Genomic DNA, 55,005 nt, shown 5'->3' on the forward strand with positions numbered 1-55,005 from the left:
AGGGTGTGCGTTATCCTGAGATGTACCTGTCACAGGTAAATCCCTTCATGTGAGTGAAGAAGTAGTGCAGTACAGAAGGCGGAGCGGTTACTTCGGCTTCCTCAGTGACAGCGAGCCGGGCATGGCTTGCTGTTGATTTGGCTCAGTGTGTGGCGAACCCCCGTAAGGGGGTTTCGTCGTTTCTGGACTGCGTCTATGGAGTTGTGTGTCAAGGTCTTTCGGATGTCACGCTGGGTGGTGGCGGTCTCCCTTTTCATCGGTGTTCGGGTCAGGCCGGGTGTTTATCGAGGTCAGTTGCCGCTGGCGGTCTGTGACGGACGCCGGCCCCCGATGTGCGGATCTGTCGCGTGTCGAATGTCAGGAACGTGTGGGGCGAAGCGAAAACACCGCTCCCACAACACCTGCACACCCCAACGCGACAGCGAGAACGAGCGCAATCACGAATGATTCGCTCGAACGGGGATGTGCAGATCCAGAAGCCCGCGCAGTGCAACCGCGACTTCGTGAATCTGATCGACCGACGCAGTTTCCGGATCGGAGGCAACGAGATCTGCCACGTCGATGAGGTTGTCGCGTAACCCGACGGACAAATCGCGCGGGCCGGCGAGTGCGTCGACGGTGTCCCGGACGATCGTTTCGGCGAGTTGGCGTACTTCGGCCATCTCGGCGTCGGTGGGGAAGGTGATGCCGACTTCTTTCAGGAGCGCTGTGGAGGCGGTGCTGATCATGGATTCGATCAGCGGCGATCGATGCGGTGTTGTTGTCATGATGCTGCCCCCAACTGCATGGAAATAGATGATGCGGTGGTGCACGTGGGATGAATCCAGTGTTCGACGGCCGCAGTGATAGTCGTGCGGGCGGTGGCGGCGTCCTGGGCGGTGATGACGGCGGTGAATGCTGAGGTGACTGCTTCGATCCCGGAGGTCTCGAGTCCGTTGCAGTGGTCGAGTCCGTCGGTGATCAGCTCCAGTGCAGTGTTGAGGACTTCCCAGTGACCGTCCTCGTGCGGGGAATGCGCTGCGATGAGTTCGGTGGTGGGGAGTTGTTCTGCGGCCCACAGTTCTCGCACGTTGAGGGGGTGGATGGGGTGGGCGGTGAGTTGGCACAGTCGGGCGGCGGGGGCGCAGACGTGGTCGAGTCCGTCGACGATCGCGGTCATTCCCCAGAGCGGGTGGGCGAGGAGGTCCGCGAGCCATTGCCAGCGTTCGGCGGGAAGGCCGGTCGAGGCAGGGGAGGGGAGGGCCCCGGTACTGATCCCGTAGATGATGTCGGGGAGGGGGCGGTGGGGGTTGTTCAGTTCGTCGAGTAAGCGGTGTGTTGTCATGTGGGGCAGTCCAATCGGGTGACGTCGAACGAGACTGATGTGCAGGTGGGAAGGTTCGCGGCATCTGTCGCACCGGTACGGAGAGGTGCGAGGACCGCGGCATGGGAGGGGTCGACCCTCAACGGGCCGTGGGCGTCGATCAGATCGTGGGCATGAAGAACTGCGCGGGAGTCCACGTCGATCAACCCGTACACATCCGGTGAGTCACCGATGTCCGGGTGATCGTGAATGAAGGTGCGGCGACTACGCAGGCGGCCGGCGACTTCGACGAGAATCCACAACCGGTCGTAGCGGTCCCGGACAGGGACATGGCCGTGCGTGTCGGCGAGGATTCCGTACACAGACCACGCTGATTCGAACGACGTCAAGATCAGCGCCGCAGACTCATCTGATGCCACTGTGTCGAGTGGCCGTGTGAAGACCGGATCGAACGACCCCACTATCGGGGTCACGCAGCGCTCCCACGAGAAGTACCGCGATGCCCGTCGACCCGCCGATAGTACGAACGCAACACCGCATCCGAGGTAATCGGCCGGCCACGATGACTGAACGGCACACCCGCCCAAATCATCGACCGAGGCGGAGTACCCGCCGCCACCATCGACGACAACTCCTTCCGGCAATCCGCCAAACGAGGGCACCGGAAACACTCAGCCTGCGCATCCACACCCGCGCGATACGAGCCCTCATCCAGATCCCACGATTGAGGATCGACCGCGCACGCCAACACCGTCGGCGGCGGCACCGCGGCCCTCACGCGGCCACCTCCGAATCCCGGCGACGGCGCGTTGCTGTCGTCAACGACTCGTACAGGCCCAAACGTTCAACGTCGACGATATTGCCGTGACTGTCATACGCATTGCCCGCCATGATCATTCGCTGCGGACCATCCCCACGTTTCACCGACGCGGCCGCATCAATACGGCACTGCGCCAACAACGGGCACACCTCACACGAGGAGATCGCGCGGCGCCACTCCACCACCGTGCGTCCATCCATCTCCCACGAACGTGACTTCCCCGCGCACAAACCCTTACCCGGCTCGGCACCAACAATCGGCACCACGCCCCGAACCTCCAACTCCACACGAACAGCTCGCACAGTCGGGCACACATCGCACTCCGACGAGAAAACGAACCCGCACCGCGCGCACCGACCAACCCGATCAGGATGATGCGAAGCAGCAACCCGAAGAAGATCGTCAGTACTGAACTGTGGCAATACGACCACCGATGTTCCCCGGCCCTCACGGTGCGTCAACTCACGCAGCGCGGCCGCAGCCTCCGGGCACAACGGAACAAGCTCCGAAACACTGAAACCGCAACCATCGCAACGCCCGCCGATCGACGAATGCCGCGCAACAAGCCGACGAAGCGTCAACGTCGACAGCGCCACATACCGGTTGCGGAACACGTCATCCGGACCTGATGGGTCCATTAAGATAGACATCGCAGAATCCTTTCTGCATCTGAAGAAAATGCTGGACGGGTTGCATCCCGTTTGGTCTGGTCCCTCGGTCGTTGGCGCGACTGGGGGACTCTTTCGTTTTTGCTCTAGTTGTCTCCCTTGAGTTCGTTGACTACGACCTGACCGCCATCTAAAACCGGTCATCTAAAAATAGCCGCGTGTGCGAATGGTATCGAGGAGGCGGCACAGTGTCTACTAATGACAACGAGATGCGAAGGGTGCTGGCTGTGAGTCGGCGAGTGATGCGGGGGTTTTCCCCGTCACGTCTTGTGGCTGCGCGCCGCACTGCAGGGCTGTCACGTGCGGAATTGGCGCGGCGGGCAGGAGTGGGTGAAACAACGATTCGGCGCTGGGAGCAGTCGAATTCCTCTCCGCAGGTTGATCTTTTGGCGACTGTGGTGGCGGAGTTGGGTGTAGAGATCGCCGATATCGTACGAGTGCCTGAGGCTGACAGGTATCCGGGTGATTGGCGCGTCTTGAAGGGTTTGACCCAACCGCAACTTGGGATGCAGGCTGGCTTGCGGACACCGATCGTCGGAGGCATCGAACGGGGCGAAATTCCCTTGTCAGACGTCGTGGCGGAGAAGCTTGCCCCGGTTCTAGGTGTCTCGGTTGACGAGTTGCTCGCTGCGCATATGCGGGTTCGTCATCGGGGGCCTGAGGCGCCCGCCTAGGTCCAGGCTTCTCTTTGGTCGCCTTCGCTGTTGTGCTGACTGATGAAGATAGGTCGTTTCGGCTGCGGTGGGTCACCGCCTGTCAGTCCTGACTCTGTAAATCATTGCTGCCCCTCACGGTCGAGGTCAGCCTAAAACTGAAAACTTACTATTGCAAGTTGCATTGGATAGCGAGACTTGCCAGTATTGGAAATTGAACATTGGACCAGTGCGCCCATCCAGCACGGCGGTTGAGGACGGAGGGACGAACGATGAGCACATTCGCAGAACGGCTCCGACATCTCTTCGACACGGTGCACCCCCGAGGTCGTGGTCCGTACACGCAAACCGAGGTTGTGGACATGATCCGCTTCGGCGGCGGCAAGATGACTACCGGTTACATGTCTCAACTGCTGAGTGGTAAGCGCCAGTCACCGGGCGTAGAAACGGTTCGCGATATCTGCAACGTCTTTCATGTTCCGATGGACTACTTCAGTGACGAAGAAACGTATGAGTTGGTCAAGCACACCATTGCCTGGATCCAGGATGTTCGCGACAGTGACCGTGAGCAGGTTGCAGCGCGTGCGTACGACCCGTTTCGGAAGATGATGCAGTCCGACGATGACTAGTTTCTAAGCGATCAACGCATAGGTAATCCCGGTTGTGACTGCTCCGGCGATAGCTCCGACGATGACCTGCCCCTTGGTGTGATCACCCAAATGAACCCGCGACCATCCGATCAACGGGGTCAAGGCGAGAGCAAGCAGCCACCAAGGCGACAGCGCAAGCGCCAAAACTATGGTGACCCCCGCTGAAACTCCAGTGTGCACGCTGACTTTCCAGTGAAGAACACTAGTGATCAATGCAGCCACTACCAGCGCCGCCAAACCGGCAGTCATGAACGCGATCATCTGAATGGCTGCGCTCGCGACAATCTGAATGATCAACCCAACCAAGGCAACTGCGAGCAATACAACAATGAGCAGGTGTCGTTCGCTAATGCTGGTGACATGGTGGTCGCCGATTTTCGACTTCCGCATCCCGTAGAGGATGACGCACATAGGGACCACACCTGAGCAGATCGCGACGAAGATTCCCCACCCTGGCGCCCCGATGGAGCACCCGAGGATCAATGAGGTCACGATGTTGATGACCCAGGGCGCGCCGACCTCGGTAAGTAACCGTGCGATCCGGTCCTGTCCCGAGGTATCCCCCTGTACTCGTGTTTCTGTCATTGCTCGCGGACCAACTTTCGTTCGATTTCACGGGCGTACGCCTCACCCAGTTCTCGCGCCCAGCGGACATCTGAAGTGGCTGCCCGTGCTCGGAGGTTGTCCGATCCCAGTCCCTCCGGAATCCGATCAGTAATAATCCATTCCACAACAGCATGTGCTACCTCTGTCCGGCTCAAGGCTGCACCTTGGTTCGGTAGAGCCTGTCGCTTGGCTTCCAAGCTCAGCGCGTCCAACAGTTCCGCTGCGCGATCGGCGGTCCGATCTGCGGCGCCGCTTCCGGGCTCGGATGGCCGTAGGGCACCAGGCCAACGGGCAAGTAGCTCGGAGTGAAGGTCGTCAAAGGCCCGAAGTTGCGCTCGTGAGATAAGCGCGGTTCCAATCGCTGTAACCAAGACTCCCGCTGCGACAAAGAGAACGCCGACAACGGCCAGTAAGCGCGAGATAGCAAAGGGTGTCGGGGTCGGATCGATCAGTCCCCACCGTACCGACCCCAGGTAACCAATTCGGAGTGCGGCGTATGCGCTGAGTGCTGCGGCTCCGGGGGAAATGATGATGAGCCCCCAGCCGGTTGCCGTCCGCCGGTCTGCCTGCCGAATAGCGATGATCGTCACCATCAAGCACAACAGAAACGGATAGGCCATGCCCAACATCAGGCCCTCTGCGTAACCCGGAAGAAATGCGTATTGGTTGTCGAAAGTCCGGTTGTCGGGGTTCGATGCCGGCCACGGAGTCTTGAAGAAGAAGTAGAACGAGAGCGCTGCGGTGACAACTGACAGTGAAATATGTAGCCAAAGTAGCTTTTTGAGATGCTGGAAGCTGGTAACGGTTGTGAACACAATGGCCGTGCCGACGCAGATACCGCAGACGAGCAGCATTTTGGTTGTTCCGGGTATGCCAGCCCCGAGTGTGACTCTGACAGCGCTCTCGACCGTTTTCACGTTGAGCGCCATATGAATCGACATACACAGTAGAACGATGATTGCACCCGCCAGAGTCCATGACCTGGAAAACCACCAACGCTGGATCCGGGTGGCCGCTGCAATGGCGAGTACTGCCGCCGCGAGAGCAGTGATCAACCGAGTGCCTCATCCAGTTGTGAACGAACCGACGGATTCTGCGCGCGCCGTGTGACGTGAAGCCGGCGCAGAAGCAGACTCCCGAATGCTTCAGCCTTGGCTTCTTCCGTCGAGACGGTGTCCACACAATCGCGTCGAAGCATCAGAATTCCAAGATCACGCAATGCGGGTGGGAGGAAGTCGGTGGCCAAATCGATGGCTGGCCTACCGGAGTGGTTCAACGCGATATGTCCCAACTCATGAGCAATCGTTCGGTCGCGCGCATGAACCCACCCTGCACAGGACACTTCATCGCGGTCGTGGTGCCGGACCCATTGACCAAATACACCTGGCGGGAGGACCGCGTCGTCCAGCACGGTGAGTGGGCGTCCACGGTCGCGCGACAATGCTTCGGCCATACCTTCAAGGGTTCGCGCTTCGTCGCCTACGGCAATGCGGAACAGGCGCTCGACTGCTCGAGCGACGGTTTTGTCTGCCACTTCGGGGCACCTCCTTACCGAGTATCCCCTACGGCCCCAACCGAACACCGTAGTCGTTGTAGTTGGTATCGCTCAACTGAGCGCTCAAGACTAGCGCAGTCACGGGCTCGCGCAGTCGCGCACGAGACACGCTAGGGTCGTCCGAATGTCGCCTAACTTGCGCCCCTCACGTCGACGCGCTGCCTGCGTGGCTATTGCGGCAGCAGGTTTTCTGCTGACAATGAGTGCGTTGGCGCCAACCTATGCCAAGGGCCAGCTGGTGAAGATTCCGTTGAGCATCGATGCGGCAACAGTGTCGACGGGTACTGCAGTATTGCTGGATGCTGCGGCGTTAGCCAAGGGCAAATTGGTTGTGGACAGCAATGTTCCGATCACGGTCCAGCAGCGCGTCACTGCCGAAGATCCGTCGGGATCCGACGTGGTGACCCTGCAGTCGGCGGTTCAGATGGTGCGGGATGATCGGGTCGGTTCGGCAGCAATTGTGAATGCAAGCATCGATCGTTCCACCGTCGACAGGATCTCGGCGATGCCGGTCGAGGAGCCGATCGGCTCGATCCAGACCGTGATGGACAAACCGGCGGAAGTCGTTGCCCATGAGGGACTTCAATTCAAATTTCCGTTCGACACACAGAAACGAACGTATCCGTATTTCGACTCGACACTGCGGGACAGCTATGACGCGAACTTCATCGCGGAGGGTGAAGTTGAAGGCGTTGACGTCTACAACTTCCGTCAGGAAATCGCACCTGTGGCGATTGGTACGGAGATCACATTGCCCGCCTCGAACTGGGGGAAACCAGGAACGATCCCAGTCACCATGAAACGTTTCTACGGCATCACGCGCGAACTGTCCGTCGAGCCCATTTCCGGCGCCATAATTCAAGTGCAGCAACACTATAGGCAATATTTTGCGACATCCGCTTCAGCCCCTGAAACCATCACGATCATCGATGTAGCCCCCAAGCTCGATTCCCAGACGCAGCACGAACAGATCGAACGAGCAGTCATGTACAGAGACCAAATCCGGTGGGGTACGGACTACGGACCGGCAATCGGGGGCCTGGTCGGACTACTGCTTCTTCTTGGTGGGATATATCTCGGATGGATATCGACGAGACCCGGACCACAATCTCTGATAGTCCAAAATGGGAAGTCCGGCGATCTTGTGGCTCTATAGGTGCCGGAACTGATCGCGCCGGACCGCACTTTCGCTGTTATTGAGAGCTGCAATCGACATGCATGGCGAGGTTGACCTTTTCGGCTGATTTGATCACCCAGTGTGGGGGTGTTCGCTCGTTGAGTTGGATTTCTACGTCACCTGTTTGGGGGACGTCCCAGGTCACGCCCGATAGATACTGTTTGTTGCTGCCGAACTTGTTGTTCCATTCGATGTCGTAGTCGAGTGAGCTTTGTGGGGTGGTGAATTCTTGCCCGGCGTAGTTCAGTTGGGGGTTTTCGATGGTGACGGTTTGGGATCCGTGGGTGAGGACTGCATGCCAGCCGTTGGGTGCGGTGATGTCGACGGTGAGGTTGTTGCCTTCGCCTATGCACTGTGCTTGGACCTGGTTGGCGGCTGGGAGTGTGATTTTGTCGTTGGCTTGCTGGTCGCCGACTCCGATTACCAGGTTTCCTCGCCAGGAGGAGGTTTCAGCTGGTGTGACGGTGCCGGCGCGGCCGTTGCTTGCGCTGGTGGTGGAGTTTCCGCCGTTGTCGTCGGTGGGTGTCGAGTCCGAGCATGCGGTCAGGATCAGTGGTGCGGCAAGGATCCCGGTGACTGCTATGGCGGTGGTGGTGCGCTTCATGTGTGTTCCCCTCCAATGTGGGTTCGCGGGCCTCTTCGGGTCAGTTGTCCCTGAAACCGTGTGTGCCTGTGTCTCGTTCGGCGCCCTGTTGGTTGTTACGAACCTAGTCGATCGGTGCGAATCCTCTGTCGTGCAGTCACGGTGGGGAGTGGTGGTCAGTAGTGGATGGTGTCGAGGAGCCACTGCTCACCACCTTTGGTGAGGGTCACCCAGACCGTGGTATCGGGTGTGACAGTGCTGGTTTCGTTTTCGGTGATGGCGGTTTGGTGGATGCTGGCGACTCGGTGGATGAGGGTGTCGGTGTCGGGTGGGCAGCCGGAGCATCCCAGGGTGACGTCGGCGACCACTTTGGCGTTGTCGGAGGCCCATTGGCTCCATTGCGCTCCTGGTCCTCGTTCGGTGTGCGTGTCGACGAGCAGGGTCTGTGCCAGGGTGTCGGTGAACCATTCCCGGGCGCGCATGTATCCGTCGGTGGGGCTGCGGTCCGTTGCCGGGTACCAGGTGGACGCCACTGATAGTGCCTGGCGAGCAGTGTTTTCGGCTCTCTCCGTATCCGGATCTTCGGTGATGTCGATTGTGGTCGGAGCCGGCGAAGTCGAGATAGTCGGCGGCGCCGGTGTTGGGGCGGTGTGTTCGGCTGTCGCGGTTTCCGTCTCGTTGCCCCGGCCGGAGGTGAAGTACACCAGTCCCCCGACGAGGACGACAGCGACGGCGAGCAGAACCAGCTTGCGTGCGTTGCTCACAGAACCCTCCTGGCTTTCATGTCGCTCTGCAGTGGAGCTTGTTTGACGACGTCCCCCGTGGTGGGGGCGTGAATCATCTGGCCTCCGCCGGTCGCGATGCCGACGTGCCCGGGACCTGTTCCGGCCCACGAACCGAACACCAGATCCCCTGCTTGTGCTTGGTCGATCGGGATCTCGACTCCGACCTTCCACTGCTGTTCGGATGTCCGGGGCAGGGTGATCTTGTTTCCAGTTCCCGTGTAGATGGCGTAACTGGTCAGTCCGGAGCAGTCGAATCCACCGCCGGTGGTGCCGTTGATGTTGCCGCCGCCCCACACGTACGGGGTGCCGAGGAATTGGCGGGCAGCTTCGACGACCTGCGATCCGGATGCCGACCCGGGCGAGACCACGAGTTCGCCGCTACCGCCGGGGGACGCGAACTCTGCTTCGTATGCAAGGACTTTCGCGACGTAGGGCTGTGTCTGGGTGGTGTAGTCGCCGCCGCTGGGCATTCCTCCGGCATTCTTCACCGCGCCTTCGCCCGCGTTGTAGGAAGCGATGTAGAGCGATTTGGGATCGCCTTTGACTGATCCGTCGGTGATCCATCCGTCGATCTGGGCCGCGATGGCGCAGAAGTATCGGCCTTGAGCCATGATCGCATCCCCGTCGTCCCAGATCGAGATCTTGCCGTTGCCGTCGTCGTCCTGGCCGTAAGAAGCAAATGTTCCCGGCATGAACTGCGTGATACCTTGCGCTCCGCTGCCGGAGGTCAGGCCACGGACCAGGCCGGATTCTGCTTTCGCATCTGCCGCCAGCAGCGAGGGCTTGATCTGGGGGCAGATCGATCCGGCTTTGCGGAACCACGGTTCCATTTCCGGAGGAACGGAACCGGCTTTGAGATCGCCGCCACCTGCCACGCCGAAGCCGCCGCAGTCGATCGACGATGACGAGGCGGCCAGCTCGATGGCAGGAGAATCACTGCCCGCTTCGCCGGCGGGGGAGGGCACTCCGCCGAGCTTGGTCATCGGATCGACGGCGGTTCCGCCCTGCAGTCGTCCCCCGTCCCAGTATTCGAAATGCAAGTGTGCGCCGGTGGATTGGCCGTTGTTTCCGATGTTCGCGATGTGGTCACCGGCCTTGACCTGTTGGCCTTCTTTGACGAGGACACCGTCGTCGAACATGTGGCCGTAGACGGTGCTCACGGGTTTGCCGTCGACGAGCGAGTCGAGCACGATCCAGTTGCCGAACCCGGATGCAGGCCCGGCCTTGACCGCAACACCGTCGAGCGCCGCGTAGATCGGTGTCCCGACGGGGCCGGCGAAGTCGACGCCTTTGTGTTCGGTTCCCCAGCGAGGCCCGAACGGGGACGTGAACGTCGTCGTTCCGTTCTTGGTTGGCTGGGTGATCGGCCCCGATGCTTTCAGTTCGGTGTTGCCGGTCGCCGAGGTGGCTTTGTCGTCTCCCTCACTCGACGAGTCTCCGCCGCAACGGTTGTGGGGGATCACCGGCTGCTGCGTGCATCCGGACAGCCCCAGGATCGCAGCGGTGGCAGCGGTGACGATCAGGGCGGCCACCGCTCCACGGCGGCGACTCACAGCGTTCCCGGGAGCGGTGTGTCGAGGTCGGGGATCGGGATGGGCCCAGGGACAGGAACAGGGGCCGGCTCGAGGTCCGCCGAGGGAACAGCGGCCGAGCTGGTCGATGTCGGAGTCGTGGTCGAGGTAGTGCTCGGCGAGGTCGTCGATGTCGGAGCTGTGGTGGTTGTGGGAGCTTCCGAGGTCGGTGGGCTCGCGAGGGAAGGTGCGCCGAGTTTGTCGATCTCGCTGCGGTCCAGGGTGGGCAGCGGCGTCTGGACCTGCCATGTCGAACCCTTGTCGGTGCCCGATACTTTGAGCGTGATCCGCAGATGTCCGGCCTGCGTCGGGACGATGACCTGCACGGCGCTCTCGCCGCCGGTGCCGGCCACGATCTCACTGCGCGTCGGGCCGGTGATCGCGACCGGTACGAGCGGGCGGGCATTGACCACAGTCACTCCGGGCGCTTCTGCGGTGTGCACGCCCAGCTTGGTCTTCCATTCGCTGTTCGAGAGTGACTGATCGACGTAGACGTGCGCGTAGGCCATCGCTGTCGCCGGTGCGCTCTCGGCAACCGAAGCGATCGACTTGCCTGCAATGGAGGATTCGGTCACTTCGATCAACTCGTAGCTCAGATCACCCGGCGTCGCGGACGCTGCTCCTGTCGTTGATGCGGTGGAGGCTGGGGTCTTCGAGGCAGTGTTCGACGGGGTCGGGGACTGGCCGAACACTGCTCCCGCCACGAACAGCACACCGAACGCAGAGACGATCGTGATCGTCAGGTTGGTGCGCGAGTACAGCACCCACCGTCGGATCGGTGCGAGTACGGGATTGGCTGCGCTGGAAGACATCAGCTGAACCTGTCGGTCGAATCGGGCGAAGTACCTGCTGAGGTCAACGACGGTGTCCACAGTCGGGCGGTGGACCGCGGAGGCGTCGACGCGTTCGAGCGCGTCGCACCCGAACGGGGTGTCGTAGACCCGGTGGAGTCATCCCGCGAGGGCGGGGTGAACACTTTCATCGGCGCGATACTCGACCGCGGGCCTCCGTCCCATGTCTCACTCACCGACGAAGAGCGGCGCGGTGAACCGGCTTCGGTTCCGACCAACTGGCGAGCGAGTGCCTGGCCTCGATTGGCGGCGGTACCTGCGGTTTGCGGCCGATCGGCGACGGGACGTTTGAGGCCCGTAGAACTCTTCGCGTTAGCGGCGAGGCTTTGGCGGCGCACGTCGTTCTTGCGTGAATCCGTCAGACGCTGTTGACGATCCATCGTCTTACGCGCGTCGACGCGCGATTTGTCGACCTCGTGGCGACGTCGCTGATTCAACTCGCGTCCTTCCGGACGCACTGGTGTCACTGAATCCTTGTCGAGGTCACCACCGCGTTTGGTCGCCTTCCGAAGCGCGCCGACACCTTCCTCGACCATCGACGCCGCGGGACCGCCCACGACGGCGCTGCCTGCCTTGAAGAACTTTTGCTTCATCGACGTCTGCGCGTGACGAGCCTTGCGATTGAGTGCGCCCGCCTGGTTCTGGGTGAAGGTCTGAGTCATGCGCTTGAACGGACGCATAATGAACCAGCACACCGCAGTCAAGATGACCATGAACCACAGCCGCCACGTGCCGTCGACGAGACCGTTGTCGGTGTCGTACAGCTTGACCAGCGCCATCAGATACAGCGCAATGATAACTGCTCCGGCCACGCCCCACATGTAGGCGGTGGCGATCATGCGGCACACGCGAGAGAGGGTGCCGCCGTGTGCGGCGGCGATCGGAACCCAGATCGGTGCGAAGAGAATTGCGAGTCGAATGGCCAGTAGCGCAGTGAGTTTGAGGATGGATGCGCCGATCCAGAGGATGGAGGGCATGGCGAGTTTGATCATCGCCATGAACCCTGTGCCGGTGCGTCCGGAGTCCTTGCCCTGGAATTGGCCGTACGAGAGGTTCAATCCGTCGAGTTTGTCGATGATCTCGTCGTTGAACTTGGCTGCTTTGTCTTCGGCGAGCTTGCTCGCGGCTTCGTTGTCGCCGGCCACTTCTCGCTGCTCCGCGTACGAAAATGCGAGGGTGTCGCGGAGCTTCGGTCCGAGTTGCAGGTCCTTGTCGTTGAAATTCGTGCCGAACCATCCCTTGCGCCAGTCGTCGAGGAAGACCTTGTCGATCAGCACATTGCGGGGGTCTCCGGTGTTTCCGGACACGGACAGCATCTGGCCTTGTGTGTCGGTGATGACCGATCCGAAGGTGTCGTCGGCGACCTGGATGGCTTTTTGCGGTGCGCCGACGAACAGTGCTCCGATGGCCATTGCAGCGCCGGCGATCGCGACGGTGCGGGTCACGGCCGCGGCGTTTGATTTGAGGGCGTTCCAGATGATGATCGTGGCGACCACCATCAATGCCACGCCCAGCCACGTTCCGTAGACGCCGAGCATTCCGTTGGAGATCGAGGCGACGATCTGGTCGAACTGCACCATGGCCGGGGCGATCCCGGCCTCTTCGGCAGCTGCTCCGGTCTTCGTCTGGTCGTCGAGCCAGAACGCGGCAGCTGCGAATCCCTTGCCGATTGCGAGGAATGTGTTGCCCAGGGTGGTGTCCGCGACAGCGTCGGGTGCGCGGACCAGGTCGTTGCCGCAGCCGAGGTCGTAGGTGTACCAGCGTAATCCGGCCCACCCGTAGGTTTCGTAGCCGGTGCCGCTCGGTTTCGGTTCGCGGTCTTTGCTTGAGGAATCGAACTCGGCTGCCATGACCGAGTTCGGGAACTCGGGGGAGGGGACGTCTTTGCAGTCGAATCCGCCGGCAGATGCGATTGGCCCACCTGGGGCGACGAGGGGCACCAGCACCAGCGCTAGAACGGCGAGAACCCGCGCCAGATTGACGGTCAGCGCCCGAACGCGCGATCGATGGGGGATTGCGCCATTCAGCTCTGCCGAGGGCGCTCTGAGCCCTCCGCGGGTATTCATGCGGCGCCGCCGAGCGCGTTCTTCGCCGACGAAGAATTCAGCGCCGCGAACACATGCGCGAGATGCACATAGTGAATCCAGCTCGAACGCACCAGCTCCACGTCGTCAGCCATCCGGATCATCCAGCGCCGCGCTTCGTCCTGATACGAGGTGTCGGTGTCCTCGTCGAGAGTGTCCTCGCCGCCGCTGCCCAGTTCAGCGAGGAACTGCTCGAACCCTTGCCCGGCGGGAAGTTTGAGCAATTTCAGGGCACCTTCGATTGCATGCGGATCACCGCCGACGTCGCCGACGAACACCTCGTAGGTCAGGGCGGTCTTGTCGTCGCTGCCGTCCAATCCGAGGAAATCATCCGGAAGCTGCGAGCAGACCAGGGCACGGACCTTGAATTTGCGTGAGTCGCGCGCGATTCGGAGGTTGAGGGTGCGGCCTGCGCCAGTGGATTCGAGGTATTTGTTTTCGTCGAGAAAGAGCACCTTGCGCACGTGGCGAGGCTTTTCGTAGACGAGCCTGTTCGCCAGCCACGCGGCCATGTGCATCAACGGCGCCGTCATCCGTTGCTGCGGTGTCCACTGCGAGGACGGCGTGCCTTCGGGCGGTAGCTGCAGGCCCGGCATCGTCAAGATCGTCAGACGGATGTCGGCATCGAACGCATCCGCTCCACTGCCGATCGTGCCCTCCTCCGGGAACAGCACACGCGCCTCGGTCAGTTCCGACATCAAACTGAGCTGCTGGTACAACCCGTTCGCGCACGTTTTGACGGCCTGGTCCGGATCGCTCACTCCGATCGATTGGATCGCGGCCAACACTTCTCGGAGGTTGTGGTTGCTGTCGCCGCCGACCAGGTTCGCGGCCATGTGCAGCACGGGTTCGGTGTGTTCGAGATGCAGATGCCGTTCGGTGAGCATCATTTTGAGCACCGAGACGGCGACCTCGACACGCTCGGCGGCAGCTGCACGCATATCCGCATCGAACTTCGACTGCGCCGCCGCGAACGGATCTGCATCCCGGGCGAACTCGACGTTGCGGGCGTCGTACTCGGGATCGTCACGACGTGGATCGGTGATCACGCGGTACGGGTTCAAGGCGCCAGCGCGTGAATCGCGACCGGTGAGGGCGTAGACGCGGGCGATGTCGCGAAACTCCGGTAGTCCGGCCAACGCTGCGAGTGGACCGGAGGGGTCGAGGACGACGCCGTACGCGCCGGCTCTCACGGCTTGGTAGACGATCATGCCTGCCAGGAACGTCTTACCCGAACCGGGTACGGCGACGATCGGTGTCAGCCCGGACTTGTGCTTGATCTCGTGCGCGGCGAACAGGTCCCAGATCACCGGGCGCGGCGAGATGGATCCGGTCTCGCCCAGGACGACACCCCGGCGGTCACCGATCCGGTCACTGACGGTCGCCATCCCGGCGGCGACTGCTTCGACATCCATGTGCCGTTTGTTGGCGATGTTGGCTTGCGGCTCACCGGGTATGAACTCGCGCAGCAACTGGTATTGGCCGTGCTCTTGTTCGAGCGAGATGTGCGGGGAGTACATCTCCTGCAGATCGGAGACTTTCTGCCGCGCATCGTCGGGGTCGGTGCCGACCACCGCAAGGCGGTACCACCCGGTGGTTCGAGTAGAGAGTCCGGAATGGTCTTCCTCGACGTCGGAGATCACGTCCTGTGCGCGGGCGTGCTGCTCCGCCAACTCTTTCGGCGGGACCTGATCGTGTTCGACGGTGTAGTGGTCGAACTGCGATTCGATCTTGCCGGTCAGCGAGCGCATGGTGCGGATCGTTTTCGCTTTGTCGTGCAGCTCGATGCGATCGGACCATTCGAGAGGTTCACCGGACGGATCGCCGATGATCTGCCACGGCAACATCCGTTCCGGAATCGGTAGGGGAGCCATGCGGCCGATCGTCAGCACGATCACCACGCCGGTGTACTTGCGGCCGTCGACGACGCCGGACACGGTGGTGTACCCGTCGCCTGGGGTGAGGGAGAGGTCGGTGAGATCTTCCAGGGCAGCGACGTCGGTTTCTTCCCAATCTCCGGCGCCGGCGATCGCACCGCCAGCTTCCAGCGGTAGACCGATGGTCGCTGATCGGCGCAGCAAGTAGTCGATCGCGGCCGGGGTGGCCGGGGTTGCTTTCACGCCGCGGCCGGACATGATTCGTTCGAGTGTGGCGAGGTGATCGGCAAGGGCCTTCTGCTCCCGGTCGAAGGCGTCGTCGGCCCAGCTGTTCACCCAGGTGCACACTCTGCCCAGCAGTGGCCAGTGAGCGAGGTGGCGCAGCATCCGGGCGGTCCAGTCCAACCCCTGGCCGAGTGAGGAGCGTTGCGGCAGTTCGATACCCCAGTAGCGGCCTTTGATCGTCGCGTTGGACCACAACATCGCATGCTGCTGCCCGCGCAGGTAGTCCGCCCATGACAGTGCGCCGGGAACATCGGGAATAGGGGTGGCCCACGTGTCGTGATCGACCGCCCACTGCGCGACGGGGAACGGGGTGCGCACCAGGCGGCGATGCACCTTGCTGACGCCGGCCTTCTGCAGATTGGTCAGGATGATCGCTTCGTCCTGGATGAAGCGGCGCTGCTTTCCGGTGGTGCGGAAATTCCACGGCCCCTGGCGTTGGACGAACCATGCGGTGGACGTGGTCGCGGTGCGGGTGATGTTCGCTGATGTGCCGGTCAGTTTCAGCCGTACCGCTTTTCGTTCGCGGTCGGCACGTTTCTTCGCTGCGGCCTTGTCCCGATCTGTCGCCGACTTCGCACGCTTCTTGCCTGTGCGGCGACGCTGACGACCGAGCACTTTGTCTGCGACGTGGTCCGGATCGGTTGCAGGGGAGGTGTGGCCGTCGGGGTCGTCCTCGCCGTGGTCGTAGTCAGAACCATCCGGAGCGTGTGCGGGTTCGGCTTCCGACCACGCACGCGCCGGTTGCGGAGCATGCGACTGCACTGCTGCCCACGACGGAGGGAGGGCACCGGGAGGAATGACCGGAACCGGGTCGTCGAGCTTCGGATCGAACAGAGCCGCAATGTCGTTCTCGGGAACGGTCATCGGTGATCCTCACCGTCGAGGCGAACAGGTACGACGGCACGTTCTCCTGTAGTCAACCGCTCGGGTAGCGAGATGAACACGGGTGTACCGCGCTTCGGTGGGCGCGGCGCAACGAGGTCGTTGAGGGCGGCCTTGAGAACCGACCGCAGTGGGCGGTCCGGGGTGACGAACTTCGCGATCCGGGTCGTAAGCCACACCGTGATCACGGCCATCACCATCAGAGATTTGAACCCGAGCGGGACGTGCAGAATTCCGCGACCGATCACGAACACCACCACGAAAGCAACCACGCCGACGATGCCGGCCGTGTAGCGGATCCGCACGGGCAGTGGATAACCGGTCGGACCGAGGTAGTGCCGGTCCACGCGGTACATCAGGTCGTCGTTGTCGATCACCGGGCATCCCCTTCGAATGTTCTCTGCGCAGGCATCAGCGGTTAGGTCGAGATACCGACGAGCCCGAGAATCCAATTGCCGATCCCTGTGGCCGCCGATTCCGATGTCGCGATACCGAGGTAGGCAAGCCCGAACAACCCGAGTCCGCCGACGGTGAAGACCCGCGACAAATTGCCCTTGAGCCCGCCGACGAGAACCACACACGCGAGGGCGATGAGGATGGTGAAGACGATGTTGTCCTTGATCCACGCGCGCAGACCACCGGTATTGACGTCCGTCGACTGCGCGAGGGTCACCGCGTCTGCGGCGAGCGGTGGATGCGTCGGCGGGATCGACACGTCGATCACGGTGGAAGTAAGAGAAAACATGAGCACTCTCCAACACAGTGGTGTAACCAGACCCCACGAATGTGGTTGCGCGGAAACGTAGAAGAGTGGTGGTAGGAATTTCAATGCGACCTGTGGATAACTTTTCGGCTCCGCGGTTGGCGGGTTTGTCGATCAGCGTTGGCACGTGTCGTCGTGCGGGGTGTGTGTTCGGTGTCGCGATTCGCCCTGTCAGGGATCTCTCGGCGCTTGCGGGGAACGACCTCGAATGCAGGGGGAGCGCGGCCACGGAACGGTCTTCGCTGCGGGTGTCCGCGGGAGACTTCCCAGACCTCGACGGGAGCGTTCCTTCAGCGGAGCGACAGAGAGCTGCGAATGGGCATGGTCGAAGGACCCGCCGCAGACCGTGGCGGTCGACTCATGTCTCCCTCGTTGTGCTTCGTGGTTTTCGTCCGCCTGAAGAACCTGGCGCAGAACCTTTTTCGGAACGTGTCCGTCAGCTGTGCGGGTGACCCCTGCTGGAGCTTGCTCAATGCACGCGTGCCGTGGTCATGATCTGACGTTCGAAGAACAGTTCGTCTCCACCGCCTGCGTGGTGTGCATGCTCTGCACGCAAAGCGTGTTCAGCACGCACGCGTGGCAGGCTGCGCACCCTGTGCTCGAACAGTCCCGCATCGGGGGTGCCTGCAGAGGGTGCGGACGGGGGTGAAATTCAGGGGCCCGATTCACCCTTCCCCTTTGGGGTCACTCCCCCGGCCCTTCGGGCCTAGGGGGAGTGTACTTGTCAAAATTGCTTCGCGCCAACATATTTCAATCAACTGCTGGTCAGGGTTCTGTGCGGAGTATCGCCGGATCTTCCTGGCGTGACGCCTGCCACGGTTTCGTCCACACCGCTCTCGGCTGTTCGAGCACCGGGTTCCGTGCCCACGAAGCGAGGCGTTCGAGAGCCCTGCAGGGGTCCGCGAACAGTGACGCAGGAAGGCGAAAACACCCGAGATATACATCGTCATCGGGCCCGTGCCGTAGGGGGTCGAACAGGTCCTCACGCGGTGTATCAGCCATGCCGTCGCGCCGTCTTAGGCCGGTAATGCGCAGCGCCACAACCAGAACCGGCCGCGGGTAGGGGAGCGGGGTGTTTATCGTGCCCCGGTATCGCACTTCGGGGCACGTGACGCGCGCTCCAGCCATGCACCCGCGAAAGAAGTTATCCACAGGCGGGTTGAGATCGCTTCCCGCGCTCTGTGACAGTGCACCCCACACGCCCCGGCGATGACCGTCGTGGACTGGATTCGAGTGAGAGGAGTAGGCGGTGAGCAGAAGCCAGCAGGACCCGCTCAAAGACTTTCTCGTCGACCTCTTCGGCTCCGACAAACCCCACGCGCGAACAAGCGGTGCGGGGGAGCTCGCCATCCGCCCGTACAAGGCGTGGGCGCCTTTCGCCGTCATCGCAACAACACTCGCGTTTTTCGCGCCGCGGCTCCTCGAACTCGCCGAACAATTCTCGACCCCTCAGCTCGATAATGCAGTCTCCGCAGTCCACGAGTATCGGTGGCCACTGGCCGCCCTCACTGTCTGCCTGCTTGCCTGCGATTTCGCACGGTTCCTCACCCACCGTCACCGCGCCGGACTCGACGCCCAAATCCGGCAAAGCACCCGCCACGCCCCGATCAAAATCATTGTCGGATACCCGCCCGGCATCACCACCCTGCGCAGCGCCACCATCACGCTTGCGCGCGGCGCCATCATCCGTCCGAAAGAGCTCGACGAATTCACCGCCGCAGTAAGGGCTTCCGCGAGCAGGCGCACCAGCAAATGGACCTACACCGTCGTCCACGACGCCCACCGCGACCGAATCCGCATTACCCGCACGCTGACTCAACCCGACCTCCGATCACCGCGGCACAAAGCGCTGGCGAACTCCCTCAAAGACGGACCGCTGAAAGAGTCTGCCGTGAGCGTCGCCTCGCTCGACGGCGACGTCGAAACCGCCTTCAAGATCACCTTCACGCCCACCCTCTCCAGCGGTGCACGCGGATTCCAGAAGAAGGTCGATGAAGCCCTCGCAGCCCTCGCCGGCGAGCACGAATCCGGCCGGACCTGGGCCATCGACTGGTTTCCCTCCGAGGGCTACCTCCTGATGAGCCTGCGCGCCCCACTACCCACCCGCGTCGATCACCCCCTCGAACTCGTCGACGAGAACCTGCGCCACCTGCCCTACGCGACGGCAGCATCGGAGGTGAACATGTTCTGGGACATCTCCACCAAGTCGAACAAACCTCACTGCCTGATCGTCGGACCCACCGGCGGCGGCAAGACATCGGTGATCCGCACCCTGCTCACCGAAGCCTCGCGACGAGGAATCCCGTTCCTGGGCGTCGACCCGAAAATGATCGAACTCGACGGACTCGAGGGCTACCCCGGGTGCGCCGCCATCGTCTACGACGCCGTCCGCTCCGCGATGCTCGTGCGTGCCCTGCACAGCGAAATGATGGCCCGCAACCACTACGTCCATGTGAAGAAGATCGAGCCGTCCCAACTTCCGCTGCTGATCGCCGTCCTCGACGAGTTCTTCATTCTTTCCGGCAAATGGCAGCGCCTCGCCAAGACCGGTGACGACGAAACCCGCGATCTCCTCAAAGAACTCGACCCACTGGGCGCGTGGGCCGATCTCGCTGTCCTTGCCCGCTCGGCCGGTATCCGACTCCTGCTCGGTGTGCAACGGCCCGACGCGTCCCTCTTCGGCGGCGCCTCGGGTAACGCGCGCGACAACTTCGGCACCCGTATCTCTCTCGGCAACCTCTCGCAGGACGGCGCGATGATGCTGTGGGGCGACTCGCAGATCGGCCGCGAGATCGACACCTCCGTCCCGGGCCGCGGAGTCGCCCTCGGCGATGACGGGGTGCCCGTCGATGCGCAGATGTGGTGGACACCGAACGTCGACCCGCACCCCAACAAATGGAACCAACTCTCGGACTCGGAGAAGAAGATCATCGAAGGGCTACGGCCCCAGCAGGAACCGCACATCGCGTTCTACTCGACCGAACTGCGCCACTTCATCGAATCCGAGCGCTCCGTAGCCACAGCGGCCCGCGCCTACGGTCGAGCTCCCGAGCCCACCGTTCTCGGCCACCACGACGACACGCCTCCCGCCGACCCGGGGGATGACTTCGCCGATGCGATACCCGCTTCCGCGGTCACCGAAGGAATGGCCGTCCTCGTCGACGACGGCCGCGGCAAGGAACACCCGGCGACCGTCGCCGCGGTCACCGTCATCCGAGACAAAGACAGCGGCGCCGTCACCGAAACCACCCTGACCTTCCACGGCGCCGGACGGGTCAAGAACCACATCACGTACGGACCACATGAAGTCGTCCTGCTCCCCGAACCTGACACCACCGCACCCGAGACCTGACCCCGCGACTCGACTTCGCTGACACACCTGCACAACCCTCATCCGAAAGGTCCATCCATGAGCCGCCGCATCTCCCAATCGATCACCCCCACCGCCGACGACATCACTGTGCTGCGCAACCCTTTCGCAGCCCCCAAAGGTGGCGGCGACCCCGTCATCACCGAACTCCGCCGTGTCCTCAAAAATGCGATCCCCACGTGGCTGCCGAAACTCAGCGAAGACCAGGAACTGACCGCTCCGCGCCTCGACGAAATCAAAAGAGCCGTCGCCACCCGCCGCCAGATCATCGAAGTACTCCCCGACGGCAAAGCCCGCGACGACGCTCTGGCCGCCCTCGACAAGGCCGACACCATCGTCCTCGAAATGGACACCGAACTCTCCGGCGTCGGAGCCTTCACCGGAACCACCGCGTGATGGTGACCCTTGCCATCGAAATCACCTCCGAGCGAACCGCACTCGTGAGCGGGGCAGGGGACGAGAAGGTGGAACTGTCCGCCGAGAACGGGCAGTCGATCCACGCGGTGATCGCACAGTTCAGCCGACAGCACTCCGCCGACGCAGGCTCACCCGTCGAGGTCACCGTGCAGGAAGCAGGCCGCTCCCGCCAACTCACCGTCGCACCGGACGGGAAGGTGGCGCAATCGCTACCCACCGGACCCATCCCCGCGCCCGCCGACACACCACCGACGCAGCCGGATCATCATGTCGACGAACCGGTCACGATGGCAGTAACACCCCTCGGCGACTCACCGCCACCCGTGGGAGCCGACACCCATGCCCGGCCAGTCCCCGCGGCGCGCACACCGACCTCGACATCAGTGCTCGCAGCACCCGAGATCGCGGCCGGCTCGCACCAACCCGCCCGCACCGGACTACGCGGTCGACTCAACACCCTCCTCAACCTACGCATCGCCCCGAAGCCCGAGTCCGCCGAAATGCGCCACCGCGCCGCCATCGCATCCCTCACCGGCCCACTCTCGGGGTTCTCGATCGTGACCATCGCCAACCCGAAAGGCGGTGTCGGCAAAACCCCACTCGCGGTGGGGCTGAACGCGATCATCGCTGAACACCGCGGCGCCGCAACCACGGTCTGCGTCGACGTCGCCGACGTCGGCGGCAGCCTCGCCGACCGCGTCAGCATCCCACCCCGCGACGGACACGACGTGCGCTCACTGATCGCCGCCGAGGCAGCCGCGTCCGGCAGCATCAGACCCTCGGCGCTCTCGCAGTACCTCACCCGCCAACCGAGCGGGGACGACATCGTCGCCGGCAACAACGGCGCCCACGGGTCCAGTCTCGGCTACGACGACGCCCACGCGGCGGCACAGATCTTGTCCCAGCACCGCGAGATCCTCATCGCCGACACCGGAAACAACCGCCTCGCCGGCAGCTGGCGCTGGGCAACCACCCGCGCGGACGTCCTCCTGGTGCCGGTCCCGCTCCGACGTGACGCTGCCGCAGCCGCGCACCGCATGCTTCTCGACCTCGCCGCGACCGCCGGTCCGGCGATGATGGCTCGCACCATCGTCGTCATCACCGACGGACCGGGAGATGCACCGATGGTCGAAATTGACGCTGTCGACGCCTTTCTCGACGCCGGCGTCCATTCGGTCGCCCGGATGCCGTTCGAGCCACTCTTCGCTTCCGGCGAGCGCATAGCGCCCTCGAAGCTCCGGCGCAGCACCACCGAAGCCCTGACCGTTGTTGCCTCGACGGTCATCGATCTCATCGCCCACGCCGCTGCCTGACCCTGTATTAGCCGGCGGCGCCCACCAGCACTCCTCCTGGCGCCAATCCGCACCCTTCCCAATGAAAGGCAACACATGAGCGTCGACACCACCGCAGGAAACCGAGCCGCCCGCCGCGCACATCGACATGGCCGACACCGCCGCCGCCCCCTCGCCCGCCAAAGCGCCATCGCCGTCATTGCTGCCGCGGCAGTGGCCGCCGGAATCACGCTCGCACCAACGGCACTCGCAGCGCCCGGGCAAGCCGGCATCGCCGACGGAGGAGGGCAAGCAGGCATCAACGACGGCGGCGGACAGTCCGGAGTGACCACCGAACCCACCCCACCGCCGGCCACAGAAACTCTAGCCCCGACCGAGCCCATCTACTGGATCGACCCACCCGCGCAATACCAGAACATCGACTACCAGCCGCTACCGAACTGGGACTACGACACCTACACCTACACACCACCCACCTACACCGACACCACACCGACCGACTACACCCAGCTCCATCTCCCCGGCCCCGTCGACGTCGTCGCACCGATCATCGCCCCCCGCGACACCCTCCGCATCGGAACCTTCCACATCGCACAACCGAACTGGGTCTCCGACGTCGACCTCGAACGGACCAACAACACCACCGCCATCATCGAATCCGGAGTCGCCACCGGCTGGAACTCCCTTGGTGTCCCGGTCGACAAAGCCAGCCGCGACGCCGCCACCCAAGTAGGAGGTGCCGCAGCCGGGGCACTCGCCGGAGGAATCGGCCTCGCGACGCCGTTCGCCATCGGAGGAGCGCTGATCGGCGGGACCGTCGGCGGAAACATCGGCCTCGGACTGGGCAACGTCTTCGTCCCCGGAATCGGCTGGGTAGCGGGCGGTCTCGCCGGAACCGCCGTCGGCGCCGGTACAGGCGCACTCCTCGCCGGCGCCCCCGCATTCGTTCTCGGTGGTCTGGGCGGAGGAATAGCAGGATTCACCGCAGCCGTTGCGTACGGCGCAGGTGAACTCGGTCAACCCGTCGAAATCGAGGTCCCCGACGTCGACCAACCCTCCGTCACCAGCCAGACCCAGGACACGCTCACCGACTGGGAGAACTCCGGCCCCATCGGCGAGACCGCGGCCACCACTGTCCGCGACACCGTCGCGACGGCCCCTGCAATCGACCACCAGGCCCGCGACTTCGTCGCCGGACAGCCCGGAGGCGAGCAGATCATCGAACACATCGACACCGCACTCACCGACTTCCTCACCAACGCCACCCCCGGCCTGGCGTCATCGCTGATCAGCGACGCAGTCGGAGCGGGTATTCCGGCGTAAAGCCCGCATGGACAGGTTCAGGACGGGCGGGAACGCGCCGCCCGTCCTGAACCTGTCCATGCGCCACTGCAGAACCAGGCACGAGCACCGAAAGGCGACAGCGATGACGAACACGACAAGGCACCCCGCAGTAGTCGACCTACTCGGTGGCACGCCCCACGGCGCAGGCGCGGACACAACAGTCACTGCACGCACACCTCCGACGTCGCCGAAGCGTCCGCGCACGAAGGATTCTCGATCGCCCCGTTTGCGCTACGTAGCTGCCCTGATTGTCGTGATCGCGCTGCTCGGTTGGTTCGTCCTGCGTCTCCTCTCCGGCAACGACGAGAGCACACAGGTAAGAATCGCCGACGAGACAGACACCTCGGAAACGGCACCTACCCTCGACGTCACCCCGCCCGCTCCCGCCGCTGCTGAAACCGATCCGACCGCATGCCGCACCGACCCTGGTGACCAGAAGAGCGGCGCCGGAGTCATCGCAGCGTTCGAGCACGCCTACTACGTCACCCGCTCCGGAACAGCCGTCCGTGAGCTCACCACCCCCGACACGTCCTTGCCCTCGAAGGAGAAGATTCAAGCCGGAATCGACACCGTCCCAACAGGAACCACCCACTGTGTGCGCATCACACCGATCTCGGCCGGTATCTACTCCGTCGCTCTCACCGAAATGCGTCCCGGCCAACCGCCTTCACAGTTCCCACAGACCATCACCGCCAAAGAATTCGACGGTCGCTGGTTCGTCGACGTCATCAACTGAAGCCGGCACCAGTTCCACACTCGCCAAGGAGATTTCGTGAACACGAGAACACTGATCGCGGGCGATGCATCCTCGCCTGTCATCTTGCACGTCCCGCACGCCTCACGCGTCATTCCACCCGAGATCCGCTCGTCTCTGACCGTCACCGACGATCAACTCGCCGCCGAACTCGACGAGATCACTGACGCGCACACCGACGTGATCGCACAGCACGCCGCGCAATCAGTGACACCCCAGCCGTGGACACTGCGCAACGACCTCTCACGCTTGGTGATCGATCCCGAACGATTCCCCGACGAGCGCGAACAACTCAACGCCGTCGGCCGCGGCGCGGTCTACGCCCGAACCTGCAACGGAGACGTCCTGCGCAACGCCGACAACACCACACGAGATGCACTGCTCGATAACTACTTCCATCCCTACGCCGCCGCGATGTCCGACCTGGTGACGGACCGCATCGCCGCCACTGGCCGCGCCGTGATCATTGACGTCCACTCCTACCCGACATTGCCGTCGACGTACGAGCTGCACCCAGATGACCAGCGTCCCGCGCTGTGTATCGGCACCGACCCACACCACACACCGCAATGGCTTATCGAGGCCGCCTACGCCGCGTTCTCACCACTCGAGGACATCGGCACGGACACTCCATTTTCCGGCACGTACGTACCACTCGACCACTACAACACCGATCCCCGCGTGCACTCGGTGATGATCGAACTGCGCCGAGACCAATACCTCACCGAGAAGGGCGAACTCGTCGACATCGCCGCCGAAAACCTCGGAGCCATGCTCGGACGTCTCGTCGACGCAGCGGATCGGGGGAGCCGATAGATGTGCCAGAAGTACCCTGGCGCCCGCTGCACCCCGCACGTGCGAGCACGACTCGACAGAGCCCGCCGCAGGCTCGACTCCGCCCAGACGTTGTTCGACGCGAACCCCGCGGACACCCGCAACCGGCAACGATTGGACACTGCGAAAACAAACCTCGACGCCAGATCCGCCGAATACGACGCCACTCCCGGCGGACAAACCGAGTTGCGCAACCAACTCGGCGCGGCGGACGATCCAGGTAAGCGAGAACAGCTGCACCATCGCCTCGAAACAGGCAAAGCGATACGTCAACAGCAGATCAGAGCAGCATCAGGATTCACCCATGACGACCCGAAGGACAACAGCGATGGCGACGAACGAGATATCGACTCTGACACAGGAAGTGCGCGAAGCGTTCTGGCGTCGGTGGGGATGGAGTCCGGAGTTGCCGGAAGCCGAGCGCCGGGCGATCGAGCAGGAGTGGCACGACACGGCAATCGAATTGGCGAAGTTCCACGGCTTCTGATCGAGGACCGGCACATCACGCCGGTCGCAGTACATCGACTGCAGGACGAGCGCGCCCAGCATCTTCGCAGTCTGGGGGAAAGCACCCCGGAGCTGTACGAGTTGCATCCGCGTGATGCCAGGACGTACCGCCTCCAGATGGAAGCGCTGCGCGAGGGCAACAGGTTCGCAGCTTCAGTCTATGTCTACAGCGATGACGAATACGCAGGGATGCGGCTGCTCGTGACCGACGACGGTCGCTCTGGCATCGCACTCAAAGGCGATGAAATTGTCTCCCTGTACGCACATCGCGACAGCAATCACCCCGGCGCCGCGAACTCGATGCTCGAAACTGCAGTCGCTGCTGGTGGGCAGAGGTTGGACTGTTTTGACACCGTCTTGCCGGCGATCTATGCGAGGTCCGGATTCGTCCCGGTCGCGCGATTGAAATGGAACGATGACTACGCCCCCGATGGCTGGAAGTACAACACATACGCGGCGTTCAATGGAGGGCGTCCTGATGTGGTCTTTATGGCTTACGACTCGACATCGATAGATTCGCGTTACCAGCACGGGGCGGGGCGCTACGTCGACACATACGCTGACGGAAACGAGATGGTCCGCGTCCGATTGGGATTGTGAGTCACCAAGGCGGGAAGGCTGATCTGCCTCCATGGCCCACTTCGGCGACCGAAAGAACACAATCTATGATCTCGACGAACTCGGCGTCTGTGGTGACTGAGTCGAGCAAACAAGTGTTTCAGTAGTTGATGCTGATCATACGTGAGGTGTGACTCTCACGTATGATCACTGAAGGGATCGTGCTCCGCCGGTAGCTCTGTGCTGCTGAGGTTTTCGATGCTGTTCACGAGGTCCAATTGCCATGGTTGCGCCGTGACGGAAACCAGGTCGTTCCATGAACGAGCGGAGGGTATTTTGGAGGCTCGGTAGGCGTCGTTCACGACAGTGCCGGCGAGTGAGCCTGCGCGGAGGAGGGCGGGAATGTTCGCGTGCCGGATGTGAGAGGGATGGACGGCGCGGACATAGTTTCCGGAGTAGTAGCGTGCGGTCATTTGAGCCGCCACTTTTCCCAGTGAAATGGCTGATATGAGGCTGTGCGACGCTAGAAGTAGTTCGTTTCTTCGCCGCGTGTGTGGAGGATCCAGTCGGGCAGTTCCGGTTTGCTGGTAAACGTCGAGGTGCACATAGGTGCGTACCAAAATCTCTGCGACGAGGACGGTCATGCCGGGTGTCACGATACCGTTTCGTACGCTCCATCCGCTGCCTGCTTCGAGTCCGCTGTACGCGTGGAGCGCGAAGTCGCGTAGCGCTTTGCTGTCGCTCTCGTAGAGGAAGGACATACCAGGAATAGGAAGGCTCATCGGTGTGATCACGTCCGCGAGGAGATGCTGAGCAAGTCGCAGAGCCGCCTCGGCCCAGGTATCGACTTGTCGGAAATTACCACCGACAGCCACTGGGGTGGCGCCGCCGGCCTGCCATACGGTGCCGCGGAATTCACCCGCCATGATCTGTCTGATCGCCTCGATCGGCCGCGCGAGATCGTGGCCGGCGCTTTTGATGCGGTGCGCGCGTCCTCCGAAACCCGTCCCCATGTAGTCGATGGGCAGCTGCTTGCCGGCTTTCTCCCACCCGCTGACGATGTCGGAGGACACAAGAGGTTTGAGTCGATCTCGGATAGTGCGATCGATCGATGCGTCGAACCATGTGCACAGCATTCCGATGACACCGACGGCTCCGACAGTCACGAGATCGGAGGTGGACCATGTGAGGCGGTGCTTGTGCTGCCAGAATTCCCATGCCTGACGTTGTTGCTCTGTCAGGGCGGAGTCCAGATCGATTTCGGTCCATTCGCGTTGCGTGCGAACGTGGTCGTTGAATGTCGTGAGTTCGTCGTAGGTTTGGCGGTGGGAACCTCGGGTGAGTTGGACTGCTGGTTCCTGATCGTCGAGGGTTGCCCGGATGAGGTCTTCGATGTCGTCGAGTCGTCGAGATTGGGTGTCGAGGTTGCGTTCGATGTCCTCGCTCATGCGTCGATCTTTTCTGGTAGGCGGTCGCGGACCAGTTCGAGGGTCGTCTGCGCTTTCTTGGTTTCTGCGAGTTCTTCCTCGAGATCCTTCAGTCGGGCGCGTAGGTCGGTGTTCTCCGCGGATGTTGCAGCTTTCTCGCGTTTGAGTGTGTTGATCGTGTCGACGAGGAGTACGACTCGATCGGTTACTTCGTTGAGTCTCTCTTGCAGGCTTTCGACGACGCGCCGCATCTTCTCGTCTCGGTCAGGTGCATCGGCGAGGACCATTCGTGCGACCAGGTCGAGTTTGACTGCTTCGCCTGCTATTGCGTGAGAACCTTAGGGGCTGTAGCGGATACCCGCTGCGGCGACCCCTGCTCCAGCGAGCCCACCGACTCCGGTGAGTAGGAGTGTCTCGCCTGCTACGCCAAAGCCGCCCGCAGCGAGGGATCCGCCGCCGAGCATCGCCAAACCTGCTGAGACCGCTGCGGCGCCGGTAAGCCCCATCGTGCCGCCGATGGCTGCACCGATCGGTGCAGCGGCCCACCCGGCGGTCAATGCACCGGCGCCCACTCCGATTACCGAGACCGCGGCGACGCGCCCCCATTTGATCGACTTGCGTCGCAGTGCTTTCATCAAGCCTTCGAACTCTGTGGTCATCGTGTCGAGGTCGTTTTCGCGCAGTGCGGTGAGATCGTGTGCAGCGGAGTGGAGTGCGGATTTCCGTACTCCGGATCCCCATGTCGTTCCGTCTGTCCAAGGGCTGAACGTGATCAGCTCGGCGAGGATGACGACAGATGTGGACCGGCGGCCTACCTTGCCCGCGAGAATGGATCCCTGTTTGGTCAGAGAGTTGAGCTGGTCGAGGAAAGGACTGTTTTCGATGGCAGCCAGTTCTTGCGCGAGGGACTCGTCTATTGCATCTGAGGCGAGAATTTCCTGAATTGAGGTGGCGACGAAACTTTGCAATCGATCCCGTTTCTTGGTACGGGCGTCGCCTTCTTTACGTTCGTGTTCCCAGTCCAGGCGGAGCATTCGCGTTTGAAGAGTGCGTAGCGTGAACATCTCCTCAGGGGTCAAACGAAGTTCTCGGGCGATCTGATCTGCGGAGACATTGGTCATGGGTTTTCCTCTGCAAGAGTGGGGACGGGATACACGACCGCCGGAACAGTCGATATCCAAACCAGCCTGGGCAATTGGTGCCCGATTCGAGTTCGGCCGGTCATTACTCAGAAGCGAATTGAGGGATCGTAGCCCCAACTCCGACATAAGCCTTCCGGCACTTGAGCGTTGAAAGTTTCTGGAACACTTGGTTCATGGAGACGCTACAGGCCGGTTTGTTCGACGCCGTACTGCGCTTGGGCACTGGTGTAGCCCTCGAACATCAGCTGGTCGATCAGCCCTTGGCGCGAGAACGCGGTGTAGTCGAGGTAGTCCTGTGCGGCCTTCGCTGCTTGTATGTTCCAGTCGGGTGCTATGTAATCGACTGCGAACGTGGCGTCATCGGTCGAGTAGTTCTCGAACTCGAGTTGTTCGATCAGTCCTTGGCGTGAAAAGGCGGTGTAGGCCAGATAGTCCTTCGCTGCTCGGACAGCGTTCTTCTGTCCAGCTGTGATTCCTGGCTCCGTCTTTGCCGGTGCAGTGGTCTTCGGAACCGCTAGTGGAGGGGTTGCTGCAACGACGGGTTTGGTTGTCGGGGTGACGGGTTGGGCACCGGGGTAGAGGTTGAATTCTTCGGTGGCGCGCTGAATCGTAGCGGTTTGGTCGGCGCACAGGATCGGAATCATTTCTCTGATGCGGCTGATCCGGTGTGCGGTGGGGGTGTCGAGATTCGGGGGGCGGGTGATCGCCTCGGCGAGTATCCGTACCGGATCGTTGCTGGTGCGCAGAGTTTCACAGAATTTAGTGTCTTCATCGAAGGCACCGGCAGGGTTCTGGATCTTCCCTGTTGCCATGCGTGTGTCGTACTGTTCGCGAAGTGTCTGCGGTGCTGTTGCTCGTGTAGTTGTTTGGCCGGCTGTCGGTGTCCAGTCGACCTCTCGGGTTTCGATGCCGTTGTCACCGAGGTAAGCGAGGCAGGTGAAGTCCCGCTTGACTGTTGTGCCGTCTGAGGTGGAATTTTCGACTCTGGCTGTGATGCGGTATCCGTCGTCGGTTGCTTCGCTGTTGGGTGCGGTGATGGTGGTTTGGGTGAATGTTGCAGCGAGTTTGTCGGCCTGGTCTAGGCAGGCTGTCGTTGCTGCTTCTGCGGTGATTTCCGCAGATGTGGATTTAGTGGAGCATCCGCCAATGAGCAGTGCGACAGATACAACCGCTGCGGCGGCGAATGTCCGTTTCATGTCGTAATTACTATCAGGTTGCCCCGAGCGAACATACCGAGTGGTCCGAAGTTTGCTGTGGAAATTCCACCACTACGGGATGCGGCGTCGTAGCAGGGGGCCGGCGTCCCGGTGGTAGTGAGGGCCCGTGAGATTGGTTCCGGCGGTGTCTGTCAGGACAATGGGCGCGGTATCCGCGAACGCAGGACTGCTCGGAACCCTAGCGCTCCTTGATCATGTCCTCGGCGACTGTGTCGCCGATATTGGCGAGAATCGACTCGACACTCGGCGCGATCTGAGAGTTGTGGAACTGATCTATTTTCGTCTGGTGGAGTCGCCGCTGGTGTTGTTCCGGTGCGGTCTTGGCCTGGATCCTCCCTGCCCCATGTGGAGTTTCGACGAGATCAGGTATCGGGGATGCTCGCGCGACATCCGCCTGGAATCTTGCATGACCTCCGCGTGCTTGCTGATGTCAGATTGTTAACAAAGGAACCGACATCTACCGAAATCGGCATGGTCGGTCTGTTTTAGTGTCAAGATCGGTGACGACGATTCATCCTGAACGTTAAGGAGATTCAATGCGATCGATCACACGCGCGGCGCTCGTCGGTGCTGCAACTCTTCCTCTGGCTATGGCCGCGCCCGCGCTGGCATCAGCTTCCACTGCCGGGGACGTCAGCTTCGCGTACACCGCATCGGGGTCGACGGTGACCAATACGATCACCAACAATTCGGGAGTGCCCCTGCACTGCGGGACACTGCTCGGCAATGCGCCCGGAGGAGTGCTGCCGCCGGTCGAGGACACGCTGCGAGCGGGTCAAACGATTGGAACCACTGGCGAGATCCCGGTCGGGACAACCGCTCAGGTCGTGGCGGACATCCCCGACGGCTCGTACGTGGTTCTGGCAACGTGTACCAGTAGTGGCGAAGCTACGAGCATGTGGATATCGGATTATCCAGGAATCGAGCCCTACCTCACCGTGTTCCCCTACACCGTTTACACAGTGCAACAAGCATCATGGGTTGTGGCGATCCCCAGCACAGATGCATCCATACCGGATACGGGCTTGAACTTCGGAAGCTGACTGAGACCCGTAAGCTCCACTGGCACACCGCGGTCGGTGCACCCAGACCCCTGCTTGGGGAGCTCGACCGCGGCGCGCTGCGTATTCCGGTACGGTGCCCCGGTCTGCGCCAGGAGTTCGTGTGGCCGCTCCGCCTCTATCGTGATCAGCTGTGACGGACGGGTCGAAGAGTGCAGCAGCCGTGCGTTTTCCGACATCGCTCCAGGGGAGAGTGCTCGCGTGGTTACATCGCAATCTCGATCGACTGCGCCGCCCGGAGTGGAAGGTGCTCACAGCCCATCGTTGCGTGTCCGTCGTGGTGGAGCCCATCAAGCCGAGATGCGTTGATCTTGTGGGCGCCGTCGTCATTCCGGCAACGATGTGCGGTGTGCTGGTGATCGGTGCTGTGCATCGGGTCGGTTTGACGAGCTCTGTCGTTCGCTCGGCCAGCTCCCTCAGGCGGCGTGCTCTAACGCTTCTTCGTCGTCGGTGTGTTCGTCGCGTCCGAGTTCGGATGCTTTGGGTGCGGCGGGAACCCGTTCGCGTACCGGTTGGATCACGTCGGCATAGAAGGTTTCCGCGGAGTGGGTGACGCTGCCGATGAAACTGGCTGCGGTGCCGGCTCGTTTGCCGCCGAGGGCGAAGGTACGTATCAGGGTGAAGGAGTGGAGTTGCCGGCTCTGGTTGTCAGAGAGGATGCGTGGTGTCACACGGACCGCGGTGTGTGGTTCGCAGGTGGAGGAGGCAGGCGCGGTGAAGGTGGCTTCGATCAGCAGATCTGCGGGGGCGTTCTTGAGTTGACGCAGCATCCATGTCACGCGTTTGCCGGCGGTGCCTTCGTCGGGGGCGGTGACTTGGGTGCTGCAGGTGATTTTGTTGGTGCGCATGTCCGCGATGATTTTGAGTTGTCCCGCGGCGTCCGGGATTCGTTGTACCGCGGTGAATGTTCCGTCGTTCGCCAGTTCCTCGACGGTGAGTTCAGTGCGATAACTAGCGTCGTTGACGGCGCGGCGCGGCAGAACGTGTTTGACGCTCACCCCTAACTCGGTGGTGAACCGTAGCGCGAGGTTGAGGGCGAGTGCGATCCAGGAGTCCGCGATCGAGGCGGCTTTCGGGTCACCGGATCGCAGTGTTCCGGCGCTGATCGCGTCGCGGATCGATACCCAGTGCCGGCCCATGTCGACGAATTCCGATGCCCTGGATTTGGGGTGTTCGATGTATCGGAGGAATTCGTGCAGGATCCAGGCTTGGAGGGGGTTGTCGATTCGGCCGTGCGAGAGTGTCATGCGCGCTTCGTGAATGACTTCAGCCCAGGACAAATGGCGCAGCGCGACTTTGGTGAGTTTGCGTTTGTCCACCTCGACCGAGGTATCCCTCGAACGACCCGGCGGGGGCGCCCACTCTGGAGGTGATGGCCCGCGCGAACAGCGGAACAGCTTGCATGGTCGAGATCAGTGCCGAGGTGGTGCGGCGTTCTTGTTCTTCGCCGGATCCGACTCCGATGACGGAGAACAAGCGTGCTGGTTGCCACGTGTCGGCTTCCGCGAGTGCGAAAACGGGAAGTGGCGCTTGGCACAGGTTTGGCGGTACTTACCCCGCGCGGACGCGCCGGCTTCGACGCGGGTGCAGCTAGTGCGGCCGAAGTCGCCGAAGCAGCGGGTGGGGTGTGTTCGTGGGCTGCAGGCTCGTCGGCGGTGGTTGCTTCGACGACGACGGGCGGAACTGCGGGGAGCTGCGGCGCTGTGGGGTCGACTATTTCTGTTGCCGCAGTGATGGTCTCGTCGGGACTGGCGACGTGGCCGACATCGACACCGAAGTCTTCTGCCAACCCGGCCAATTACATGGAGGTCACGCGGTAGCTGTTCGGATCTTGATGCGCGCACGTACTTCTTCCACTCACTTCCTCTGGTGGACAGCACTTTCCGGTAGAAGCGACGTTTCTTCATCTCTAGCGGTAGGTCTCCCAGGCCTGGGAGCTTAAAAGACTCTGCTACACGTCCACTCGGTGCTTGTATCGCGTCGAAGCGCAGCGACTACCTCTCGAAGAATCTTCCCGAGCGTTTCAACAACCACTGCTCCCCCTGCATTGATGTCACCCCTGTCCCATGGCTTGACCAACTTCCAACCGCCGACGGACTGGGGTTGATGCACCTCCGCAAGCAGATCAATCACCGGACGATCGGCGGTGCCCTCCAGAACACCGCCGATGATTACTCGAGGACTGCCCGACGGCGACAACAGTTGGAGAAGGAGTGCCCCCTCCCAAGGGTCATCGGGAGGTTGCCCCTCGTAGTCTGAATCAACGATTACATCTCGGCCGTGATCTGCCAGTATCACCGGATCGTCGTACTGCAATTCTGGATCGAGACGCCATTCCGTGCTCACGCTGGAGTCGAATGTAACCTGGGGGAACTCGGTGGCGATTTCGCGCTTGAGGGTCTCAAGGAACCGTTCCCTCGCCTTCTCGAATCGCTCAACTCGGTTCACTAACGTTCCGTAATTACTGCGAGGGGACGGCTTAGCCTCCACGCCTTTAGTGAGACGAAGCCACGCCCGGAACTCATTTCGAATGTCCCCAGCGGTAGGCCTTCTTGCTGGATCATTCGACGTCGCATCCTGCAAAAGAGTATCGAGGTACTTCCCTTCCGGCCCGAAGAACCGCCGAAAAGAGTAGGCCCACTCATTCGTTGCGTTGATTTCGCCCTGAGGGGGAGGGAATATCTTTGAGGGAGGCGGTGCTCCCGTCTCCAGGGCCAGGAGGTGTTCATACTGATACTCGGCCAAAGCCCACATTGTCTTCATCAAGGAATACACGTCCGCGGCGTACCAGTTGGCGTTGTGGTGCGGGCGGAGCGCCTCGGGGGCAATATAGGTATACGGCCCGAGTTTGTTGATCTCTTGCGTTATCTCGGCCCGGGCAGTCCACCCCGCAATTCCGAAATCGCCGAATGCCGGAGTTTGGTTCAGCCAGAACAAATTGTCAGGTTTGATGTCGCGATGAGAGACCTGTTGGTCGGTGAAACGTAGTTGATGGAGAGTGTCTGCGAGGTCTGCGAAGACTTTCACCAAGGAGCGGAAGCTTTGGCCTTTCACACACTCCGCCAGGGGTAGCGCCTTCTCCATGATGAACCAACGAGGCTCCTCTCCTGGTTCCCGGTCGATAAGAGGTACTACGCCTCGGATCTTCCCGAGCGCTTCCAATCCCTTGACCTCTCCGTGAAAGCGCTTCCGCGAACCACCCGACGCGTCGTTGTTCTTCATGCGTTTTGCGACGGCGTACTGGGGCGGTTGCCTTGGAAGGATGTTTACGCTTCGTACTTGCCAGACATACGATTTGTGAATCCTCCTCACGAGCACCCAGTCGTCACCGAGCCGATCATTCTTTACCCATTTCGGTAACACATCGCTGCTCTTGTCATCGCCGACTTCGCTCACCACACACGAACTCTATCAACATGAAGCTGCTACTCCAGCCGGAGTGCCCAATTTCAGTACCTTTCAAGCTAGTCGACTCACCTCACACGAGGTGGAGAAGCGGCCTGCAGGATATGTGGCTAGTTGCTGTACTCAGGAGCGGCACGACCGAAGGAATTACTTGAAAGTGAATATCGATTGCTGTCCCAGCTGTCACCGGAAGCGCAACAAGAGGCGCTCGAGAAGGCAGCGGCTGCCATGGGTGCTCTCTCTGACAGCGGCAATGCTCTGGCATTGGATAAGAAATTCTCTGGAGCGAAGATATTGATCAGGCATCTTTATGGCGGTCGCCGGCCGATTCTGCCACTCGGGCCCACTGTGGTGCAGTGACAGCATGCCGGTCGACCGGGGCCTTCTCCGGGTGATTCCATCCAGGATTGGGGGGTGACCACTACCGCCACTTTTTCTTCCTCGGCGTGGGCTTGGTGCGCTGTCCGGTACGTTGGTGTCGCTGCATGCTCAACACGTCCATCAGGTTGAGATCGGTTACAAGGGCGTCGAGTTCGGCATCGGCCCCCGGTAGTCTGTTGTCGAAGACTGTCGCGCTTAACTTCCCTGTGCTCGCTTCGAAGAGCATGCCGAATCCTCGGCTAACTTGCAGTTGGTGTTTCTTCGCCGTGACAAAATTCTTCAGATCGCCGTGAGCAGTGTCCGATCCTGTCCCAGGAACTACATTCATCCAGACCAAGACGAAGCTGTCTTCACGTCGGGACCCGCCAGGGCACACTATCCGGTGAGACAGTCCATCTTCGCGAGTCTTTTCCGCAAGTGCATCAGACATGATGCCGAATTTGATCTGCGTCTCTCGATCTCCGCTGAGCAATGTAGTCGCTAGTGCAAGCCAGCCTTCTTCGCGACGGGCAGTGATGTCGCCGACGAGCGCGAGAAGCCATGGGTCGGAATGTATCTGGGGTTTGTTGGCGGCCTCGGGTAGCCCGCTCAATTTGCCCTGATACCAAACATCTATTTCTTCAGTGAGAGGTTCAAAGTACTCGACTGTCCGGCGCTGCTCGCGATAGCGCCGACGCTGTTCGGCGGACGGGGTGCCAAGGGCTGGTATCTCACGCTGCAGTACGTCGGGATCGGGCTCGGCATATAACCGCCCCTCAAGGAAGTACATGAAATAGTCGAGCTCATCTGCGCTCTGTATGCGTTTAGTCAGTTCGGGGTCGGTGCGACGTCGCAGATAGAGGATAAGTTCCGCGGGGCGATCGATGAGTTCGCTGATCACGCGAAGGTCATGGAGCGAAACGATCCACGGGATGTTTGCTTCGGTCAACAGGCCTGCATTTACCAGCTGGTGTGTGGTGGTAGCGATCCCGGACAGGTCGTCGAGAGTTGCCGCCACAGTGTGAACCTCACGTATGCCGCTGAGGTCGAGCCAGCTGTCGTCAATAAGGCGCAGTCCGCCGTCCTGGAGGATGCGTTCCCGCAGGCGGTCACCCTGTTCGGCAGCGATCGTCACCATGCGGCGCAGATCCTGCCAGAGGGGACCGGAACGTCCAGTTCGGGAGTGCTGCCGAAGAGCTACGGCCTTAGCTTCGATGATGATTGCTATGTCGTCGACGACGATCAGGCCGTCGCCTTCGACTTTCTTGGTGTACTTCTCGGGCGTCAACTTTTCTTGGTCCTCGTTGTCAGGCACGAGATAGTCGAAGGCGGCATGGAGTGTATGACCCGGGAGGTGGGGCGTGAGAAGCGCAATGCTGGTTCGCTCCAGGTAGTCTCCGCGATGCTTTTGGTACGCGGCCCACGGCGTACTGTTCTGTTTCAGGGCGGTTTCGACGCGGTCGCGTATGGAATGCACGAAAAGTGCGTCATGAGGAACCGCATAGGTTCCGTCGGGCGCGCGGAGGATCGGCTGCGTTCGCAGGGGCGATTTTCCTCGGAAGAAATCGACTGCAACTTCGCCGGGCGCACGGTCGGTCAGGGGGGCGGTGAACAGGTCGAGCACCGTCTGCGCAGTCTCGATGGACAGCGCACTGCGTGAAGCAATATCTGCAGTCGTCATGCGAGGATAGATAGATCTATCGTCGGCCAACCGTCTCAGATGGTCGAGGGTATACTGCGGGACGTCGCTTGGGGTAGTGGTATTGGAAACTCCAGTGCTGGCGATATCTGCCCATGCGATGGCGCGGGATTCCCAGACTTCGCGGTACAGCTCACGTATGGCTGCAAACACCTGACGAATCTGCTGCACTGTGCATCCGATGACCGATCGGCAGAGCTCTTCGACGGCAGGGTCGTCGAACAGGTCGGCGAGTGTCTCCTCGACCATGTGCGGATAGGAGGGGTTGCGAACGAATATCTCACGCATGACTGACCCGAAGCCTAATTCCCGTGCAGGAGATGAGTCTTGTTGCGTTGCTGCCAGGGCCAGCATTGCTCCGGCCGACATTGCCTCGCCAATGGCCGCGTTGATGTTGTCGAGGACATCGTCCAGATCAGTGGATTCGGGTTCTTCGGCCGGCTCAAGTCCGGTCTGAATTCCTCGTGCAGTGAGCACGAGGGCACCTAATTCGAGCGCGGCTGCACTTTCGTGACCGACGGCAATGGGATCGGCGGCGAGAGCGGTTTCGAAGCGCAGCCGCAGCAGTGCCAAGAGGTCGAATGTGTTATGCGGCGTCGCGAGTGTGGCGATTCGATCGGCAACCTCCTCGAGTCGTGACTCCGCGTCCGATTCGCTGCCGAACAGGTCGCCGAATTCGGCTCGTTCGAGCTGAGCATGTGTATCCCCATTGCGGGACCGCTGCCGATTCTTGCGCTTCTTCTCACGCTTCCGACCTCTATTGCTGCTGGACACGCCGCCCACAATATGACATCGCGGCGGGCGGCGGAGTGCAGTCCGGACGGGAGACTTCTCACGCCGGTAGAGCATGTCGGTGCGTCAACGCGTTCGTTTTTCGCTACCCCTTAGGCTCTCGCTATGGGAAACGCCGAGACGGTCCGCGCTAGTAGGGACGGGGACAGATTCCACTACTACTGGGCGGCCCGCAGAACACTGCGTTTGCTGAACTTCCTCGATGACCTTGAAGTCGTTGGTGTCGAGGGTTTACCTGTTGGAGAAGAAGTCGAGGGAGAAGAGGTTGTTGACGTCGCCGAATATTACGGGGGCCGCGACGCCGAATCCTGTACAAGGTTTCGATATGTGCAACTCAAGCATTCGACGATGCGGACCGAGAAGCATATCATTCCCTCGGAACTCAAGAACACACTCGAAAAATTCGCCGCGATTTATCGTGAGCAACTGAAGAACGGCCAGGAAGACAAGCTTCAGTTCGTCTTCGTCGCAAACCGCACACTGAATGACAAGGCGCGACTCTCACTCGCCGAAATCGCCGCCGGTGCTGCAGCGTTCACCTACACCACGGAGGCCGCGCTACTGCGTGGCTACATGGGGTTCGGTGACGACACCGAGCATGAAGCCGAATTCTGTGGGCGCTTCGATATTGACGATGGTGTACCCGGAATCGTCGATATGGAGCAGGTGCTTCGATCCGAATTACAGCAGTTCCTACCCGGCGGAGGGATGGGAACCGAGCTGTCGCAACTGATGGAGACCATTTCACGATGCGCTACCTCCCTCGCGGACAAGCAGACACTCGAAGCAGGTGACATCCTGTTGGCCCTTCGCACCACTGAGGAGGAGCTGTTTCCGGCTCGCAGTGCGATCGAGCAGCTCAAATCGGCCATTCGCACCATCGATGTCGACAACGTCGCTTCCGAGCTCAGGGACGGCACCGAGAGCAAGATCCTGGTCACTGCAGTGGGCGGAGTGGGTAAATCCACCCTGACCTCAGTCTTGAACGAAGCGCTCCCGATGGGCTCTGTGACCATCGTCTACGACTGCTTCGCTGGTGGCGACTACCGAAAGGTGTCTTCTCAACGTCACGAACATCGAATCGGGCTAACCCAGATCGCCAACGAGCTTGCAGCAAAAGGGTTGTGCACCCCGCTCATCCCGACGGTCGCAACCGACACTCTCTACATGCAGGTGTTCATGCGCCGTATTCAGGCCGTCGCCGAGCAGCTCGCACAGCGCAACCCAGCGGCGCTTCTCACGATTGTCATCGACGCAGCCGATAATGCAGCGATGGCTGCTGACGAACAGCAGCAGCGCACATTCGTCACCGACCTATTTCGGGAAGATTGGCCGGCGAACTCGCGCATTGTGCAGTTGTGTCGCCCCGAGAGGAAGAAGCTACTGAACGTCCCACGGACCGGGGTGACGGAGATCGCGATGCTCGGGTTCCGGAAACCAGAGTCGTTCGAGCACCTACGGACGCGCTTCCCCTCTGCGACAGAGGCAGAGGGTGCCGAGCTTTATGCTCTCAGCGACGGTAACCCTCGGGTTCAGGCGATGGCGATGGAAAACACGAACTCTGTCGCGCAAACTCTTGCGGCCCTTCAGATCGCAAAGACCGCACCGGGGCAGATACTGGACAGCCTGCTCGAAAGACAGGTCAACAACGTCGTCGATCAGGGACATCTGCGAGCTGACGAGCTATCCAGACTGTGCGAAGCGCTCGCGACCCTGCACCCCCCAATCCCGTTGACCGACCTGGCCGACATCACCAAGGTGGATGCCGACGCAATCCGAAGCTTCGCGGTCGCACTCGGACGCGGCCTTCACACGGCAGGCAACACCCTCCAGTTTCGCGACGAACCAACCGAGACCTGGTTCCAGACCACCCATGGTCTAGACATCACACAGAAACGAGTGTTCGCGAAGGCAGTTGAACCGCTCGCGGCGCGGTCGCCGTACCTCGCGAGCACGCTTCCGCAGCTCCTCTTCGAGGCGGACCTGCTTGACGAGCTCGTCGATTTGGCGCTGTCGGACAAAGGCTTACCAGGCGAGATCGACGAGTTGCAGGCTCTGGAGATAGCTCGCGCACGAGCTCGCTTCGCGCTCTGCGCGATGCTCCGTGCAGGCAGAAATGCAGACGCTGCGGTGTTGGCGGTACGGGCCGGCGACATGTCGTCTGGACACTCGCGCAAAATGAAAATGTTTAGAACCCACACGGATCTAGCAGGGCGCTTCCTGGGTGCGGACGTCGTTGATGCACTGTGCTCCGGCCGGGAACTTGCTACCAACTGGCCAGGCTCGAGTCTTCACGTCGAAGCAGCGCTGCTGTCGCAGATCACCCAGTTCCACGACATTGCTCGCGGACGAATGCGATCAGCGTTCAACAACTTCATTGCCATTCTGAGACTGCCGGACACCGAGCGGCCCCGGATGAATCGACACATTACGGCCAACGAGGTCGCGGACCTCGCCTTGACCGCTACCAATATTGACGGACCTGAAGGCGCACTTGACTTTTTGTGCCATTGGCTACCGAAATTCGTTCGCCGCGTCTCAGCGAAGTTGTGCGCCCGACTGGCGGACGCAGGACGTAACGACGACCTTGTGGGGCTCGCAATCACCGAGAAACGCCACATGTACGTTCAGGCTGCTGTGGCTGAGACGATGTTCGAATACAACATAACCCTGTCCGATGACGCCACCGAGGCACTGGTCAACATGCTGCGCACGCGGAGGGATCCGTTCCCAAGCGCGCGGGATACTTTCTCTAACGAACCAGACCTCCGGGGTGTTGTGTGGACACTGATTCATAGTCTTCGAGCTGGCATTGCAAGTGGCGCTGAGGTTCTCAAGATTCTCGATGTCCACCTCCCAAACAATCTTCCCGATGGATCCGGCTCCCGACTGTCCGCGCCTCCGCCCACCAGCCTCATATTGGCCTTCGCACTGCGTGCGCGCCTCACCGGCACATCGCTCACACTGGAACACGTCGCGAGCAAAAAACTGCTCAAAGCGATGGAAAAAAGCGCATACTCCAGCGACCACAATGCTCGAGACTTCCACGCGAACATTCCCGAACTGTTGCCGTGGGCAGAATGCTGGCTTGATGCCCTCATCGACGGCCACACCACCGAAGTCGCCTCGAAGCTGGATTCGCTTGTTTCACAGTTGAAGCCGGTGGGCAACTACAACACCCCTTTTGTACTCGTTAATACGGTCGCCGACATCGCGACTCGAATACTGACCCTCGTGCAACGAGAAGATCTGGTCGAAAAGTTCGTGAACTGGCACCAAAGGTCCGACGGGCCGCTTACACGTTCCAGACGCACCATCGCACGGATCGCGGCGCGCTCGCCGCACCTCGAGACGGTCGCTCTCGACGTGGCCATGCGGGGAATCGAAGCGACGCAGCACGACCGGACTGATGCGGACAGCCGCGTCGAAACGATGATTGACTTTGCACGAGCCCTCCTCGTTGCCAACGAGACCGAAGCACGGGCAATCTTCGAAGAATCGGTAAACGAGGCCGAGCAGGTCGGCGATGATCTGTACGCACGCTGGCAATCTCTCACCAACAGTGCGAAGGCACTGGCTACCGGGGCCGAAGCTGCGCGAGCGTATCGCCTGTTTCAAATAGGAGAGGCGCTCGACCGCGCACACGGGCAACTCCATACGGTCGAGTTCGCCAAACGTCTTCGACTGATGCATGAACCGACCTACCTCGCTGCGACCTCGCGTGCGCGGGACAGACGCACCCTAGATTTCGCCGAGATGCTCACCCCAGAGTTCGAAGGCGCAGGCGGAGAACCAGGATCAGAACGACTCGCCCTCCTAGCGTTGTACGCGTTCGAGCCATGGGTGCACTGGAAGATCCCGATCGCGGACCTGGCGTCGATACCTGTAGAACTGGCGACAAGCATTTTCGAGGAATTTACGAAGCACCAACGCATTTCGAGTGACTTTCCGAAATCTCAGCCAATCGGTTCCAAGATCGTCAAAGACAAAGACAATGACAATGACAAAGACAAAGACAAAGACAAAGGCAATGACAAAGACAAAGACAAAGACAAAGACAAAGACAAAGACAAAGACAAAGACAAAGACAAAGACAAAGACAAAGACAAAGACAAAGACAAAGACAAAGACAAAGACAAAGACAAAGAGAAAGAAAAGGAGCTGCCGACCGACCTGGCCGTTCGGTTCGCAGATTTCGACTTCACTACCGAGGACGGGTGGAACGAAGCACTTAAAGAAATCGGATGGCAAACCGAGAAAAGGCGCGCGCTAGCCGCATTCGTCATCGACAAGCATCCCAATCGGCGCCCAGCGGTACTGGACGCGCTGACGCGCGCCGCACGAGCAACCGAGACAGACTTCGTGAATTTGGCCCAAGTAGCGACACAGCAGCCAAAAACTCCCGCACTCAAGAAAGCGTTGGAACGGCTCGCAACCAGCATGGCAACCCGCTTCGCAAGACAGATTTGCACTCGGGCAGAAGAAGATCGAAACACAAATGACTTAGCCGACGCTACCGGGACCACAGTCGGGCAGCTGACAAAAACTGCGCTGACAGAACTCGGACGGAGCGCGCACCAGCTCACTTACGACGAGTATTTCTATCTTGCGGCAACCCTTGCCAACACGGTGGACCCCGAACTTGCAGGTGCAGTATTCGATGCTCTTGCGGACCTATTCGAGTACATTTCGCCCACGAACACCTCCTCCGACGGACCGCATGCCTCCGTGTCGAACCTGCCTGATTCTGCGGCCTGCATTGCCGGGACCATTTGGGCGGCATTGGGCGATATATCTGGCGAATCACGTTGGCAAGCAGCACATGCGGTCTTACTCTTGGTTCGACTCGGATGCGCAGACGAACTTGATGCGCTCCTCAGGTTCGCGGACGGCACCGAGCAAGTTGCTGTCTTTGTGGATTCGCAGTTCCCCTTCTATTCGTTGCATGCCCGTATGTGGCTCTTGCTCGCACTTGCGCGAGCAGTGCAGGAGCCGAATGCTGCGATGCTGACAGCATTCGCACCATGGCTGACCAGTGTTGTTCGTGGCCCACACCACGCGGCTAACCAGGTGCTTGCCCAGCGAACGCTGGCTGGCCTGTCGGAGCGAAAGCTCGTTGCTCTGAGTGATAGCGATACCGAGGTACCGACCAGGCGAGTCGTCGCAGACTGGGTCGAGCTCACGTACAAAGAACGACACGCACGGCCGAACCCACTTCCTACTGAACCAGCTGATCAGGCCGAGTCCAAGCGGTATCCTTTCTTCCTCGACTTTCAGCAGTACTGGTGCAGAGATGTCGCCGAGGCCTTTGGAAGTACCGAGCAGGACATCGCACGACGCACCACCCAAATGGCGACCGAGTTCGATGGGTATGAGGTGTACGCGGCTGAGAAAGACCCGCGAGTCCGTTCGAACGTCTATACCCAGGGTCGTACTTACTCAGACCACAGCAGTTGGCCGGCTGAAGAGACGTTGGCGTTCTACCTGGCATTGCACGCATTGCTGGCTGTCGGCGCTGAACTGGCGGAGACGACGATCGCGTACAAAGATCCCGATTCCTCGCAGGACTCCTACACCAATTGGCTGGCCCGCTTCCTGCCAAAGCGCCCCGACGGCCGCTGGCTCGCGGATCGCCGGGATCCTCCGCCAACCCCCGCCCCAGACGCGGCGCTCAGAGCCCAGGCGATAAAGGAGGCTTGGCCGTGGACGATTTCAAAACGCAACTTCGAGACGATAGCTGGCATTGGATCCGACTGGGTGACGGTGTGGGCGAACATCGACTCAGCCAGCGACGAACTCTCGGAAGACATCGCTGTAGACAGCGCCCTCGTCCACCCTGAGACTGCACATGCACTCCTCATCACATTGCAAACATCTCCGAGTGGGCCAGCCTCATTCGCGATGCCAACAACTAACGACCAGTACGACCGTCCACATGACCATCCGTTCGAGATCGTCCCGTGGCTGGACACGACCGATTGCCGAGACGGGATCGACAATCTCGACAAACACGGGGGGAGCGTCAAGTTTCCTCCGACAGGACCCGGCACGGACATCATCACCCGATTCGAACTCACACCAGATGCCGACCAGCGCATGTGGTTTCACGAGCAAGTCCCGGTCTTTCGCAGCAGGATCTGGAACAACATGACGTCTGCCCGCAGTGATCGGGACACTGGAACTTGCGGCGAACAGTTTGAGGTCCGTCTGGATTTCTTGACGAGAATTCTCGACGAGCTCGAAATGACTCTCGTTCTCCAAGTCAACTTGCGTCGTGACACTCACCGCTCATATAACGAACGACGAAAAGGAGATGGTGATGAGTTCGACTGGCTCGAAAGGTCCGGAAAGGTGTATCTCATCGATCCGCGAGGACAGTGGCTCGAATATTGACGAAGTCCTCGACCTCGGCCGAATGCTCGTAACTCACTTCGAAGACCACGACACTGTTGGCCATTGGATGGCGCATCACCTGGCACAACTCATTGTCGTCGCCCAGGACGACACAACCACGACTGTGGAACAGAGGCGTCGGATCGTCGAGACGATCTTGGCGGTGTGGGCCAAGCGTCGCTCCTACCCGGCGCGCCAGCCACTGGAGGAGTACACGAATGTATTTGAGGCGCTCGACCGACTTGGAGATGACAATCCGTGGAAGTTCTCTCGACTGTTCAACTCTGAAACTGAGGTGCCGGAGGAGAATTCCTCTGGGCTGCCCCTCATAGCCACAGCGACCAACCTCGAACGCCTCACGCGACAAACCCTGCTACGCCTCATCTGGCTCGAAGCCCAGAACGCGAAGGATAAGAATGAGGATTGGCTGAAAGTAGCCGACAAAGTTGCTTCGAATATCGAGAGTCAGATCACTACAACGTTAGAGACACTTCGTCCCCGAGCTGCACGTCGACGCCTGCGCGGTACGAAAGAGAATCCAAGAGATACTGCCGAGACGCCGGATGAAGATCATGCCGTCGCTCTCGACGAGGACTCTGTCTTGATAGAGAACTTGGAGACGGTCGATTTGGTGGACAGTGAACCTGCCCATGACGATGACCTCTTCAATGAGGAAGATGACGACCCGCTTACCGATTCCAATCACGCAAAACACCTTCGTGCGATGGCGGATCTCCTTCACAAGATCGCCGACGCACTCCCCGGATCGGACTCCGAGAAAGAGGATGACAGTCCGCCAAGGACGACCTGACATGGGCTGAGGATGCGACATCGGCTGAGACTGTATTGCGCAGGGAATAAGAACTGTCGTCGGTCCATCCTTTGAGGAGCTAGCTGTGTCCTATCGTTTCGTGCGTCCGCGCAGCGCCAGCAGCCCGAGGCCGAGAAGCACTGGAGTCAACAACCGCAATGCGATGTCGGTGACTGTTCCGACCGGGGTTAGTCCGACCCGATCGCCGGGGTTGCGGAGCAACGCGACACTGTTGCGTACGGCAAGTTCGAAACCGTCTCCGATGTTCGACGGTTCGTGAGGTTCCGTGCTTGGATCGTTGATCAATCCCGTGGAGTGGACGACCGATGCCGACGGCACAGTAGTCGTCGGAGGGGCAGCCGCATCTTCCGTAGGAGGCGTCGACTTATCGGTGACGGTCGGCACCTCTGGAGGCGGGTCGACGATCATTTCCGCGGGCACGTCGACCGATCTCGCGATTGCCGCGGTCTCGGTAGGTGGAGCAATTCCGACCGTCGAGAAAACTACGCCAGTCCCGACAATCACCAACGCCACCATGCCGAAAGCACGCAGCGCCCGCAGTCCGTACCCGGACACCGCCCAGTACAACCACAACAAAAAACGCTCAGCCCACGGGGTGTCCGTGCTGCGGCGCCGCATTTCCATTTCGCCGTAGTAGAAATCTGCTGCGCCGGGTTCGTTCTTGCTGGTCTCCAGTCCGCGGCGCAGATCACGGTAGATGGTCGCGATGTCGAGGGCAGCGGCCGGCGCATCATCTTGCAATGTCCGGGTGTCAGCAAGGGCAGCAATGTCCGGTGTCGGTGTTGCCTGGGTGTGATGGTTGGGATTTCGGAAGTTCAGTTCCTCGACGATGATCTTGCGGCGTGAGTTCGGAAGTGGCCAGCGCTTTGGAAGTTCTTTGCTGCTGCGCATGTTGCAACTGGAATCGATACGGAGAGTGTCGATTCCGTGCGCGTCGAGGAAATGACAGTTCGTCAAATTGATTGACGACAGCACCATATCTATGACATTGGCGGAGCGTAGATCTGTGATCGATGTCTTCGTGCTCCGATGAGCTTTCAAATCCTCTGCAAGTTCACGATCACGGGTTCTCTCTGCGGTGCTGAAGAATTCGTCTGTGAATGGTGTGTCGCCGGGGTCGGCGATGATGGTGCGGGCAAGGAACTCGGCGCTGGGAAAGCGAATCGAGGCACCTCGAATCTGGAGGTGTCCGCCTTCGTCGAATTGAGCGTGTTCCATGTTGAGGGTCTTGCAGAGGGCTGTGAATCTGGTTCGGGTGCGAAATTTGGCATTGTCGAGACGCAGTGTCTCAGCGGCGAATGTTCCGAGTTCTGCCGAATTGAGCTCGGCTTCCGAGAAATTCAGCTGACGCGCAATCGTCGAATTGAATGACACTTTCCGGGCGAAGATAGCTTCGCTGAACGAAGCCTCCTGAACGAATGTTGCTCCGTCGAACCCAGCATCTCGGGTGAACGTCGCCTCGCTGAATGAGGCGTTTTGGGTGAACGTCGTCTTGCGGAACGACACGCTTTCGACGAAGGTCGCCTTCCAGAACCCGGCATCTTGACCGAAGGTTGACTCCGTGAACCAGGCGTCCTGGGTGAATGTCGCCCCGCTGAACCAGGCGTTCTGGGTGAAGGTCGCCTCGCCGAAGGAGGCATTTTGGGTAAATGTAGCGCTGTCGAACCAAGCGCCGCGGGTGAAATTCGCTGCCTTAAATCCTGCGTGCTGGGTGAAGGTCGCTTCCTCGAACTCCGCTCGATGAACGAAGGTCGTTTTGTCGAACCAAGCGCCCTGGGTGAACGTCGTTTTGTCGAACCTAGCGTCCTGGGTGAACGTTGTTCCATTGAAGTGTGCGGTTTTTTCGAAGGTCGCTCCAGTGGCATCGATACCTTCAATTTTGCAGTGGTCCAACATCAGTCGGACTGAAACGCTCTCATCGGAAAGGTCGAGTTCTTCGGGAATGATTGCCCCACGAACGGAGACCGTATACGAGGATATCTCCATCGTGGATTCGTTCAGATGGCCGTGAAGGAGCAGTCGTCGGAGAATCGCCGCGCGAATCGTTCGGTTCGGATCTGTCCATTGCTCAATGTTCTGCGGCGAGGGCTCGCTGTCTTTGTCAATGAGATTGCACTGCTGTGAGTATCGAACAGCATCGAGCAGGCGCCTCTCTGCGGGCAAGAGATCGTCTGTTTGCGCGGAAACTGGGCCGTCGACGTACTCCACTTGAAAGTCTCTTTTCCGTCTGGTCGGGATCTGCGCAAGCCGAATTCGGAATGCGCGATGAATCATGCCGGATCCCGAACTGAACTCGACAGACTGCCCGGAGTTCGCCCGCGCGGCAGTGCCCTGCCCAATCCCGTTGCCCTTGGCCAGGTCGAATCCGGTCGGGATGTGATCTACGAATTCTTCTCAGGAAACGTCACCGAGCAGACCACGGAGGAGGGGTGATCGGCCGTGCCGATGATCAGCCAACTAACCAGAACTGTCTGGCCTGCTCGGTTCATCGGCGAGTCGATGAACCGTCGGGTCACTAGTGTGTGTTGCCGAGCTCATCCTCGTGCACATGTGGGAGCGCGGAACAGAGGAGTTGAGGTCAATCACAGCACCCGCGTGCTCGAGTAGTCCTCGGCTTCGAATAAGGTTGCGCGACTGCGTGAGCCGATATCGGCTCGGGTTGTCGAAACTAACACGCGCACATGATGTTACAGGCCAGTCGCAAAGGGGACGGACCATGCTACCTGCAAAGCACGTGATCTTGAGGCGCGTGGCAACTCGACGGCGCCGGGGTCTTGCCGGCCCGGCAGTATCCGAACCCAACGCCCGAATCGCGGTCGAGGTGGATTCGCTCACGACCCAACGCGCTGCGGAGGTGCGTCGCCACCGCGACGTCGAGGCCGTCGCGCCGATAATTCCGATGAAGCTCATAGCTCCTATAAGCCGCACTGATGCTGTCAGCCCGATATTCGCGAGCAGAGCGTGGGGTATTGAGGCAGTAGGCGCCGACACGTCACCGTTCTCTGGCGAAGGAGTCAAAGTAGCTGTACTCGATACAGGCATCGACCCCTTGCACCCGGCGTTCAGCGGTGTCGATCTCGTGCGGAGAAATTTCACTAGCGAGAGCGACGATGACCTTAACGGGCATGGGACGCACTGTGCTGGGACGATATTCGGCCGCGACGTAGACGGTAAGAGGATCGGCGTAGCTCCCGGAATCCGGACCGCCCTGATCGGCAAGGTGCTAGGTGAAGACGGCGGCGGCAGCGACGTCATCCTGACAGCCATCGAATGGGCGGTCCAGAACGGTGCGCAGGTCATTTCGATGTCGCTCGGCATGGATTTCCCGGGCATGGTCGTGGACCTTGAGCGTGAGGGCGTTCCCACCGAGCTTGCGACGTCGATGGCTCTGGAGGACTACCGCGCGAACATCTTGCTGTTCGAACGGCTCGGATCACTCATTCAGGCCCGGACCCACTTCACGGGGCCGTGTCTATTAGTTGCTGCAGCCGGCAACGAGAGCAAGCGCGACCTGGACCCGAATTTCGTCATCGCGGCGAGCCCGCCAGCGGCGGCCGACGGGATGATCTCGGTCGCCGCTGTCGGTCCCGATCCAGATGGACTTACTATCGCGAGCTTCTCGAACTATGGCGCACGCCTGTCCGGTCCAGGGGTGGACATCCTTTCAGCATCGGTTAGCGGCGGTCTGACGACGATGAGCGGGACCAGCATGGCAGCGCCGCACGTCGCCGGGGTTGCCGCCCTGTGGGCGGAAAAGCTGATGAAATCCGGCCAGTTCTCGCAGCAACGGTTCACCGACCGGCTCGCGGGCTCGGCAGTTATCGAGGGACTGAAACCAGGCTTCAATCCCTCCGACATCGGCAATGGAGTGGCGCAGGCGCCACAGGAATAGCAACGTCGGATCAACACCCGTAGACGATGAAAGCGGCCCAGCATTCGGGCGCATCGTATGGTTTCTCGAGTCCTGTGGTCTGTGAGGTTCGTAGGCGCTGAATGCCGAGCCGTCTGAAGCTCTCAGACAGTGCAGGGTGGGTGTTGACGTAGTTGTCGGCGGATTCATCGGTGAGTGTCCGCAGCCACTTTCGAGCCTCTCTCATGGCGGACGTCGGTTGTTGTTCGTCGGTGGTCTTGCTAATCGGATCGAGAAGCTCGTAGAACCGAGTCATCAGTAGGGCAGTGGCGTCGTCGTCCACTGGCCACAGGCTCGCAATTGCGCACGCTGCCCCGGCGCGAAGAAATCCGGTCGGCAATCCGAGGACTTCCTCGGTGGTCGAGTTCGTATTGTAGTGACCCGATTGACAGGCACTTGCGACTGCCAGACGGCACGACGGCAACGACAGGGTTACGAGGTCATTCATCGTTACCTGCGTGTGGGCACCTAGGTGCAATGTTCCCCCAATAGCAGTGTCAACGTCTGCGGACCCATGACATGCAAGATGGAGGTGCGAGGCGGCGTGGGCGTTTGCAAGGAGCCAGCTACGGTTGGCGGCCACGCCGATGCCGAGAGATGGTGAATCACCGGCGCGGTCGAATAGGTCGCCGAGCATGGTCACTTCTGCCGCGCTTCCGGGCAGTGTTCCGTCGGGGTTTGCCACTCCCACAAAGTGCTGGTCGTGCGGCATCGCCGCGCGGGTCCGGCTGGCGGCGTATGAGGCCGCGGACGGGGCAATGCGTATCTCGCCGACGTCGTCCAGTGTTGAGCCGTCCCCGCGCCCGGTGGGTAGTGCATAGAGTGGCACCATCCCTAGCAATCCGGTCGGTATGACGATTACACAGTGTTGTGGTGTTTTCTCGAGAGTTTTTGTGATGGGCTCTGCAAGGGGACCAAGCCGTGTGATCTTTGTCAGAGCTTGGGTGAGTTCGGGCATCTCGGGGTCGGGATCCTGTTGCGCGGAGATCAGGCCGTGCTCACCCGTGTCGTTGTCGTAGTACACGTATTTCGCAACGCTCGTGCTGGTGATGCTGTCGACGTGTTCTGCGGATGTATCGACGCGTCCCTCAATCTTGGGATGAACTGTCAGCACGTAACTGCCTGCCGGCGCGCTGAGCACGTAAACAATCGGCAGACCGTCTGCGGCATCGGCGATCTCATTGATCGTGAAGGGGAGTAGGAATTGCACGAACCCCGGAATCTGACGTATCTCGTCAGTGACAGTCCGTAGGCCGAGTTCGGCGGCTCGAACACGCTTCGGCCCAACTTGCAGAGCAAATTCCTTCTGGTTCGTCTCCGCGAGAGCGGCACGATACTCGCGCAGGGCAGTTGTATAGCGGTCAGCAAAAAGTGGGTCGGTCTCGCTGAGTCGAGCGATATCAGCGGTGTCGCGACTGACGCTGGTACCGAGCTCGCGGGCGCGTCCCCGCTCAATCGTTTCGATGGCATCGGCCACACGCCCTATTCGTGCGAATGCGTATGCCGCCCATCGCGGCAGCTTGGGTACTCGTGCCAGCGCTCGCCTGCGATCAGTCTCGGATAGGCTGACTGCAAATAGGTGATCCAACGCTTGGAGCATCCCTGTAAAGACATCAGCAGCTCCGGACCAGTCGTCGAGGTCGGCATACGCCGACGCGAGTTTCCCGCCGACCTCCAGATGCAACTCCGGAACCGCAACAGGGTCAAGGACTCTCAATGCATCGGCTCTCAGAGCGAGTGTTTCAGGCGCCAATCGTCCCAATTGTTGTTCCTTGAGGCCAGCGAGGAACGATCGGGCACGCCCGACGGTGAACGGATCCGTATGTTCGTCGAGCGCGTTCAATGCCGAGGTCGCCGCAGCTTCTGCACCCACCAGATCGTTTGGTACAGAACGGAGTAGGAGATCGGCGAGGTTCAGCTGAAGTGCCGCCCACAGTCGAGGATCATCGGTTGGGTCAAGACAAGTGAGGGCCTCTCGGTAGTACGCCATCGACCGTTCGAAATCGCCGGTATCGCCTCGACGGAGTGTCAGGTGTCCGAGGTTCAGTAGTGAATATCCCCAATCAACGGCATTCTCAGTTGGCGAGCGTTGTTGCATTCCGTCGCGGATACGGTCGATCCCACGAGTTATATCCTTAGAGGTGGCACCCCGGGGAGGTTCCGCGAGCAGAAGCCCGTAGTTGGTCTGGTTGACGGCCCATTGACGGGGATCGAGCTTCAAGAAGGACTCCTGGCATGCTTGGTCGAGGAGCCGACATGCAATCTCCCAGTTGTCGGTTGGATCGCCGATGGGGCGGTTGACGTAAGCGTTCGCCAGGTTGGACGCAATCCGAGGCCACACCGGGCTTTCGGTCGGTGTCAGGTCCAGAGAGCGCTGCAGCATGGCGATTGCCTCTGCCGAAATTTCGGGGGTCACCGGTAAATTGATGAGTCGCGCTCCAAGAGTCGCGGCAATCGCGGTTTCCGACGGGTCCCCCATGGTGCTCGCGTGAGCGAGGGCTTCTCGCATAACGTCAATTGATGTATCTGTCTCTTCCATACGGCCCAGGAACTGTTCTAGCTGTGGATTCAAGTGCTCACGAGCGAATCCTTCGAGACTGGCGAGGTATTCAGCTGCGACTTCATCGGGATTTCCCCCCTCGGCAAGGGCTTCGGCGAGGCGTAGCTGCGCACCTACGATCGCAACGTCTTTGTCGTCCGGGGGCGTCGCGGCGAATCGTGAGCGAAGCAATTCGATCACCCGATCACTCCCCATTTCAGGGTGATCGCGTAGGAGAACCGGCAGCTCCCTCGGAGATGGGAGGAAAATCAAGCGTTGAAGAGCGCGCTGAGCATGACGCTCCGACGCGGAAGACCGGACCCAGCCGAGGAAGAACCCGTATCCTTCCGCAATAGCTATTCCCCAAGCTTGACTAATTTCTTCAACTACCTGATCAGCATGGTCAACATCGGCGATCGCATCCCGCGTAAGGGCTAAGTGCACTGCGTAACGTGGGAGAGGGACCGGCGGCAAGAAAATACCCTCGCCGACTAGAGATCCCGACGTTTCGCGGAGGAATGCGTCAAAGCAGGCAGTTGCTTCACTAGACGTCTCAGTTCCGCGCAATGCATGAAGTATCGGAAGATCGTGTCCGCGACGAATCACCAACATGGGAGCGTCGATCCAATTTCGCGCGTTGCATTCAGTGCACACCACGAATATTAGGCCAGGCAACATTTGCCTAACGATGTCTGGACGCTCGAACACGTCCAGTATCCGCCACACCGCACCACAGTGCTTGCGAGCACAAGACGCACACGTCCAGTCGTACGAAACCATCCGGGAAACGGGCATTCTTGCGAGCCTAGTAGGGATCTAGTGACCTGGTCGGCATGAGTCGAAGGTGTCGGCGCTGGCGCGGTGGGCAGCAAAGCAAGATACGGGTTTGGAAGATTTTGTGGCTTCGGTCTCGCTTGATGGCCTCGTGCTCGCGGGTTGAGGCGCGGATACCGGGGTGTGTGGCCCGCGAGCCGGTATCGAACCTGGTGGGCTCGTGCTCCGGTCGAGTCGCGGATCATTGGTGCCACCTGCTGCGTTCGGTATCGTACCCCGCCGAGATCGGTGTGCTGCATCTGTTTCTCCCGTCGCAGTGGTTGCGCGTCGCTCACTGTGTTCTCGCGCCGACTTTCTGAACCAGTGCGGTCATCACCGCGGGTCGGTTGCATTGCCGTGTGTGAACGGAACCACCGTCGGTATCACTTTGGTGCAACCGATCTCGATTCAACTGCTGGCGCTGCTTCTGCGCCGGCGCAAGACACGACCGACAGTGTGCACCGAAACCGACAGCAGTGGAGTGGGCTGGTTGGGCGAATTGATGTCTTCTGGCTCGCGATTCTGTTGGATCGCTGGGGTTGTTCGTACATACTTTGTTGCTGTGACTGGAAACATGGACGAGCAAACAGTTAAAGATGCGAAAGATGAGACTATAGGTAATACGCACCTGTACTCGGCGCTCAGGCTGCAGGTAACGATGCAAGAGGCTCACAAGGAGGTTCTAGCGCATGCAACAGGATTTATTGTCAGTTCCCCATCCGGCAATCATTTTCTTGTCACCAACCGCCATGTCGTTGACCCGTCGTTCTCCGAAGAGCGCCCCGAACGCAAGCTGAAGTCAATTAAGTTCTATGGCTATTTTCAAAACCCGCGTAATCCGGCCGCGGATCCCGTACTGACTTCTTTGATCGTTTCAGATTCGGATTTAGTCCCGGTCTACCCGTATGAACGCAACGAACGCGATATCGACATTGCGGTAATTAAGTTGCCTGAGCACGAGAAAATTTCTGGAAAATTCAACTGCTTCGAGCTTGGGTTGTTGGCCTCGCGCAATGACCTTGCTGATTTCCAGGTCCACGTCAGTTCTCCGGTCATCGTGCCCGGATATCCGGGGAGCGACTCGAAATTCTCCGATCGGCCCATCATGGTCTCCGGATCTATCGCCAGCGACCCTCGTTTCAGCTCGGCGATGCAAGGCCACAAATATCCCTACAAGGTGCTGTGCCATTCATTCAGCCGTGAGGGTATGTCCGGTGCGCCGGTCCTGGGCCTCGCACCTCCAGAAGTTTCTTGGCTGGGGAATCAGCTCGGCTCGCGGGTCGCACTCCTCGGGATCAACACCGGTCACTCCAAAATCGACAACGAGCCGAGCGTCATGACCCAGTTCCATCCGGCGCCGATGATTCTGTCCACGATCGCGAAAGCAGGAGATGAAAGTGCCGCGAGCTTTTTGTTAATGGACGGAAGCATCGAAATTGCCGACCCAGAGGATCTATGGAGCCCTGTCGCAGTGCATCGCGATGGCGATTGATAGTCAGCTGCTTCGCCTCAGTTGCGTGGTAACCAGGCCTACATCGGCCGCGAATTGGGAATCCCGATCCAGGCCTACGAGCAGTAAGCGATCGCGGTGTCGGCTCGTAACTCGGCTCCGCCGGTAGTGACGCGACTGTAGTTCCTAGCTGGCGACGGCAGAGTGTGCTGCCAGATCGAGCGCCCGCGTCACGACTGTGAACGACGGTTGTCGGAGGATGAGGCGGTGTTCGAGGCTGAGGGCTTCGAGATGCGGTTCATGCGTCGGCCTGGAGCGACTGGGTTCCTCGAGAGCTGTGCGTGAGGGGTTGATGGTCCCGAGCCCAGCCGATAGACCGCGACGCGAAAAGGAAAGACCCCGCACCGAATCCTGGTGCGGGGTCTTTTGTCATCTGTGGACAGTCGTGATGAATTGCTGGACGGTTTCGATGACTGGTGTGGTTGTGTTCGGTCAGCCCAGGAAGGTCTCTACGCCCGGGTGTACGACGCTGAGGTCGCAGTTCGCGATCTGCGCCAACTTCACGATTCGGTCGATGTGTTCGGCTGAGACGAACCCGATGCCGTAGCCGTCCGAGCCGGTGTCGAGGATGATCAGCGCGGAGCCGAGTTCGCGGCACCGTGCGGCGAGTGGACACGGGATGTTTTCGAGTTCTTCGGGGTCCCAGCGGTCGTCGGACTCGTCGAACTCGTTGAGCCAGTCCCAGTTCAGTGCTGCTGGGCAGGCGGGCAGCTCGATCAGGGAGTCGCGGATCTCGGCAGGGTCGCAGTTCCAGTCGCAATAGGCCATGTCGGCCTCGTAAAGTCCGCCGGCCGCGCGGATGTCGGGGCCGTCGGGATACAGGGCACTGAGCAACGCATTGGACGGAGCCCATGTGCGCGATTCCACGACTGGCGATTTCTTCAGTCAATCGTGCCTGGCTCGGCTTCGAGCCGGGTGCGATGAGTTCGACGATCTCGGACAAAGCCTGCGTTATCTGCTGTGTGTCGGGCATGCGGGGAGAGTATTCGCTGTCACCGGCAGGTGTCCGTCCTGGTTTCCATCAGGTCGATCGCGCCAGACGGTGGTGTTCGCCGCGGAGGAACGCAGCGGACTTGGGATCGGCAAGGTCGTCAAGCTGTTGTGGCCTCTTCCGTCCGCAACCATCGCGATCAACGGGGCCCGACACGCGTTCCCACCCCAGGTCGACGCCGACTTGAAGGCCGGCACTGGTGCCGGCGGCGGGCGGGGAGCTGCTGTTGCTCGGCGATGGGGTGTGCGGAGGGCTCGGGAGGGTCGATTTTCGGATGTTTTTGAATTTTGTTGTGTTTCAGTAACTTTGGTTGATTGGTTGGTGTGTAATTGCTTTCGGTGGTTACGCATGGAAGTATTTTAGGCAGGTTCGAATTGTGGTGTGGGGATTAAGATTTCAAGGTTTTGCTGTTCTGTGTTGTTTTGCGGTTTTGGGGTGGGTCCTGTAGGATGGGAAGCATGATGACGATGAGTCGGCAGACGCGAGGCGGGGCGCTTTCCGTGACCCTTCCCCTCCTCCCCAGCCTCGTTCGGGTGTGGGGTACAGGTTCAGGCGTTGCGATGAATTCGATTGGTGAGAACCAAGATTCGGAATTCAGAGGAGCGAAGCGACTCGATCGACGGCAACGGCACTCGACCCACTGCGAGCCGCGGAGCGGCTCCCTGGCGGGGAGCGCAGCGACTCGCTCCCGTCTCCCGACGCGAAGCGTCGGGAGGAGCGCCGCG

General features: G+C 60.7%; 42 protein-coding genes. 17 read left to right on the forward strand and 25 right to left on the reverse strand.

Annotated features, from left to right (window positions below; translation table 11 throughout):
• Positions 1-437: 437 nt before the first annotated feature.
• From ABIE52_RS02970 to ABIE52_RS02985, 4 genes are all read right to left on the reverse strand, one after another.
• The gene (locus ABIE52_RS02970; RefSeq protein WP_058228564.1) at positions 438-767 is read right to left on the reverse strand and encodes a hypothetical protein; all 330 of its coding nucleotides are present in this window, start codon (positions 765-767) and stop codon (positions 438-440) included.
• Positions 764-1,324, reverse strand: coding sequence for a hypothetical protein (locus ABIE52_RS02975; RefSeq protein ID WP_192713623.1), 561 nt, complete (start codon positions 1,322-1,324; stop codon positions 764-766). Before ABIE52_RS02975 ends, ABIE52_RS02970 begins: the two co-directional genes overlap by 4 nt.
• Positions 1,321-1,776, reverse strand: coding sequence for a hypothetical protein (locus ABIE52_RS02980; RefSeq protein ID WP_354541435.1), 456 nt, complete (start codon positions 1,774-1,776; stop codon positions 1,321-1,323). The genes ABIE52_RS02975 and ABIE52_RS02980 overlap by 4 nt, the downstream gene beginning before the upstream one ends.
• A gap of 301 nt (positions 1,777-2,077) precedes the next feature.
• Positions 2,078-2,389 (reverse strand): hypothetical protein, encoded by a 312-nt coding sequence (locus tag ABIE52_RS02985; RefSeq protein ID WP_192713625.1) that lies wholly within the window; start codon positions 2,387-2,389, stop codon positions 2,078-2,080.
• A gap of 611 nt (positions 2,390-3,000) precedes the next feature.
• On the opposite strand from ABIE52_RS02985, the gene ABIE52_RS02990 reads away from it, so the two are divergent.
• Together ABIE52_RS02990 and ABIE52_RS02995 are read left to right on the forward strand one after the other, a co-directional pair.
• Positions 3,001-3,465: a helix-turn-helix domain-containing protein gene (locus ABIE52_RS02990; RefSeq protein ID WP_192713659.1), complete on the forward strand. Its 465-nt coding sequence runs from the start codon at positions 3,001-3,003 to the stop codon at positions 3,463-3,465.
• A 251-nt stretch (positions 3,466-3,716) separates the two neighbouring features.
• The gene (locus ABIE52_RS02995) at positions 3,717-4,073 is read left to right on the forward strand and encodes a helix-turn-helix domain-containing protein (protein WP_192713626.1); all 357 of its coding nucleotides are present in this window, start codon (positions 3,717-3,719) and stop codon (positions 4,071-4,073) included.
• 3 nt (positions 4,074-4,076) lie between these two features.
• Here the strand turns inward: ABIE52_RS02995 and ABIE52_RS03000 are convergent, their stop codons facing one another.
• From ABIE52_RS03000 to ABIE52_RS03010, 3 genes are read right to left on the reverse strand one after another with little or no spacing between them, the layout of a single operon-like run.
• On the reverse strand, positions 4,077-4,679 hold the full coding sequence (locus tag ABIE52_RS03000) for a phosphatase PAP2 family protein (protein WP_182263366.1): 603 nt from the start codon (positions 4,677-4,679) through the stop codon (positions 4,077-4,079).
• Entirely contained in the window at positions 4,676-5,755 is a 1,080-nt protein-coding gene (locus tag ABIE52_RS03005) for a hypothetical protein (RefSeq protein WP_192713627.1), read from the reverse strand. Before ABIE52_RS03005 ends, ABIE52_RS03000 begins: the two co-directional genes overlap by 4 nt.
• Positions 5,752-6,234: a hypothetical protein gene (locus tag ABIE52_RS03010; protein WP_192713628.1), complete on the reverse strand. Its 483-nt coding sequence runs from the start codon at positions 6,232-6,234 to the stop codon at positions 5,752-5,754. Before ABIE52_RS03010 ends, ABIE52_RS03005 begins: the two co-directional genes overlap by 4 nt.
• A 187-nt stretch (positions 6,235-6,421) precedes the next feature.
• On the opposite strand from ABIE52_RS03010, the gene pgfA reads away from it, so the two are divergent.
• Positions 6,422-7,411 carry a cell envelope lipid trafficking protein PgfA gene (gene pgfA, locus ABIE52_RS03015; protein WP_192713629.1) on the forward strand — a complete coding sequence of 330 codons (990 nt, stop codon included), beginning with the start codon at positions 6,422-6,424 and terminating at the stop codon, positions 7,409-7,411.
• 37 nt (positions 7,412-7,448) lie between these two features.
• Here the strand turns inward: pgfA and ABIE52_RS03020 are convergent, their stop codons facing one another.
• From ABIE52_RS03020 to ABIE52_RS03055, 8 genes are all read right to left on the reverse strand, one after another.
• Entirely contained in the window at positions 7,449-8,036 is a 588-nt protein-coding gene (locus ABIE52_RS03020; protein WP_192713630.1) for a hypothetical protein, read from the reverse strand.
• A gap of 155 nt (positions 8,037-8,191) precedes the next feature.
• Positions 8,192-8,779: a hypothetical protein gene (locus tag ABIE52_RS03025; protein WP_354541436.1), complete on the reverse strand. Its 588-nt coding sequence runs from the start codon at positions 8,777-8,779 to the stop codon at positions 8,192-8,194.
• Entirely contained in the window at positions 8,776-10,353 is a 1,578-nt protein-coding gene (locus tag ABIE52_RS03030; protein ID WP_192713631.1) for a peptidoglycan DD-metalloendopeptidase family protein, read from the reverse strand. Before ABIE52_RS03030 ends, ABIE52_RS03025 begins: the two co-directional genes overlap by 4 nt.
• Positions 10,350-11,183 carry a hypothetical protein gene (locus ABIE52_RS03035; RefSeq protein ID WP_192713632.1) on the reverse strand — a complete coding sequence of 278 codons (834 nt, stop codon included), beginning with the start codon at positions 11,181-11,183 and terminating at the stop codon, positions 10,350-10,352. The genes ABIE52_RS03030 and ABIE52_RS03035 overlap by 4 nt, the downstream gene beginning before the upstream one ends.
• Positions 11,183-13,288, reverse strand: a complete 2,106-nt coding sequence (locus ABIE52_RS03040) for a hypothetical protein (protein ID WP_354541437.1) — start codon at positions 13,286-13,288, stop codon at positions 11,183-11,185. Before ABIE52_RS03040 ends, ABIE52_RS03035 begins: the two co-directional genes overlap by 1 nt.
• Entirely contained in the window at positions 13,285-16,332 is a 3,048-nt protein-coding gene (locus ABIE52_RS03045) for an ATP-binding protein (protein WP_192713633.1), read from the reverse strand. Before ABIE52_RS03045 ends, ABIE52_RS03040 begins: the two co-directional genes overlap by 4 nt.
• On the reverse strand, positions 16,329-16,727 hold the full coding sequence (locus ABIE52_RS03050; RefSeq protein WP_192713634.1) for a hypothetical protein: 399 nt from the start codon (positions 16,725-16,727) through the stop codon (positions 16,329-16,331). The genes ABIE52_RS03045 and ABIE52_RS03050 overlap by 4 nt, the downstream gene beginning before the upstream one ends.
• Positions 16,728-16,768: 41 nt before the next feature.
• Positions 16,769-17,095, reverse strand: a complete 327-nt coding sequence (locus ABIE52_RS03055) for a hypothetical protein (protein WP_192713635.1) — start codon at positions 17,093-17,095, stop codon at positions 16,769-16,771.
• Between the two features lie 1,267 nt (positions 17,096-18,362).
• Here ABIE52_RS03055 and ABIE52_RS03060 point away from each other — a divergent pair.
• The 7 genes from ABIE52_RS03060 (at position 18,363) to ABIE52_RS03090 (ending at position 26,231) form a co-directional block, all read left to right on the forward strand.
• On the forward strand, positions 18,363-20,465 hold the full coding sequence (locus tag ABIE52_RS03060) for an FtsK/SpoIIIE domain-containing protein (protein ID WP_192713636.1): 2,103 nt from the start codon (positions 18,363-18,365) through the stop codon (positions 20,463-20,465).
• A gap of 57 nt (positions 20,466-20,522) precedes the next feature.
• Complete coding sequence (locus tag ABIE52_RS03065) at positions 20,523-20,879, forward strand: hypothetical protein (RefSeq protein WP_019749726.1); 357 nt, start codon at positions 20,523-20,525, stop codon at positions 20,877-20,879.
• The gene (locus ABIE52_RS03070) at positions 20,879-22,213 is read left to right on the forward strand and encodes a ParA family protein (protein WP_192713662.1); all 1,335 of its coding nucleotides are present in this window, start codon (positions 20,879-20,881) and stop codon (positions 22,211-22,213) included. Before ABIE52_RS03065 ends, ABIE52_RS03070 begins: the two co-directional genes overlap by 1 nt.
• Before the next feature lie 75 nt (positions 22,214-22,288).
• Complete coding sequence (locus tag ABIE52_RS03075; protein ID WP_192713637.1) at positions 22,289-23,515, forward strand: insoluble domain protein; 1,227 nt, start codon at positions 22,289-22,291, stop codon at positions 23,513-23,515.
• A gap of 103 nt (positions 23,516-23,618) precedes the next feature.
• Positions 23,619-24,272, forward strand: coding sequence for a DUF8176 domain-containing protein (locus ABIE52_RS03080; RefSeq protein ID WP_192713638.1), 654 nt, complete (start codon positions 23,619-23,621; stop codon positions 24,270-24,272).
• Positions 24,273-24,308: 36 nt separating this feature from the next.
• Positions 24,309-25,106 (forward strand): N-formylglutamate amidohydrolase, encoded by a 798-nt coding sequence (locus ABIE52_RS03085; protein ID WP_192713639.1) that lies wholly within the window; start codon positions 24,309-24,311, stop codon positions 25,104-25,106.
• Positions 25,107-26,231, forward strand: a complete 1,125-nt coding sequence (locus ABIE52_RS03090) for a hypothetical protein (RefSeq protein WP_354541438.1) — start codon at positions 25,107-25,109, stop codon at positions 26,229-26,231.
• Between the two features lie 155 nt (positions 26,232-26,386).
• Here ABIE52_RS03090 and ABIE52_RS03095 read toward each other — a convergent pair whose 3' ends face one another.
• The 4 genes from ABIE52_RS03095 to ABIE52_RS03110 form a co-directional block, all read right to left on the reverse strand.
• Complete coding sequence (locus ABIE52_RS03095; RefSeq protein ID WP_192713640.1) at positions 26,387-27,637, reverse strand: hypothetical protein; 1,251 nt, start codon at positions 27,635-27,637, stop codon at positions 26,387-26,389.
• The gene (locus ABIE52_RS03100; RefSeq protein WP_192713641.1) at positions 27,634-27,903 is read right to left on the reverse strand and encodes a coiled-coil domain-containing protein; all 270 of its coding nucleotides are present in this window, start codon (positions 27,901-27,903) and stop codon (positions 27,634-27,636) included. The genes ABIE52_RS03095 and ABIE52_RS03100 overlap by 4 nt, the downstream gene beginning before the upstream one ends.
• A gap of 51 nt (positions 27,904-27,954) precedes the next feature.
• Positions 27,955-28,737, reverse strand: a complete 783-nt coding sequence (locus ABIE52_RS03105) for a hypothetical protein (protein ID WP_192713642.1) — start codon at positions 28,735-28,737, stop codon at positions 27,955-27,957.
• Positions 28,738-28,940: 203 nt separating this feature from the next.
• Positions 28,941-29,954, reverse strand: coding sequence for an Ltp family lipoprotein (locus tag ABIE52_RS03110; RefSeq protein ID WP_354541439.1), 1,014 nt, complete (start codon positions 29,952-29,954; stop codon positions 28,941-28,943).
• A 557-nt stretch (positions 29,955-30,511) separates the two neighbouring features.
• Between ABIE52_RS03110 and ABIE52_RS03115 the strand changes: the two genes are divergently transcribed.
• Positions 30,512-31,018, forward strand: coding sequence for a hypothetical protein (locus ABIE52_RS03115; protein WP_192713643.1), 507 nt, complete (start codon positions 30,512-30,514; stop codon positions 31,016-31,018).
• Positions 31,019-31,452: 434 nt separating this feature from the next.
• Here the strand turns inward: ABIE52_RS03115 and ABIE52_RS03120 are convergent, their stop codons facing one another.
• Positions 31,453-32,355, reverse strand: a complete 903-nt coding sequence (locus ABIE52_RS03120) for a hypothetical protein (protein ID WP_192713644.1) — start codon at positions 32,353-32,355, stop codon at positions 31,453-31,455.
• A 189-nt stretch (positions 32,356-32,544) separates the two neighbouring features.
• On the opposite strand from ABIE52_RS03120, the gene ABIE52_RS03125 reads away from it, so the two are divergent.
• Positions 32,545-32,856, forward strand: a complete 312-nt coding sequence (locus ABIE52_RS03125) for a hypothetical protein (protein WP_192713645.1) — start codon at positions 32,545-32,547, stop codon at positions 32,854-32,856.
• Between the two features lie 118 nt (positions 32,857-32,974).
• Here ABIE52_RS03125 and ABIE52_RS03130 read toward each other — a convergent pair whose 3' ends face one another.
• Together ABIE52_RS03130 and ABIE52_RS03135 are read right to left on the reverse strand one after the other, a co-directional pair.
• A complete protein-coding gene (locus tag ABIE52_RS03130; protein WP_192713646.1) occupies positions 32,975-34,435 on the reverse strand; it encodes a protein kinase domain-containing protein in 1,461 nt (486 codons plus the stop codon).
• 427 nt (positions 34,436-34,862) lie between these two features.
• Positions 34,863-37,274, reverse strand: a complete 2,412-nt coding sequence (locus ABIE52_RS03135; protein WP_354541440.1) for a hypothetical protein — start codon at positions 37,272-37,274, stop codon at positions 34,863-34,865.
• 123 nt (positions 37,275-37,397) lie between these two features.
• Between ABIE52_RS03135 and ABIE52_RS03140 the strand changes: the two genes are divergently transcribed.
• Positions 37,398-43,685 (forward strand): hypothetical protein, encoded by a 6,288-nt coding sequence (locus ABIE52_RS03140; RefSeq protein WP_354541441.1) that lies wholly within the window; start codon positions 37,398-37,400, stop codon positions 43,683-43,685.
• Complete coding sequence (locus ABIE52_RS03145) at positions 43,612-44,496, forward strand: hypothetical protein (RefSeq protein WP_192713648.1); 885 nt, start codon at positions 43,612-43,614, stop codon at positions 44,494-44,496. Before ABIE52_RS03140 ends, ABIE52_RS03145 begins: the two co-directional genes overlap by 74 nt.
• A 90-nt stretch (positions 44,497-44,586) precedes the next feature.
• On the opposite strand, the gene ABIE52_RS03150 is transcribed toward ABIE52_RS03145, so the two are convergent.
• On the reverse strand, positions 44,587-46,503 hold the full coding sequence (locus tag ABIE52_RS03150; RefSeq protein ID WP_192713649.1) for a pentapeptide repeat-containing protein: 1,917 nt from the start codon (positions 46,501-46,503) through the stop codon (positions 44,587-44,589).
• 279 nt (positions 46,504-46,782) lie between these two features.
• Here ABIE52_RS03150 and ABIE52_RS03155 point away from each other — a divergent pair, with 279 nt between their 5' ends.
• Both ABIE52_RS03155 and ABIE52_RS03160 read left to right on the forward strand, forming a co-directional pair.
• Positions 46,783-46,950, forward strand: a complete 168-nt coding sequence (locus ABIE52_RS03155; RefSeq protein WP_192713650.1) for a hypothetical protein — start codon at positions 46,783-46,785, stop codon at positions 46,948-46,950.
• A gap of 388 nt (positions 46,951-47,338) precedes the next feature.
• The gene (locus ABIE52_RS03160; RefSeq protein WP_354541442.1) at positions 47,339-48,409 is read left to right on the forward strand and encodes a S8 family peptidase; all 1,071 of its coding nucleotides are present in this window, start codon (positions 47,339-47,341) and stop codon (positions 48,407-48,409) included.
• A gap of 10 nt (positions 48,410-48,419) precedes the next feature.
• On the opposite strand, the gene ABIE52_RS03165 is transcribed toward ABIE52_RS03160, so the two are convergent.
• Entirely contained in the window at positions 48,420-51,167 is a 2,748-nt protein-coding gene (locus tag ABIE52_RS03165) for a CHAT domain-containing protein (protein WP_354541457.1), read from the reverse strand.
• A gap of 973 nt (positions 51,168-52,140) precedes the next feature.
• Here ABIE52_RS03165 and ABIE52_RS03175 point away from each other — a divergent pair.
• Positions 52,141-53,271, forward strand: a complete 1,131-nt coding sequence (locus ABIE52_RS03175; protein WP_192713652.1) for a S1 family peptidase — start codon at positions 52,141-52,143, stop codon at positions 53,269-53,271.
• Positions 53,272-53,721: 450 nt separating this feature from the next.
• Here the strand turns inward: ABIE52_RS03175 and ABIE52_RS03180 are convergent, their stop codons facing one another.
• A complete protein-coding gene (locus ABIE52_RS03180) occupies positions 53,722-54,156 on the reverse strand; it encodes a DUF6630 family protein (RefSeq protein WP_192713653.1) in 435 nt (144 codons plus the stop codon).
• Between the last annotated feature and the right edge of the window lie 849 nt (positions 54,157-55,005).

The sequence above is a fragment of the Rhodococcus sp. OAS809 genome (assembly GCF_040546695.1).
Taxonomy (GTDB): domain Bacteria; phylum Actinomycetota; class Actinomycetes; order Mycobacteriales; family Mycobacteriaceae; genus Rhodococcus_F; species Rhodococcus_F qingshengii.

What these genes read in the sequence shown, in the direction of transcription:
- ABIE52_RS03020 (WP_192713630.1), bottom strand. Translation starts at nt 8,036, where the DNA reads ATGAAGCGCACCACCACCGCCATAGCAGTCACCGGGATCCTTGCCGCA.
- ABIE52_RS03105 (WP_192713642.1), bottom strand. Translation starts at nt 28,737, where the DNA reads ATGACCAATGTCTCCGCAGATCAGATCGCCCGAGAACTTCGTTTGACC.
- ABIE52_RS03035 (WP_192713632.1), bottom strand. Translation starts at nt 11,183, where the DNA reads ATGTCTTCCAGCGCAGCCAATCCCGTACTCGCACCGATCCGACGGTGG.
- ABIE52_RS03090 (WP_354541438.1), top strand. Translation starts at nt 25,107, where the DNA reads ATGTGCCAGAAGTACCCTGGCGCCCGCTGCACCCCGCACGTGCGAGCA.
- ABIE52_RS03155 (WP_192713650.1), top strand. Translation starts at nt 46,783, where the DNA reads ATGAATCATGCCGGATCCCGAACTGAACTCGACAGACTGCCCGGAGTT.
- ABIE52_RS03100 (WP_192713641.1), bottom strand. Translation starts at nt 27,903, where the DNA reads ATGGTCCTCGCCGATGCACCTGACCGAGACGAGAAGATGCGGCGCGTC.
- ABIE52_RS02970 (WP_058228564.1), bottom strand. Translation starts at nt 767, where the DNA reads ATGACAACAACACCGCATCGATCGCCGCTGATCGAATCCATGATCAGC.
- ABIE52_RS03095 (WP_192713640.1), bottom strand. Translation starts at nt 27,637, where the DNA reads ATGAGCGAGGACATCGAACGCAACCTCGACACCCAATCTCGACGACTC.
- ABIE52_RS03080 (WP_192713638.1), top strand. Translation starts at nt 23,619, where the DNA reads ATGACGAACACGACAAGGCACCCCGCAGTAGTCGACCTACTCGGTGGC.
- ABIE52_RS03000 (WP_182263366.1), bottom strand. Translation starts at nt 4,679, where the DNA reads ATGACAGAAACACGAGTACAGGGGGATACCTCGGGACAGGACCGGATC.
- ABIE52_RS03145 (WP_192713648.1), top strand. Translation starts at nt 43,612, where the DNA reads ATGAGTTCGACTGGCTCGAAAGGTCCGGAAAGGTGTATCTCATCGATC.
- ABIE52_RS02995 (WP_192713626.1), top strand. Translation starts at nt 3,717, where the DNA reads ATGAGCACATTCGCAGAACGGCTCCGACATCTCTTCGACACGGTGCAC.
- ABIE52_RS03040 (WP_354541437.1), bottom strand. Translation starts at nt 13,288, where the DNA reads ATGAATACCCGCGGAGGGCTCAGAGCGCCCTCGGCAGAGCTGAATGGC.
- ABIE52_RS03115 (WP_192713643.1), top strand. Translation starts at nt 30,512, where the DNA reads ATGCGATCGATCACACGCGCGGCGCTCGTCGGTGCTGCAACTCTTCCT.
- ABIE52_RS03110 (WP_354541439.1), bottom strand. Translation starts at nt 29,954, where the DNA reads ATGAAACGGACATTCGCCGCCGCAGCGGTTGTATCTGTCGCACTGCTC.
- ABIE52_RS03070 (WP_192713662.1), top strand. Translation starts at nt 20,879, where the DNA reads ATGGTGACCCTTGCCATCGAAATCACCTCCGAGCGAACCGCACTCGTG.
- ABIE52_RS03055 (WP_192713635.1), bottom strand. Translation starts at nt 17,095, where the DNA reads ATGTTTTCTCTTACTTCCACCGTGATCGACGTGTCGATCCCGCCGACG.
- ABIE52_RS03150 (WP_192713649.1), bottom strand. Translation starts at nt 46,503, where the DNA reads ATGGAGATATCCTCGTATACGGTCTCCGTTCGTGGGGCAATCATTCCC.
- ABIE52_RS03045 (WP_192713633.1), bottom strand. Translation starts at nt 16,332, where the DNA reads ATGACCGTTCCCGAGAACGACATTGCGGCTCTGTTCGATCCGAAGCTC.
- ABIE52_RS03075 (WP_192713637.1), top strand. Translation starts at nt 22,289, where the DNA reads ATGAGCGTCGACACCACCGCAGGAAACCGAGCCGCCCGCCGCGCACAT.
- ABIE52_RS03065 (WP_019749726.1), top strand. Translation starts at nt 20,523, where the DNA reads ATGAGCCGCCGCATCTCCCAATCGATCACCCCCACCGCCGACGACATC.
- ABIE52_RS03140 (WP_354541441.1), top strand. Translation starts at nt 37,398, where the DNA reads ATGGGAAACGCCGAGACGGTCCGCGCTAGTAGGGACGGGGACAGATTC.
- ABIE52_RS02975 (WP_192713623.1), bottom strand. Translation starts at nt 1,324, where the DNA reads ATGACAACACACCGCTTACTCGACGAACTGAACAACCCCCACCGCCCC.
- ABIE52_RS02990 (WP_192713659.1), top strand. Translation starts at nt 3,001, where the DNA reads ATGCGAAGGGTGCTGGCTGTGAGTCGGCGAGTGATGCGGGGGTTTTCC.